Consider the following 56912-nt stretch of genomic DNA (forward strand, 5'->3'; position numbering starts at 1 on the left):
AGAGCCACTCGTGCCGCCGAGTAGCCGGACGTGTCGGCAACGACGGTATCCGCGCTCGGCCCGGCGAGCAGCACACCGCATTCCTCGAACGTCTCGCGGACCGCAGCCAACACGAGCGCCTTCGCGCGTGCGATGTCGGTGCTGAAACGCTCCGCCCACCACTCGGCCGACGGACCCGCCCACTCGACCTCGGCCGTGCCGTCGGACTTGTCGACGCCGCCGCCGGGGAACACGGTCATCCCGCCGGCAAACGCCATCCCCTTCACCCGCTGGAGCAGGAATATCTCGATTCCCGATGCCGCGTCTTCCGCGTCACGGACCAGAATTACCGTCGACGCGTCTTTGGGTGTGGGGACTGCGTCCGCAAACTCGTTAGCCATGTTTCCGGAACCTACACGGTCACGGGTGCGCGGTGCGCCCCGGACGCTCGGGTACGACGCGCGAAGTACCGACCGTCGACCTGATCGAGGGTGATCGACTGGCTGAACGCATTGCTGAGGTTCTCGGCGGTGATGACGTCCTCGAGCAGCCCCTGAGCCACGACGCCACCTTCCTTGAGCAGGAGTGCGTGGGTGAATCCCGGCGGAATCTCCTCGACGTGATGCGTGATCAGGACGGTCGCGGGTGCGTCTGGGTCAGCCGCGAGAACAGCAAGGCGAGCGACGAGTTCTTCGCGACCACCGAGGTCCAGTCCGGCCGCGGGTTCGTCGAGGAGCAACAGTTCCGGATCGGTCATCAGGGCGCGCGCGATGAGCACTCGCTTGCGTTCACCTTCCGACAGAGTCCCGTACGTGCGGTCGGCGAGGTGTTCGGCGCCGAGGCTCTCGAGCATCTCGACGGCACGGGATGTGTCCATCGACTCGTACTCCTCGCGCCAGCGACCGAGGACCGCATAACCGGCCGACACGACGAGGTCGCTGACCTTTTCGTCGGCGGGAACCCGGTTGGCCAGCGAGGACGACGACAGGCCGATGCGCGGCTTGAGTTCGTTGACGTCGACGCGGCCGAGCACCTCGCCCAACAGATGCGCCGTACCGCTGGTGGGAAACACCTCACCGGCCGCGATACGCAGCAGCGACGTCTTGCCCGCACCGTTGGGTCCGAGCACCACCCATCGCTCGTCGAGCTCCACCTTCCACGTCACCGGACCCACAAGAGTGGACCCGCCGCGGCGGATGAGAACGTTGTCGAAATCGATGAGGAGGTCAGGATCAGGTGTTGGCACCCGACTATCTTCCCGCACATTCTCCGGCCATCCACGGCAGGATCTACTTGCGTGTCGCCTCTAGATGAATCTCACACCCCGCTTCCGGGTTCTCCGTTCCCGCTCGGAGCAACCGTCGTCGAGGGTGGAACCCAGTTCGCCGTCCATGCACCGGACGCCACTGCGGTGCAGATCTGCCTGATCAACAGTGCCGGCGGGGAAGAACGCGTGGACCTCCGCCAGCACACGTACGGGATCTGGCACGGAGTGCTCAGCGGCGTCGGGGCCGGGCAGCGATACGGCGTGCGCGCCGACGGCCCCTGGAGTCCGCGCGAAGGTCTGCGGTTCAATCCTCACAAACTTCTTCTCGACCCTTGGGGGCGCCGCATCGAAGGCGACCTCGGCGACGCGGCTGCGCTACGCGACTACCGCCATGATCCGTTCGGTGATCGGTCGACGGTCGACTCCCTCGGCCACGTTCCCGTCTCCGTCGTCACGGCCGACCTGGCACCGCCGCGTCATCGGCTCGAGACGCCGTGGGAGGAAACGGTGATCTACGAACTTCACGTCGGCGCCTTCACCGCCGCCCACCCGGACGTACCGATCGCACATCGCGGAACCTATCTCGGGCTCGCGGCCCCCGCTGTCGTCGACTACCTGGTCAACCTCGGCGTCACGGCGGTAGAACTGCTTCCCGTCCAAGCATTTCTGACCGAAGACAGCGTGCGGGCGCGCGGAATGCGCAATCACTGGGGCTATTCGACGGCGTCGTACTTCGCGCCGCACCCCGGCTACGCGGCTACCCCGGGGAACGAGGTCCTCGAGTTCCGGTTCATGGTCGACGCGTTGCACAACGCCGGAATCGAAGTGATTCTCGACGTCGTCTACAACCACACCTGCGAGCAGGGCGTCGACGGAATCAGCGTCAGCTGGCGCGGATTGGACGCGCGCGGTTACTACCTCCTGAGCGAGAACGGCAGCGATATCGATCTCACCGGATGCGGCAATACCGTCGATGCCTCCTCCCCCGTCGCCGTTCGGATGATCACCGACAGCCTGCGCTTCTGGGCCGACGTGATGGGCGTCGACGGCTTCCGCTTCGACCTTGCCAGCGCACTGGGGCGACCACACGGTGGAGCCTTCGATCCTCGCGCCGCAGTGCTCTCCGCCATCTCGTCCGACCCCGTTCTGACGCGTCGCAAATTGATCGCCGAACCGTGGGACGCGACTGGCGACGGCTACCAGGTGGGTAACTTCGGCTTGCAGTGGTCCGAGTGGAATGACAAGTACCGCAGCAGTATTCGACGCTTTTGGAACGGCGATTCCAGCGTCAGGGAGGTGGCGTCACGACTCGCGGGCTCTGAGGACGTTTTTGCCGGCAACGGCCGGCGGCCATGGTCGTCCATCAATTTCGTGACCGCCCACGACGGCTTCACCGCGGCCGACCTCGTGTCGTACAACACGAAACACAACGAGGCCAACGGTGAGGACAACCGCGACGGCGCCGACAACAACGATTCGTTCAACCACGGAATCGAGGGCCCCAGTTACGATTCCGAGGTCATCGAAGCCCGTCGCCGACATGTCCGAGCCCTCCTCGCCACACTCGTCCTCTCCACCGGAACACCGATGCTGACGGCCGGCGACGAGTTCGGCCGCAGCCTCGGCGGCAACAACAACGCGTACTGCGTACCCACGCTCGCCACGGCGGCACAATCGTGGGCACTCGACTGGGCGAGTGCTGATCCCACCCTGGTCAGTTTTGTCTCCCGAGCACTTGCATTGCGCAGATCGGCGCCTGCTTTGCGGCAGCCTGAGTTCTTCGAGGGGCGCCGACGCATCGACCACCACCCCGACCTCGTGTGGTTCGACGCCACCGGAACCGAATTCGACGACCGCGCCTGGTACGACGAGCGCAACCGGACAGTCCAGGCGTGGATCGACGGCGCCGACGTCCGCTCGCATACGCGTACCGGGCGGCCACTCGGCGACAGCAGCTGGCTACTGATCCTGCATTCCGGCGGGCCAGGTCAGATCACTGTCGGAACGCCCGAATGGTTCGACGGTTCACTGGTTCCGGTATTCGACTCGGCAACCGCGACGGGCGAACCGGGATCGGCCGGCCCTGTGGCGGTGGGGGCGTCACTCTCGGTCACGGGTCCGACCGTCGTGGCCTTGCGGGTTCCCGTTACCGCTGCCGTCATGGAATCAGGCAGCACCCTGATCAGGAGCTGAATAGTGGGCCCGATACCCAAGGCGTACAGCACGGTTCCCACACCGACTGTGCCGCCGAGGGCCCACCCCACGGCAAGGACAACGACCTCGATGCTGGTGCGAACCAGGCGAACGGACAAGCCGGTGCGCGCGACAAATCCCGTCATCAGGCCGTCGCGGGGGCCGGGGCCCATTCCTGCCCCGATGTACAGGACACTGGCCAACCCGTTGAGAAGGACACCGGTTACCAGGACGAGGATTCGAATTGGCATGGAATCGAAGTCCGGCAAAAAGGCCAGTGATGTATCCACTGAGATCGCTATGACAACTACGTTGGCGACGGTTCCGAATCCCGGCCGTTGACGGAGTGGTATCCACAGCAGCAGCACGAGCGCACCCGTGATTGCGGTGATGACACCGAAACTCAACGAGAACCGCTGCGCCACACCCTGGTGAAAAACGTCCCACGGGTCCAGGCCGAGTCCGGCGGCGATCATCATCGCCATCGAGAAGCCGTACAGCCACAGGCCGAGAAACAGTGAGGCGAATCTACGTATGAGCACTCGGCCATCCTGGCGCACCACTGGATACTCAACCCATAGCCAAGAAGCCGATACTGGACTGGTCTAGGCGGGAGTCGCGATCACGGTCATCGACCCCGGCGCCACTTCGGTGTATCCCGCATCCCGCACTGCGACAGCTTCCGCACTGTGTACGCGAGCGAGTGCATCGGCCCATTGAGCGTTGTCGGCATCACGAACCGAGCACCGAAATCCGGTTTGCGCCCAGCGCCACGCTTCCTCGTCGGACATGGCCGCCGCCAACAGCATTGACGCATGCCCGACCTGTGCCGATGCTTTTCCCACCGTCATCTCGAGCGCGGGATCAATCCACAGCACGGGCAATCCGGGTACGGGCGGGCCGGGGTTGTCGTGGTCGAGATCGGTGCCGCCGATCTGCATCTTCTTGATCCGCGGATCAAGGTCCCCGACAGGTCCGGGCACCAGGGCACGGGCTTGGGCGCCGCCGACCTCGACGGTGATTCCGGCTACATCCTGCGCGGCCAACCATTGCGCACCCCGAGCACGGCGTGACACCTTGCGGATACGCCCGCTCACCCATGCAACGAAATCTTCCTGCCACGGTCCGGGTTCACCGTCCTCGGCCACACCGACTCGCTCGTCGAGACACAGCGCCACCGCAGCTGACGCGGCTGCTTCGAGGAGCGAACTACGCAGGGGCGGATCAGCTTTCGGGATATGCAGGACGATCGGCATCGCCAAGACCTGCGCCGGGTCGGCCGGATCCGGCCGGCCACCGTAGCCCGCCGCCAGCACGGCGTGCCGGGCGCGCCAGAGCGCATCAGGTCCCGACATCACCGCGGCGCTTGGATCGTCGATCATGGGATCGGCACGCGCCGAACACCGCCGTCGATCGCGTCTGCTGCTTCGACCTCGTCGCGGGTCACGCCGAGGATGAACAGAACGGCGTCGAGGAACGGATGCGACAGAGCCGCATCGGCAACCTCGCGTAGAGCCGGCTTTGCATTGAACGCCACACCCAAGCCCGCAGCGTTGAGCATGTCGATATCGTTGGCGCCGTCACCGACAGCCACGGTCTGCTCCATGGGGACACCGACCTGGTCGGCGAACTTCCGGAGAGCAACGGCTTTGGCGGCACGGTCGACGATCTCGCCGATTACGCGGCCGGTCAACTTGCCGTCGACGATCTCCAAGGTGTTGGCGTGAACGAAGTCCAGTTCGAGTTCGTGCGCCAAGCCTTCGATGACCTGACGGAATCCGCCCGAGACGACGCCGCAATGGAAGCCGAGACGACGCAGGGTGCGAATGGTGGTTCGCGCCCCCGGTGTCAGTTCGATGCTCTCGGCCACCTCGTCGATCACCGACGCGTCCAGCCCCGCGAGGGTTGCCACCCGCTGATGGAGCGATTCGGTGAAGTCGATCTCACCGCGCATCGCGGCTTCCGTGACAGCGCGAACCTCGTCTTCGACGCCGGCCTTGGCAGCGAGCATCTCGATGACTTCACCCTGAACGAGCGTCGAGTCGACGTCGAACACGATGAGCCGCTTGGCACGCCTCGCCAAACCGGCCCGCTCGACCGCGATGTCGACGTTCTCGAGTGCCGCGACTTCGGCAAGTCCGGTGCGGAGCTTCGCATCGGCGTCCGCGCTGTCCGCCGAGCTGACACTGAGTTCCAATCCCGTCACCGGGTAGTCGGCAACACCGCGAATGGAATCGATGTTGGCGCCCTGCTTGGCCAACTCGCGTGCCACTCCGCGCATCGCACGAGCGTTGACCGGACTGCCGAGCACAACAACCGCATGGGTGGACACTGCGGGCCGACCGGGGTCCGCACCGATTTCGATGTCGACGTTCATACCGACCGTCGCCATTGCCTGCTCGAGTTCTTCCTGCAATGCCTCCGGATCGTTCGGGCAGGCAACGAGGACGCCGAGCGTGAGCCGACCTCGGATGACCACCTGCTCGACATCGAGCAGGTTCACATTGTGCCGCGACAATGCGGCGAACAGTACCGAGGTGACGCCAGGCCGGTCAGGCCCGGTCACGGTCACCAGAACAGTGGTGTCTGAGGCACCCACCGAGAACTCCGATCATTTCTTGGAAATCGTGTCGTGATCGACATGCGTCGACACCTATTGTGCCAATCGGCAATCGAACAAGCGAAAGGCCCCACCCGTTGTTCGGGCGGGGCCTTTGGCGTTGACCTACGTGTAGGTCGGGATGCTCATCTAGTGAGAACTGCCTTCGAGGGCGTCGTTCTTACTGTTGTGGCCGGGGCCGACGTGCGCTTCTGCGCGCATCCGCTCAACCATGTGCGGGTAGTGCAGTTCGAATGCCGGACGCTCGCTGCGGATGCGCGGCAACTCGGTGAAGTTGTGGCGCGGCGGCGGGCAACTGGTTGCCCATTCGAGCGAGTTTCCGTAACCCCACGGATCGTCGACCGTGACAACTTCGCCGTAGCGGTAGCTCTTGAAGACGTTCCAGATGAACGGCAGCGTCGAGGCACCGAGCACGAAGGCAAAGATTGTCGAGACCGTGTTCAGCGACGTGAAGCCGTCGGACGGCAGGTAGTCGGCGTAACGACGCGGCATACCTTCGGCTCCGAGCCAGTGCTGCACGAGGAACGTGCCGTGGAAGCCGACGAACGTGGTCCAGAAGTGCCACTTACCGAGGCGCTCGTCCATCATGCGACCGGTCATCTTCGGGAACCAGAAGTAGATACCGGCGTAGGTGGCGAACACGACGGTGCCGAAGACCACGTAGTGGAAGTGAGCGACAACGAAGTAGCTGTCCGTGACGTGGAAGTCGAGCGGCGGGCTCGCGAGGATGACACCCGACAGACCACCGAACAGGAAGGTGATCAGGAAGCCGATCGAGAAGAGCATCGGCGACTCGAAGGTCAATTGCCCCTTCCACATCGTTCCGATCCAGTTGAATATCTTCACGCCTGTCGGCACTGCGATCAAGAACGTCATGAACGAGAAGTACGGGAGCAGAACAGCGCCGGTTGCGTACATGTGGTGCGCCCACACAGCGATCGACAGAGCTGCAATTGCGAGCGTTGCGTACACCAGACCGCTGTAACCGAAGATCGGCTTACGGCTGAAGACCGGGAAGATCTCCGAGACGATACCGAAGAACGGCAGCGCGATGATGTACACCTCAGGGTGACCGAAGAACCAGAACAGGTGCTGCCAGAGCAACACACCGCCCGTTGCCGGGTCGAAGATGTGACCACCTAGATGACGGTCGACGAACAGACCGAGCAGTGCAGCGGTCAGCAGCGGGAACGCCAGCAGGATGAGGATGCTGGTGATGAAGATGTTCCACGTGAAGATCGGCATGCGGAACATGGTCATACCGGGTGCGCGCAGGCAGATCACAGTGGTGATCATGTTGACGCCACCGAGGATGGTTCCGAGACCACCGACAGCGAGACCCATGATCCAGAGGTCAGCGCCCACGCCCGGCGAATGCAGTGCATTCGTCAACGGGGTGTATGCCGTCCAACCGAAGTCGGCTGCGCCACCGGGGGTGACGAATCCGGCCGTCGCGATGATCGCGCCGAACAGGTACAGCCAGTAGCTGAACGCGTTCAGACGCGGGAATGCAACGTCGGGTGCGCCGATCTGCAGCGGAAGAATGTAGTTGGCGAAGCCGAAGACGATCGGCGTCGCGTACAGCAGCAGCATGATGGTGCCGTGCATGGTGAACAGCTGGTTGAACTGTTCGTTCGAGAGAAACTGCATGCCGGGCACAGCTAGCTCGGCACGCATCATCAGGGCCATCAGGCCACCGATGAGGAAGAAGGCGATGGAAGTCGCCAAGTACATGATTCCGAGCACCTTGGGGTCGGTGGTCGTGATCATCTTGTAAATGAATGAGCCCTTGGGTCCCTGCCGCGGCGGGTAAGGCCTGGCTGCAGCTATCGCGGGGACTGGCTGGGGCGCTACGGCAGTCACTGATCCTCCTGAATGTGCCTTTGGTCGCTCCGCAGGCTCCTTCGACAGAGCCCTTGGTCGCGCCGCAGGGTCCATTTCCCGGCGTGCGGGAAACGGCTTCTGGCTTGCGCTCATCGAATCGTAGACCGTGACCCTGACGCCTCGCGACCCGGTCCTACTCAGCGTCGTACTCGAGGGACCGTTTTGGCGCCCACTAAACGATCGACCTGCAGTTTATGTTCCCGAAGTGACGAGTGTGATCTCGTGTTGCGGCGTGTCGCGCCCTGGAGCTCGCGCCGCCAGGACGCCGATTCCCGAATTCTCCGTTGTCAGGGTCTGGTTTGTTAGGGTCTGGCTTGCCTAACCTAATACAGGAGTACCCGTGAAATATTTTGCTCGCCGAACCGCGGCGGTTTCCGTCGTTGCCGCTTTGGCCTTGATCGTCCCCGCATGTTCGAGCGACGAGCCGGACACCACCACGGCATCGACCGAACAAGGGGCATTTCCCCGCACGATCGAACATTTCCGCGGTAGTACCGAGATTCCGTCACAGCCGCAGAGAATCGTTGCACTCGACAACAGCTTCACCGACGCCACATTGCTCCTGGAATCACCCCTCGTGGGATACGTGGACTACCGCGAACCGGGATTGCCCGATTACCTCGGATCCACGCGCGACGAGTTCGCTGCCGACGCAGTTTCCGTCGGAACCGTCGGGGCGGTCAGCCTCGAGAAGATCGCAGCACTCCAACCCGATCTGATCATCTCCGCCGAGGTCCGTGACGGAAAGAACTACGAACAACTCTCCGCCATCGCCCCGACTGTGTTCACCCAGACGACGGGGCCGACGTGGAAGGACAACATCCGACTCGTCGGTGAGGCCCTCGGCAAGGAAGATCTCGCCGCACAGAAGATCAGCGACTACGAAGCACGCGCCGCCGCTGTCGGAAGCGCCATCAACAAGACCGCGAACAACCCGGTCATCTCCGTCGTCCGCTTTGCCGGCGAACCGACAGCACGCCTGTACCGCACGACATCGTTCAGTGGCATCGTTCTCGCGGACGCCGGCCTCGCCCGTCCCGAGAACCAGGGCCCCGATCCTGCCGATCCGGGCAACATCATGATGAAGATCAGCCCGGAGTTGATCAACGAGGCCGACGCCGACGTCATCTTCGTCAGCACGTGGCAGGATCCCGAGGGCAAGAGCGCCGAAGCCGCGAAGCCGTTCCTCACGAGTCCGCTGTGGCAAACGCTGCGTGGCCGAACCGTCGACGTCGACGATTCCGAATGGATGTCTCCGGTCAGCATTCAGGGCGCACACCTGATTCTGGACGACCTCGCGGACACGTTCGGAGTGGACAAGTCGAGCAGCTAACCTAAAGCGGCGCCCGCCCACACAGGAAGCCGTCGACTTGACCGTTCTCTCCCGCAACACTGTCCGCCGCGTCACTGTCCGCCGCATCTCGATACTCGGCGTCGCAGCCTCACTCCTTGTACTGAGTGGCTGTTCGTCGGATACCTCCGACGACATCGCCAACAGCATCGTGCGTACTACGACGTCCATCGCCGGAGCCGGTGTCATGGGGCTCGCACGCGACACGGCATCTGCGTGCCCCACCCCGACAGCAGCCGACGCGGGCAGCGGCCCCACGGTGACGCGACGCGTCGTGCACACAGCCGGCGAGACCGAGGTTCGCTCGGATCCTGCGCGCATCGTTGTGCTCGACAGCGCGTCGATGGACGCAGTCTGTGCATTGGGATTGTGGGAACGTGTGGTGGGCGCCGCGACGGGCGTCGATTCACCTCAGCCGTCGTACCTCGGTTTCGGCATTTCGGAAATTCCGAGCGTCGGCCCGGTCAGCGCTCCCGATGTCAACGCGATCAAGGCAGCCGCGCCGGATCTGATTCTCGGATCGAGCCCGGCGTCGGCGGACCTGTACGGGCAACTGACCAGCATCGCACCGACGGTGTTTGCCGGTTCTGATCCGGTCTACTGGAAGGCGCAGTTCGCGTTGACCGGCCAGGCCCTCGGACGGTCCGCAGCCGCCGCCGCTGCCCTGGACAGTTATCAACAGGACGCACGGGAACTGGGCGAGTCGCTCAATTCAGCACAGACGCAGGCATCCGTGGTCCGGTTCGATTCGGACTCCCTGAACATCGAGGGGCCAGCCTCGTTCTCCGGTCAGATTCTCAGCGACGTCGGGGTGCGCCGCCCGCCGGCACAACGACTCGCAGATACGGTGACCGCCGAGATACCCGCCGACGATCTCAGCGCCGCCGAAGGTGATCTGATCTACGTACTGTTCGACGGTCCGAACGGGCTCAAGTACGGAACCGAAGTGATGAAGAGCGACCAGTGGCTCGATCTGGGCGCACCCCCCGCTAATCGCGTCTTCGCTGCCGAGGACGAAATCTGGAACGGCAACGGCCTGACTGCCGCTCGCGCCGTCCTCTCCGATCTTCAGCACACCCTCAACGGATACGCGAGCTGACGCGATGCCGATACCGGAGTTCATCACCGCACTGCGCGAAAAAATCGGTCACGCGCCACTCTGGTTGTCCGGAGTCAGCGTCGTCATTCGCGACGACGCCGGCCGGGTGCTCCTCACTCGTCGCGCCGACAACGGTCTGTGGGCCGTGGTGTCCGGCGTCCTCGAGCCCGGTGAAGAGCCGGCGTCGGCCGCCGTTCGTGAGGCCAAGGAAGAGACTGGCGTCGACGCGGAGTTGGTTCGTATCACGAGTGTTGATGTGACAGAGCCCATTACGTATCCCAACGGGGACATCACACAGTATCTCGACGTATGTTTCCTGGCCCGATGGACCGGCGGCGACGCGCATGTCGCGGACGACGAGAATCTCGAGGTTGAGTGGTTCGCGCCCGACAACTTGCCCGCGGACCTGACCGACACGTCACGCCTGCGTCCGGAAAAGGCGTTGCAGGACAAGGCAGAAGCCTGGTTTTGCACGAACTGAGCCCGATTCCCACCAGTGCAGGAATCGGGCTCGGTTGCCAGAGAGCTTCAGAGACTAGAAGTCCCAGTCGTCGTCTTCGGTGTTGATGGCCTTGCCGATGACGTAGGAGCTTCCCGAGCCGGAGAAGAAGTCGTGATTCTCGTCGGCGTTGGGTGAAAGTGCCGACAGGATAGCCGGATTGACGTCCGTCTCGTCCTTCGGGAACAGTCCTTCGTACCCGAGGTTGTTGAGTGCCTTGTTCGCGTTGTAGCGCAGGAACTTCTTGACGTCCTCGGTCAGCCCGACCTCGTCGTACAGATCCTGGGTGTACTCGACCTCGTTCTCGTACAGCTCGAAGAGAAGCTCGAACGTGTAGTTCTTGAGCTCTTCACGCTCCGCCTCGGATAGCTGCTCGAGGCCCTTCTGGTACTTGTAGCCGATGTAGTAACCGTGCACGGCCTCGTCGCGAATGATGAGGCGGATGAGGTCGGCAGTGTTGGTGAGTTTGGCCCGCGAGGACCAGTACATCGGCAGGTAGAAGCCCGAGTAGAAGAGGAAGCTCTCGAGCAGGGTCGACGCGACCTTGCGCTTGAGCGGCGACTCACCGTTGTAGTAGTCGAGAACGATCTGAGCCTTGCGCTGCAGGTTCGGGTTTTCCTCCGACCAGCGGAAGGCGTCGTCGATGTCGGGTGTGGAGCACAGCGTCGAGAAGATGGAGCTGTAGCTCTTGGCATGCACCGATTCCATGAAGGCGATGTTGGTGTACACCGCTTCTTCGTGCGGAGTGATGGCGTCGGGAATGAGGCTGACGGCACCGACGGTTCCCTGGATGGTGTCGAGCAGCGTCAGCCCCGTGAAGACGCGCATCGTGAGTTGCTGCTCGGGAGCGGTCAGAGTCCCCCAGGACGGGATGTCGTTGGAGACCGGCACCTTTTCGGGCAGCCAGAAGTTGCTGACGAGGCGGTCCCACACCTCGGCGTCCTTCTCGTCCTGGACGCGATTCCAGTTGATTGCGGAAACGCGACTGACCAGCTTGACCATGATTCCTACCTAGCGCGAGAGATACTGCCGAATGTTGGCTTGCCTGAACACTACCCGTTGTGTCCGACTCCAGACACCAACACAACAACATGTGTCGCACACGCCCGCCCGCCGAGGCCATAAATGTGATATCAATTAAATATCACTTACCGATGAGGAAGCGAGTCTCACATGACCAGCACACCCACCGTGGCCGAGAAACCAACCGGAGTTCCCACCACCACAATCGCCGAACGCCCAGGTTGGGACCTGTCAGGCAGTTGGATGCTGCTCGGCGGACTGATTTTGTTCCTCGGCGGAATTGCGCTGGCGATTGTCGGAGGACTCCTCGGACTCATAGCGCTGATCCCCATCGGGGTGGTGCTGTTCCTCGCGTCACTCCCCGCACTGATCGGGCTGACCCTGGTGCAGCCGAACCAGGCTCGCGTTCTGCAATTCCTGGGAAGTTCGTACAGCGGCACATTGCGCACGCCCGGACTGCGCTGGACCAACCCGCTGACCGTGCGTCGTTCCATCTCCACCCGCATCAGAAACCACGAGACCGGCCAGTCCAAAGTCAACGACGCCGACGGTAACCCCATCGAGATCTCGGCCGTTGTCGTCTGGCAGGTGGCCGATACCGCGCTCGCGTCATTCCAGGTGGACGACTACGAGGAGTTCGTCTCAGTGCAGACCGAGGCAGCTGTCCGTCATATCGCCGGCAGTTACCCGTACGACGCCGAAGGCCGAGTCTCGTTGCGGGAGAACGCCGACATCATCACAACGACGTTGTCGGAGGAAGTTCACGCCCGCGTGCGGTCGGCGGGGGTCGAAGTGATCGAGACCCGCATCAACCGGCTTTCCTACGCCCCGGAGATTGCCAGTGCGATGCTTCGGCGCCAACAGGCGGGAGCTGTCATCGCCGCCCGTCAGCAGATCGTCGAAGGAGCAGTGTCGATGGTCGACATGGCGCTCAAACAGCTCGAGGAGAAGCACGTCGTCGAACTCGACGAGGAACGCAAGGCCACGATGATCAGTAACCTTCTGGTCGTGCTGTGCGGTGACCGCGACGCACAACCGGTGCTCAACACCGGTTCGCTCTACCAGTAAAGGGAAGGCCACATGGCCACGGATCCAGCTCCGAGGTCGGAGCGCAAGAAGATCCTTCTTCGGTTGGACCCGGCGGTGCACGACGCTCTTGCCCGCTGGGCCGCCGACGACCTCCGAAGTACCAACGCCCAGATCGAATTTCTACTCCGACGGGCACTCACCGAGCACGGCCGAATGCCGAAGAACGCCGGCAAGATGCACGGCCCCGGCCGCCCACCCTCGTAGAAAAGGAACATCGTAGAAAAGAAAACGCCCCCGTGAGCCTTTCCGGTAGTGATCACTATCAGAAAAGCGCACGGGGGCGAAGCCCTTACAACATGCAAGCCCTTACAACATGCAGGAAACGCAGCCCTCGACCTCGGTGCCTTCGAGTGCCAGCTGACGCAGACGGATGTAGTAGAGCGTCTTGATGCCCTTACGCCATGCGTAGATCTGCGCCTTGTTGATGTCGCGGGTAGTGGCGGTGTCCTTGAAGAACAAGGTCAGGGACAGGCCCTGGTCGACGTGCTGCGTCGCGGCAGCGTAGGTGTCGACGATCTTCTCGTACCCGATTTCGTAGGCATCCTGGTAGTACTCCAGGTTGTCGTTGGTCAGGTAGGGCGCCGGGTAGTAGACGCGACCGATCTTGCCTTCCTTGCGGATCTCGATCTTCGACGCCACCGGGTGGATGGAGCTGGTGGAATAGTTGATGTACGAGATCGAGCCGGTGGGCGGAACGGCCTGCAGGTTCTGGTTGTAGATGCCGTGCTTCTGCACCGACGCCTTGAGCTCACGCCAGTCGTCCTGCGTGGGGACGTGCAGGTCGGCGCCGGCGAACAGTCCACGAACCTTGTCCGTGGCCGGCTCCCACACCTGGTCGGTGTACTTGTCGAAGAATTCACCCGACGCGTACTTCGACTGCGGGAAGCCCTTGAAGTAGGAACCGCGCTCGATGGAGATCTGGTTCGATGCCCGCAGAGCGTGGAACAGCACGGTGTAGAAGTAGATATTCGTGAAGTCGATACCTTCTTCGCTGCCGTAGAAGATCCGCTCACGAGCGAGGTAGCCGTGCAGGTTCATCTGGCCCAGGCCGATGGCGTGAGAGTCGTTGTTGCCCTGCTCGATCGACGGCACGGAGTAGATGTGCGTCTGATCCGACACTGCGGTCAACCCGCGGATCGCGACCTCGATGGTCTTGGCGAAGTCGGGCGAGTCCATGGTCTTCGCGATGTTCAGCGAACCGAGGTTGCAGGAAATGTCCTTGCCGACGTGGCTGTAGGTCAGATCCTCGTTGAACTCGGACGGCGTGGAGACCTGCAGGATCTCCGAGCACAGGTTCGAGTGCGTGATCTTGCCTTCGATGGGGTTGGCCTTGTTCACCGTGTCCTCGAACATGATGTACGGGTAACCCGATTCGAACTGCAGCTCTGCGACGGTCTGGAAGAATTCGCGAGCCTTGATCTTGGACTTGCGAATTCGCTTGTCGTCGACCATCTCGTAGTACTTCTCGGAGACGTTGATGTCGGAGAACGGAACGCCGTAGATGCGCTCGACGTCGTACGGCGAGAACAGGTACATGTCCTCGTTCTTCTTCGCCAGCTCGAACGTGATGTCCGGGATCACGATGCCGAGGGACAGCGTCTTGATGCGGATCTTCTCGTCGGCGTTTTCACGCTTGGTGTCGAGGAAGCGGTAGATGTCGGGGTGGTGTGCGTGCAGGTAGACGGCACCGGCACCCTGACGCGCTCCGAGCTGGTTGGCGTACGAGAACGAGTCTTCGAGGAGCTTCATGATCGGGATGACACCCGAGCTCTGGTTCTCGATCTTCTTGATCGGTGCGCCGTGCTCACGAATGTTGGTGAGCAGCAAGGCAACTCCGCCACCGCGCTTGGAGAGCTGCAGGGCCGAGTTGATGGAGCGCCCGATGGACTCCATGTTGTCTTCGATGCGAAGCAGGAAGCAGGACACAGGCTCGCCGCGCTGCTTCTTGCCGGAGTTGAGGAACGTGGGGGTGGCGGGCTGGAAGCGTCCGGCGATGATCTCGTCGACAAGTTCGACGGCCAGATCTTCATTGCCGGCAGCCAACGTCAGGGCCACCATGCACACACGGTCTTCGAAGCGCTCGAGGTAGCGCTTACCGTCGAACGTCTTGAGCGTGTAGGACGTGTAGTACTTGAACGCGCCCAGGAACGTCGGGAAGCGGAACTTCTTGGAGTACGCGTGATCGATCAGGAACTTCACGAACGTACGTGAGTACTGGTCGAGAACCTCGGGCTCGTAATAGTTTTCCTCGACGAGGTAGTCGAGCTTCTCGTCGAGATTGTGGAAGAACACCGTGTTCTGGTTGACGTGCTGCAGGAAGTACTGACGGGCCGCCGCGACATCCATCTCGAACTGGATCTCGCCGTTTGCGCCGTACAGGTTGAGCATGGCGTTGAGTGCGTGGTAGTCGAGACCGTTGGTGGAATCACCGCCGCGTGCGTCACGCTCTACGCTTCCAGCCGCGATCGTGTCAGTGATGGTTGGCGCCACTGCCCGTTCTCCTTCTCTGCTTCGAGATGATTCCAGAACTCCCCCAAGCCTTCTCGTACCCGTTCGACGTCCTCGGCAGTGCCCATGAGTTCGAAGCGGTACAGAAAAGGAACGTGGCATTTCTGGGAAATGATGTTTCCTGCGTAACAAAAGGATTCACCGAAATTGGTGTTTCCTGCCGCGATCACTGCTCGGATCAACGACCTGTTGTGTGGATTGTTCAAAAAACGAATGACCGGCTTGGGCACATAGCTGGTGTCGCGGCCTGTCACTGTGGTCCCGCCGCCGTAAGTCGGAAGGATCAGTACATAGGGCTCGTCGACGTGAAATGAGCCGTCACGGTCATGGATGGGTATACGTGTCGCAGGCAACCCGAGACGTTGAACGAATCGGTGGGTGTTCTCCGACACGCTGGAAAAATAGACCAGCGAAGTCATCGGTTGTCACCATTTTCCTCATGCGGTGCCCGGAACTTTCGACTATTCAGAACTTTCAACTACTGCACACGGGGCCAACAGCATCGTCGGCCCCCGGCGCGGTCGCGCTTCAAGCAGCGACGGCCAGCGTCTTGATGCGATCGGGACGGAATCCCGACCAGTGATCTTCACCGGCAACCACGACGGGTGCCTGAAGGTATCCGAGCGCCATGACGTAGTCACGCGCCTCGGCATCCTCGGTGATGTCGATGATGTCGTATTCGAGACCGGCCTTGTCGAGGGCGCGGTAGGTGGCATTGCACTGAACGCAAGCGGGCTTGGTGTAGACGGTGATGCTCATGAGAGTCCCTCTTTCGCTTAGCCAACAAAGGCCGATGTAGTGATGTTCAGCACCGATTCGACCGATTGCCGGAGCTTCGCTCAAGGCGTTCCGCGTTGTGGTCTCTCAGTGCTCAAGACACTACACCTAGTGGCCGACAGAATCACATAACCGAAGATGTTGTGAGTCACACAGATGAAATTCCCAGGTCGACCCAGCTCAGCGGCCATAACTCGGCGGCGCGTCGGCGTGTCGGCGCTCACATCTCCGCCAACCACTCGACGGGGTCTCAGGACGCCCCTCGGCCCTACCATGAGCGACGTGGAATCACCCCCGATGGACCTCCCCGACGACGAAGCCCCGCGCCACCTGGCAACCGTTCTCAGGGCCGCGCAGATCACGCCCGGAATGCGCAGAATCACCTTCGGCGGCGCCGGGCTGGCCGCCTTCGCATCGAGTGGCCTGCCCGACGAACGGGTGCTTGTCCGGTTCCCACTCGAGCCCCCGCACGCGCGCAGTTACACAGTGCGTCGCTGGAGCCCTGACACCGGTGAGCTCGATATCGACTTCGTTCTGCACGGCCACGGCGGGGCGGCACTGTGGGCCGAGACTGCGGGTTCCGGCGACGTCGTCCATCTGTCGACCGCCAGCGGGTGGTTCCGCCCGCCCGAGAACATCGAGTGGCTCACGCTACTCGCCGATCACGCAGCACTGCCCGCCGTCGGCCGGATTCTCGAGGGCCTGTCCGCCGGAATTTCCGTCCAGGTGATCGCGCAGATTCCCGATCCGAGCGAACAGCAAACTTTCACGACCGCAGCCGACGCCGATATCCGATGGATCGGCGGCGCCGATTCCATTCTCACCGAGTTGGCTGCCCGTCCCATACCGCCGGGCACCGGCTACGTCTGGTGCGCAGTCGAGGCTGCCGCCGCGCGCAGGGTCCGCACGTACCTGCGGCACACACTGAAGATCCCCGTGCCCGCCATGCACACCATGGGTTACTGGCGTGCAGACAAGGACAGCTGGGAACGTCGCTACGCTCTTGCCGCCGAGCGCATCGACGCGGCAATGGGCGCAGCAATGATGGCGGGCAAGGACTTCGAGTCCGTCCGTGATGCCGTCGACGAGGCCATGGAGCAAGAGGGGCTGTAGCAAGAAGGGCTGTAACTCACACAAAACAGCTCACACAAAACGAGGGCCACGCCCGGAAGGCGTGACCCTCGTTCACGAAACTGGTGCAGATTACGCGTCGACGAGCGTCTTCGTGGCGTCGACCAGGTCTGCGACAACCTTGGACACCTGTGCGACAACCTCAGCGTTTTCACGTGCGTGCGCGGTGCCGAACTTGTCGAACGTGCTGGCGACAGCCAGAGCGGAATCGCTGAGCACGTTGCCGCCGGCGATGCCGACAGCCTTGACGGTGTCGTCGTTGGCCCACTGCGCACCGTTGCCGCTGGGCGATGCGCTGATGACTGCAACCGGCTTGCCGGAGACAGCACCGGCACCGTAGGGACGCGAGATCCAGTCGATGGCGTTCTTGAGGACGGCAGGGATGGTGCCGTTGTACTCGGGGGTGACGAGCAGGAAGGCATCGGCGTTGCCGGCTGCGGCGCGCAGGGCGTCGACAGCGGGGATCGATGCACCTTCGACGTCGAGGTCTTCGTTGTAGAAGGGCACGTCAGCGAGGCCCTCGAAGATCGTCAGGGCAGCACCCTCCGGCGCAGCGGACACTGCAGTCTCGGCGAGCTGGCGGTTGACGGATCCGGCGCGCAGGCTTCCGACGAGAACGAGAACATTGCTCTGTGACATTGGGTGATTCCTTCGAGATTGGTGCGGTGGGTGGCTCTGGTTGAAAGTTATACCCTCTAAACGGACCACGGTCCACTTATATTCCGGAGCCATGTAATCTCGGTCAGGTGAGCGCAATCCCCCTCCCCCAGATCGGCGCGCAACCGGCCGAGCGCGGCGACGCCGCACGTAACCGGGCACTTCTGCTCGACGCCGCAGCGCTGCTCGTAGCCGAACGCGGCGTCGACGCCGTCACCATGGACGCCGTCGCGTGCCGCGCAGGTGTGGGCAAGGGCACAGTCTTTCGCCGATTCGGCAGCCGCGCGGGATTGATGCAGGCGCTCCTCGACCACACCGAGCGAGAGTTGCAGCACGCCTTCATGTTCGGTCCGCCGCCCCTGGGGCCGGGTGCGCCGCCGATAGACCGACTGGTCGCCTTCGGCCGGGCGCGCATTGCCATGGTCGAGGTGCAGGGCGATGTTCTGCGCGCCGCTGAGAACGCGCCGGAGTTTCGCTTCGGTGGCCCAGCCCGCTCACTGAGCATCGCGCACGTGATCAATTTGCTCCGCGCGGCCGGCGTCGAGGGTGATCTGGAACTTCTCGCCTCGGCACTACTCGCACCACTCGAAGCGTCGTTGGTTCTCTACCAGGTTCGCGATCTCGCAATGACGCCGGAAAGGCTCGCTGACGGTTGGGAAAATCTTGCCCGGCGCGTTACTCGATGTTGAAGACCTCGAGCACATTCCAGCGCCTAGTCTGAGCCAATGCGCATCGCAGCCGCCGTCCTCGGCCTCCTCGCCATCGCAGCCGTCAGCGGCTGTTCCAGCAACTCCGATACATCCGATACACCGGACTCGGTCGCCGATCCCGCAGGGCGGGTCTTCATCTCCACCCAGGTGGACGGAACCCCCATTCCCGGCGGCGGCCCGCTGTCCCTCGACTTCACGACGCCCGGCCTGGTAGCAGCAACCGCGGGCTGCAATACCTCCAGCGGCGCAGTCGAATTCACCGACGGCAAGATCAGCACCGACACGTTGGCCTCGACCATGATGGCGTGCGAACCCACCGTCATGGAATCCGATGCCTGGGTGACGACGCTCCTCGCCGCGCAACCGACCTGGACGCTGTCCGGCGACACACTCACGCTCACCACCGACACGACCACCGTCACGCTGGCCGACAAGAAGGTCGTCGACCCGGACCGCCCGGTCCAGGGCACAGCGTGGACAGTGACGTCACTCATCAGTCCGGACGCCATCAGCACCAGTGCTGCACTCGAAACCTCGGCCCCGGAATTCACGATCGCCGCCGACGGATCGCTCACGGGCAGCACCGGCTGCAACCGCATGATGGGCTCCGCGACGGTTACCGACACCACGATCACCTTCGCCCCGGCGGGTACCACCAGGATGGCCTGCGAACGTGACGTCGCCGACGTTGAACAGCACGTCCTGGCTGTACTCGACGGTGAGGTCACCTACACCGTCGACGCTGGAACCATGACGCTCCGCAAGCCAGACGGCAACGGCTTGATCCTGACCGCTCAGGCTTGATTCACCTGGATATCCACCGAGTCAAACTCAGACGTTCTCGGTCAGCCAGCGCCCCAATTCGCGGGCGCTGGCGTCGATTTGGGCCGGCCAGTCCAAAGCGGAATCGTCAGCCTGATCGCTCACATGCTTGACCAACCGGCACCGAGCACCAGCGGCGTGCGCCGCGTAGGCAACGGCAAAACCTTCCATGTCCACCAAATCCGCCCGTTGCGCGAGCGCATCCCGAACGGCCGCGTCGGAGACAAACGCGTCTCCGGTCGCCAGCACCGAAGCGTCACCCTCAGCGAGGACCAGTCGGTCGACAACGTCGTGGCCGAACGATCTGATGGCCGCACTGCTGATGTCGTGGTTGATCACGACCCCCGGCACGAACAGTCCACCGTGATGCACGTGCAGCGCGCCGGCAGTACCGATATTGACGACCATCGGCAACTCGCCAGGGAGAAACCGAGCCAGCGCCGACGCGACCGCCGTTGCCGCACTGACCTTTCCGATTCCCGTGATCACCAACTCGAACTCCTGCGGAACGTACTCCGCTTCCGCCTTCGTTGCGCTGACCACCAGAACTTGCTTCGCACTCATGCGCGAGACGATACCTGTCGCTAAAGTTCCCTCATGGCCACATTGCGCGAGAGCATCATCGACGAACTGGGCGCAAAGCCGTCCATCGAGCCGGCAGCCGAAGTCCGCACCCGGGTTCAGTTCCTGAAGGACTACTTGCTGTCCACTCCGGCCAAGGGATATGTCCTGGGTATCAGCGGCGGGCAGGACAGCACGCTCACCGGTGCGCTCGCTCAGCGCGCGGTGGCAGAACTACGCGAGGAAGGTCACAGCGCCGAGTTCGTGGCCGTTCGGTTGCCGTACGGAGAGCAGGCGGATGAATCAGACGCGCAGATCGCGCTCGGTTTCATCAAGCCGGACCGCAGCCTGACCGTCAACGTCAAGCCCGGCGCCGACGCCACAGCCCGTGAAGCATCCGAGGCCCTGGGCGACGGTGAACTGCGAGACTTCGTGCGCGGCAACATCAAAGCCCGTGAGCGCATGATGATCCAGTACGCCATCGCGGGCCAGTTGGGGTACATCGTGATCGGCACCGATCACGCTGCCGAGGCCATTACCGGATTCTTCACCAAATTCGGTGACGGCGGAGTCGACATCACGCCGCTGACCGGCCTGAGCAAGCGGCAGGGCGCGGCACTGTTGCAGGAACTGGGCGCACCCGAGAGCACGTGGCGCAAAGTGCCCACCGCAGACCTCGAGGACGACCGTCCTGCCCTCCCCGACGAGGTGGCGCTCGGACTCACTTACGCCCAGATCGACGACTATCTCGAAGGCAAGGACGTCTCTACCGACGTATCCGACAAACTCGAGAAGATGTACCTGAACACCCGCCACAAGCGGAGCGTTCCGGTTACCCCCCTCGACACCTGGTGGCGTTAGCCCCCACTTCCTGTAGACGCACGGCGCCCACCTTCCGACAGGAAGGTGGGCGCCGTGCGTCGTTCTGGTGTTATCAGCTGGCCGAGAGGCTGCCGAAGATGTTGCCCAGGCTGCCGAGGGAGCCGGTGCTCGTCTCGGGATCGTTCTTGGCGAAGTTCGTGGTGCAGCCGTTGAACTTCACAGCGTCGACGTGAGTAGAGGTGCCGATTTCGCCGCGTCCGACGCTCACTCCGTAGTGCTCGATCGTGGCATCCGGGTTGCCTGCGATGATGTCGTCGAGATCGGACGGAACGTTCCTGGGAGCACCCTCGATATCGCGGGTGCTGATCCACTTGCCGTTCTGGATGTTGGCATGCGTGCCCCCGGTGGCGGTGTCAGCGGAGACGTTTCCGTTTGCGACCCAGTACAAGGTCGCGAAGCCGTTCTCCCCCTCGGCCGGGTTGGTGGTGCCGGTCAGACGCAACTGGAACGAAGTCTGCGACGTGGCGGCCTTCTCCGCGAAACCGATCTCGTTCTTGACGGCGTCAGCGAGCGGGATCGAACCAGCCGAGTGGTACCACGCCGAACGGTTGTCGGGAGTGGCCTTGACGATATCCAGCTTCAGCGAGCCATCATCATCGAGAACCTTGGTGTCCGAATAGAAAGCAAGCTGATTCTTTTCATCGTCGAACGGAATACCCCAGCCGTTGGGGGTGGATTCGGTCGAGAGTGCCGAGCAGGTGAAGCCGGCGGCGTCGGAAGAACCGAGTGAGCCGGTGGTCGCTCCGGCAAGTGCCGGAGCGGCAAGCGCTGCAGCGCCGACGAGAGCAAAAGCGAGACCAAGACGACGCGTGGAATTAGACATGTAAGTACCTTTCACCATTTCTGCGGGGGAATTACGACAAAAAGTACCACATGAATTTGGTGAAGATATCGGCCCAGAATTTCCATTGTCATTCATTTGAATGACTTATCTACCTGGACACCACGTACGTTACATCCCCCAAAAGGAGGATTCATTCAGACAATTTCATCTAATCGGAACTACGATCAAATTCCAGTCAACCACTACGAAGAACTACGCTGACCAGCACAAAGAAACGGAAATGGAGATCAGACAGACTCGCCACATTCGGATCATCAGGACATCCGATCTCATCATTTAGGTCGGTATCTGTAATCGAAAGTACACGACAAAAAAATTTCAATGATTTTTGAATCGACCGAGCTAGCCGCCGGCAAAAGGTGGCAAAACGTCCACCTCGGGTCCCGCGACGCGGTCGATGTCCCGCGTCAATTCCTCACCGACAAGGAACGCGGAAACAGACAACACACGCTTCATATCCGACCCGTATTTGTCGGACAGAACAGCAACAAGTTCGGCGAGCGTGCTCGAATGCGGCAGCACCACAGTTTCGCTGCGGCACCCGGAAGCGTCTGCTGCCGCAGCGAAGTACCTCACCGAAATCGATTCCGAATCAGCCACCGATTGCACCCATACTTCGCTCTGGCGGCACAAAACCTTCTGCCGCGATTCCATGACCTGCCCACTTGTTCCACATTGCGCCCCGCCACAGATCAGCGATCTCATCGTCACCAGCGCCCGACCGCAGTGCTGCCCGCAGGTCCACTTCACGATCACTGAACAAGCAGGAACGAATAGTTCCCTCGGCTGTCATACGTGTCCGATCGCAGTCGGCACAGAAAGATCGCGTCACCGAGGCAATGATTCCTACCGTTGCCGGCCCGCCGTCGATATTCCATTCCTCGGCGGGCGCACTGGGGTCTTCACGGCCGATCGCGGTCAACGTGAACCGCGTCCCCAATACCGTGAGCAGTTCGTCGGCAGTCACCATGTTCTCTCGCGCCCACGTGTGGTCGGCGTCGAGCGGCATCTGTTCGATGAATCGTAATTCCACGCCGGCGTCCACACACCATTGGAGAAGCTCCGCCGCCCCACTCAATGTTTCGCGCATAAGAACCGCGTTCACTTTTAGTGGAGCCAGACCAACTCGCGCCGCAGCATGAATTCCCGCCAACACCGACGGCAATCTGTCGCGACGCGTCAATTCGGCGAAATGCGCGCGATCCACGGAATCGAGTGACACATTGACACGGGTCAAACCGGCCGTCGCTAATTGCGCGGCACGGTGTTCCAATCCGACGGCATTTGTTGTCATCGCCAAAGGAATCCCGGGAACTCGCTCGGCGCAACCGGAGATAATCTTCTCGAGATCTTTGCGCATCAGCGGTTCCCCGCCGGTAAAACGAACTTCTCGAATGCCTAAACGGTCGACTCCGATACCAACTACGCGAACAATTTCTTCGGTGGATAACAGATCTTCCGCGGGAATGACCGGCAATCCTTCCTCCGGCATGCAATATGTGCAACGCAGCGAACACTTTTCGGTGATCGAGATTCGAAGGTCACGCGCGACCCGCCCGAACTTGTCGACCAACACATCGGTCTCCGGGCGTCCGGCCATCGACGCAGAATTGCCACGGACAGTGGGGATCCCCACCACAACCGGAGTCATCGCTGCACCAGGTTCCACATCACTCCAGTATGGCGCAGTGGGCGACGCGACGTGTCACGCGGATCACTCCGCCCGGAATCAGACCATCTAGAATCGGACCATGTCGAGGCTATCGCTGTGAGCGCACATTCCGTCGAAGACCATCAAGCGCACGTGTCAGGACTATTGGCCGCGTTGCACACTCTGGCGCCCACGTCCCTACCCCTCACCGAGGCACTCGGGTCGATAGTCTCGGCTGACGTCACTTCTCCGGTCGATCTTCCGCTGTTCCGTAATTCGCAGATGGACGGCTACGCAGTCGACGCGCAGTCCGTGCGCCAGGTTCCCGTCACGCTCGCCGTCCGAGGAGTTCTCGCGGCCGGCAGTGGCACTCCCCCGAAACACCTCGCAGGCTCGGCGTTTCGGATCATGACCGGCGCACCCATTCCCGAGGGCGCAGACACCGTCATTCCTGTCGAGGACACCACCGGAACATCGAAGCACGCAGTCACGATCAACCGTGGACGCACCGCCGGAGAGTTCGTCCGTGAACGCGGAAGCGACATCACTGCGGGCATGCTCCTGGTTCGAGAAGGCACTCGCCTGGAACCACGGCACATCGCGGCACTCGCGGCCGTCGGCGCAGCAACTGTCACCACCTACACTCCGCCGAGGGTTGCCGTCATCACTACGGGCGCCGAATTGAAAAGCGCGGGAACAGAACTCAACCCCGGCGAGATCTACGACTCCAACGGGCCCGCTCTGGCAAGCTTGGCTCGTGCCAACGGAGCCGACGTCGTATCCGTCGCTCGCAGCACAGACGATCCGGCTGTGTTCCGCGAATTACTTTCGTATGCAACATCTGTCGCCGATCTAGTCTTCACCTCCGGCGGCGTATCCATGGGCGACTTCGAGGTCGTGAAGGAGACGCTGCAACCCTTGGGCGCCCGGTTCGGTCACGTCGCGATGCAGCCTGGCGGCCCGCAGGGCACCGCCGTTGTCAACGAAGTTCCGATACTGAGCTTCCCCGGAAACCCGGTCAGCACGATGGTGTCGTTCGAAGTATTTGCGCGCGAGAACATCAGACGCGCTGCAGGTCTGCCTCCCATCGCATCCGAACGTCGTGCATTGACCACTGCGCTGCGGTCGATTCCCGGTAAGCGCCAGTTCCTTCGCGGACGACGCTCCGGCGAGGGCGTCGAACCAGTGTCCGGCGCCGGTTCGCATCTTGTTGCCATGATGGCCTGGGCAGACGTTCTTCTCGACATTCCGGCCGACGTCACCGAACTCGATGCCGGAGCGCCAGTGGACGTCATTCCACTCTCTGCGTGGAACTAAGCAGGCTGGAACCGAATGAGGACGGTAAGGACTTTCAATGACCGAACTGACACACGTCGACGGTGAAGGCCGCGCCCGCATGGTCGACGTCAGCGCAAAAGCCGAGACGACGCGCATTGCGGTGGCCGCAGGTGAACTTGTCACCACCCCAGAGGTCATCCGCCTTGTCCGGGCCGACGGCATGCCCAAAGCCGATGTCCTCTCGACAGCAAGAATCGCCGGAATTGCGGGCGCAAAGAAGACATCCGAACTCATACCCCTGTGTCACCAACTCGCGTTGTCGTCCGTCAAAGTGGAGTTCGGATTCACCGAGACATCGATCACCGTTGAAGCGACGGCAAAGACTCGCGGACAGACGGGCGTCGAGATGGAAGCGCTGACGGCGGTTGCCGTCGCCGGGCTCACGTTGCACGACATGGTCAAGGCCATCGATCCGGCCGCCACCATGAACGGCGTCCGACTACTCACCAAAGACGGTGGTAAACGCGGACATTGGACACGCGAGAACCAGAACCCCGCCGAGTCCAGCACAGCACTTGAATCCAGCACGGCCCCTGAATCCAGCACGGCCCCGCACGCATTCGACACCACGCGCTCAGCGGCAGTCCTCGTCGCGTCGACCGGTGGCGCCGCGGGGACCCGCCCCGACACAACGGGTCCGGCCATCGAACAATGGCTCCGGGATCGCGATTTCGAGGTGCGTGGCCCACTGGTCTACGCCGACGCCGACATCGCCGCGGGCATCGACGACGCCAAAACCGGTTCGCCGGCCTTGATCATCAGTACCGGCGGAACCGGCGCTTCCCCGACTGATGCCACGCCCGAAGCGACGCTCGCCGTCCTCACCCGCGAACTGCCGGGAATCGCGGAGGCGATCCGCGCAAAGGGGCTCGAAAAGACCCCGCACGCGTCGTTGAGCCGCGGAGTGGCCGGACTCACAGAGCGCACTGTCATCGTCAACCTTCCCGGATCTCCGGGCGGCGTGAAGGACGGTCTTGCCGTCCTCGACCCCATCATCAATCACTTGCTCGCGCAGGTTGCAGGCGGAGGAATGCACGATGAGTGAACTGCTCGCAAAAATTTCCGAACATCCGATTCAGGCCGCCACGGTGGACGCGGCCGTCGCGGGACCGAAGAACGGCGCTGTTGTCGTCTTCACCGGCACGGTACGTAATCATGATGGCGGCCAAGCTGTTTCAGCCCTCGAATACCAGGCACACCCCGACGCCGAACGGTTTCTGCGTACGTGCTGCGAGGAAGTGTCAGCGTCCACCGGCCTACCCGTCGCCGCGATTCACCGCGTCGGACATCTCGAGATCGGCGATCATGCTTTGGTGGCCGCAGTTGCTGCCCCGCATCGCGCGGAAGCATTTGCAGCGTGCGCCGAACTGGTGGAACGAATCAAGGCCGAAGTGCCGATCTGGAAGCGCCAGCGCTTCGCCACTGGCGTTTCCGAGTGGGTCGGGTTGTAGAGAGGCCGCGGCGTCCGGGTAGACTCGACATCACTAGGTGCCCGAAAGTGGGCACCCAGCGTCGAAAGAACGCAACTTCAGTTCGCGGAGAGTGCTTAACGCACCCGAACTTCTTACGGCGAAGAAGCCTGCCGACCGGCAGCGCCGCCACCACTGTGCTTGATTGTCAGACCGGCTATTTGCCGTGTCGGCATCCGGGCACGCAAAGTGCCCCGAAAGGCTCTGAACACACTTGTCTGACACCTCGACTGTCACCACGACTACCGCTACCTTCGCTTCCCTCGGTGTACGTCCGCCGCTGGTCAAGGCCCTCGAAGACGGCGGAATCACCTCCCCCTTCCCGATCCAGATCGACACCCTCCCCGACACGCTGTCGGGACGCGACGTCCTGGGCCGCGGAAAGACCGGCAGCGGAAAAACGCTTGCCTTCTCCATCCCGATGGTCTCGCGTCTCGCGGGAGAATTAGCCGGCGGCAAGCGTCGTCCGGGCCGCCCGCTCGGGCTGGTTCTCGCGCCGACCCGCGAGCTCGCCACCCAGATCACCGCAACCCTCGAGCCGCTTGCCACGGCCTACGACTTGCGCGTCACCACCATCTTCGGCGGCGTGTCGCAGCACCGTCAGGTCCAGGCTCTCAAGGCCGGAGTCGACATCGTCGTCGCGTGCCCCGGTCGCCTCGAAGACCTCATGAAGCAGAAGTTCGTGAGCCTCGACGCCGTCGAGATCACCGTCCTCGACGAAGCCGACCACATGGCCGACCTCGGGTTCCTTCCCGTCGTCACCCGCATTCTCTCCTCCACCCCGGCCGACGGCCAGCGCCTGCTGTTCTCCGCCACCTTGGACAACGGCGTCGACAAGCTCGTCAAGCGATTCCTCAAGAACGAGGTCATGCACTCCGTCGACGAGGCCAACTCCCCCGTCGCCGCCATGACGCACCACGTGTTCGACGTCGATGGCGCCGAAGCGAAGAAGGCACTCGTCGAGAAGCTTGCGTCCGGCACCGGCCGACGCATCCTCTTCATGCGCACCAAGCATCAGGCTCGTAAGTTGGCTCGCCAGCTCACCGAGTCGGGTATTCCGTCCGTCGATCTGCACGGCAACCTGTCGCAGGCTGCCCGCGACCGCAACCTTGCTGCATTCTCTGCCGGCGAAGCTCGCGTTCTCGTTGCCACCGACGTTGCCGCTCGCGGCGTTCACGTCGACGACGTCGAGCTGGTCGTGCATGTCGATCCCCCGGCCGAGCACAAGGCGTACCTGCACCGCAGCGGCCGTACTGCTCGCGCCGGCAGCGCCGGTGACGTCGTCACCGTTGTCCTGCCCGAGCAGCGCAAGGACCTCGCGATCCTCATGCGTAAGGCAGCTATCAAGGTGACGCCGGTTCGATCGACTGCAAATTCCGAGCACGTCGTGAAGCTGGTCGGCGACATCGCGCCGCATGTCACCCCCGCGCCCAAGGCTCCGGTCGCACCGCAGGGTGGCGGACGCGGAGCTCGCCCGGCACGTTCAGGCCAGGGCGGACAGGCCCGCAGCGGCCAGGCACGTTCCGGTCAGGGTGGCCAGGGCGGTCAGGCTCGCAGCGGTCAGGGCGGTCAGTCGCGTGGCGCTCGTTCCGGCGGCGCAGGCCGGGCCCGCACCGGTGGACGCCCCGCAGCCCGCTAACCGCGAGCCGACAACTCAATAGGTTTCGAAGTGGACAGCGTCGGCCAATGGCCGGCGCTGTTTCCATCCGAAGCGCTCGAGATCCGGAACCTGTTGGAACTGAGTCACTTTCCCGATGCACAGCCATGCGATCGGCCGCACCGGCGCCGGAATATTCATCAGTTCGGTGAGATATTCCTCGTCGTAGAACGACACCCATCCGATGCCGATGTCCTCGGCAACCGCGGCCAGCCACAGGTTCTGGATCGCGAGAACCGCGGAGAACAGACCAGTGTCGTCGACCGTGTGACGGCCGAGAATGTTAGGGCCACCGCGCGAGGGGTCGTAGGTCACCACGATCCCGGTTCCACTTTCCGTGATCCCCTCGATCTTGATGGGGTCGAACGTCTCGCGCCGATCCTCGGGCAGGGACTGCGCAAATTTCACCCTCGCCTCCGCGACGTGCGCGGCAAACGTCGAGAGCGTGTCCGGATTTCGGACCACCACAAAATCCCACGGCTGCGTGTTCCCGACACTCGGCGCCCGATGAGCAGCGTCGAGGATGCGCATCAGCACATCGTCAGGAATAACCTCACCGGAAAACTCTGCCCGCACGTCGCGTCGGCGCCGGATCGCTTCGTACACAGATACAGCTGATTCACTCACGCTCCGACGGTATAGCGGTGCAATCCCAGCATCGCATCGGGGTGCAACTCGACTCCCCCGACCCGAATGCACTCGCTCAAAGTGTCCCGGACGACGGCACTGTCCATACCGCTACCGATCACTACCAACTGCGTAGTCCGCCGCTCGCCGGCCTTCCACCGCAGTGGTGTGATCCGCACGTGATCGCCGACGGTCTGCACTTCGAATTTGCCTGTGTACCCACGGATATCAAAGTTCACGAAACCCTTGATGCGGTAAACACCCGCTGGTTGGTTCTCGAGAAATCGTGTGACGGCGCGCGCGTCGAGCGCGGTGTCCGACACAAAATCGATTGCCTCGTAGTGGGTGTGGATGTGGTCGTGATGATCGTCGCGCAGCAGTTCGTCGAGGCTCATTTGTTGACCGGGTTGCGGCTGCGGCGCCGCCGCGAAATCGAACAGCAGTGCCGGGTCCACCCGAGAGTGAGTGGTATCCACAATCGGTGCTCGGGTGTTGAGCCCACGAATCACCTCCGTGAAGGCCTCGCGCTCCGCCGAGTCGACACAGTCGATCTTGTTCACCACCAGTAGGTCCGCCAGCCCGACGTGCTGGTCGAGTTCAGGATGGGTACTGCGGGTCGAACGGAAGTTGGCCCCGTCGACAACAACAACCAGACCGCCGTACACGACCCGCGGGTTCTCGCTGCCCAGGACGAGCCTGATCATGTTGCGTGGCTCCGCCAGTCCGCTGGCCTCGATGACGATGACGTCGATCTCGGATTGACTGTGCGCCAACTTGTCGAGCATCTCGTCCATGTCGGAGACATCAACCGCGCAGCACAGGCACCCGTTGCTGAGTGAGAGCGTCGAGTCGACTTGGCCGGCCACCATCATCGAATCGATGTTGACCGAACCGAAGTCGTTGACGATCACCCCGATGCGCACACCGTTGTTGTTATGCAGAAGGTGATTGAGCAGTGTCGTCTTTCCCGAACCCAGAAATCCTGCGACGACGATCACGGGAATCTGCTTTTTCACCAAGAAGTCCTAGCCACCTGGCAATCCTAGCGGGCCGTCAGATCGTGCAGAGCGGCTGAATCTCCTTCTTGCCTTCGGTTGTCGGTGACGTCACGATCGTGCAGGCGTTGTACCCGCGACTCTCGGCCACTCGGCGTACCTCATTCCACCCCGTGGCGTCGACTGCGGGTGAACGCGAGAGTACAAACCCTGACGTTCGAAGCGGGTCACCCACAAGTGCCCACGAATAGTCGTCGGCGATGTAGGTGACGACGTAATTTGGTGGCCCGTCCAATCCGTCCTGAAAAGGCACGCCCGGGAAACTGACATGCAGTTGCGCAGACGACCGAGTATCGGTAACTCGTGCATTACCGGCGATGCCACTCTGGTCCCCTGCCCAGGTTGTGCAGGTGTTCCGCACACTCACATTCGACGCATCGAGTACCTCGTACCTCGCCTGAGTGTCCTTGGCGCACATCAGGTTGAAGGGCTGCGGCACAGCGGCCAACTGGTACCAGTCACCGACGTAGCGTTCAACGTCCAGCTTCTCGACGGGCTGCAACGGCTCCCACAATTGTGCTGACATCTCCCCTGACATCACCCCTGACATCTCCACCGACATCTCGACCGACATCGGCGCACTGTGCGCCGGCACGGCCATCATGGCCACACCAACACTCGCACCGGCTACCGCAATGGCACATCTCCCCGACCAGTTCACAGTGTTGCCTCCCGTTAGTTCGACGCAGTTCGACATGGTTCGACAATCCGCCCGCGGATTGTTCCCACCTGACATTCGGAGCAGTTGATCGCTTGGATTGGTCAGTATGGAAAACTACTTTTGGTTTGTTATGGACCTTGGTACCCAACCTTCTGTAGTCTTTGCCAGTAGGTAACTGGTAGCCGGAACGGAGCGTCAGACATGAACGTTGTCGACCTAGGATTAGAACGGACGAGGTACGCCGTCATCGACGAGACAATCGAATCCCGGTGGCGCCGCGTCACCTCGATGCAGCACGACACCGTTGCAATAGTCACCCCACGCGATGAAATCACCTTCGCGGACCTCGAAGTCCGCGCAGACGCTCTCGCCCGTGAACTCGATATTCGCGGGCCACACGGCCGCTGCCCGGTTGCTGTCGAACTCGACCCCACTACCGAGGCCGTTGTCCACCTTCTTGCGACGCTGATTTCCGGTCGCCCACTGGTCATGATCGACCCGCAACTTCCACAGGCCAGGCGCGAGCACATCCTGTCCACGTCTGGCGCGGTTCCCATCACCACAGTTCTCGATCACGCCGCGGCCACCCCGTTCCGGTTCGGCAACGCACTCGAGTCGCTCAGCTCGGATCCCGCCATGATCGCATTCACCTCCGGCACCAGCGGCGCACCCAAAGGGGTAGTACTCAGTCACTCGATGTGTCTGAACAAGGCGGATGAGCTTGCCGCCGCCATCGATCTGCGACCGGACGATCACATCGGCAATCTTCTGCCCGTCAGCTTCGGCGCGGGCATCACTGCACTGATCATGGGTTTGATGAACGGCGTCACCGTGTACTGCTGGGATCCCCGCGTCGACGGCACATCCAACCTGGAGCGCTGGCTGCGCAAAAATGCGATCACGACCGCTCATTGCGCACCGTCGTTCCTGCGAGCGTGGACGGAACAACCTGCTACCGAACCCGGCGTTGATCCCGAAAGTTCCCTTCGCGTTGTCGTCACCTACGGCGAGGCAGTTCACGGCAACGACTACCAACGTCATCGTGATCGCGGATTCGCGGACGCGACCTACGTCAACTGGATGGCGACCACCGAGACGGGCGTCGTCGCCTACAACGCCTTTCCTCCCAACTCGACGTTCCCGCAGGGCATCATCCCGGCCGGTCGGGCGCGCGACGGGAAGGACGTCCGGATCGTCGATTCCGAGGGCAATCAACTGCCCGACGGCGAGATCGGCGAAATCCATGTCATTTCCAGCGACCTGGCCGACGGCTACCACGGCGACCCGGAGCGGACAGCACAACGATTCACGCAACTCGACGACGGTATCTGCCTGTACCGCACCGGCGACCGCGGATGCATCGACAGCGATGGCGAATTGCAACTCAAGGGCAGGCTCGACGACGCTGTGAAAATCCGCGGATACCTGGTCGAACCCACTGAAGTCGACGTCGCCCTCCGCGCTGTCGACGGCGTCGTCGATGCGGTCGTCGTCGTCCGCACCGAGAACGACCATCCGGAGCTCTGCGCATACGTGGTGAGCGATTCACAGCGAATTGCCTTGTCACCTGCAGAAGTTCGGCGCGAGCTGTCTCAGCGCCTGCCCGGGTGGATGGTTCCGCGCCACATCATCATGCTGGCCTCGATCCCCCGTAACGAACGCGGCAAAGTCGACCGCAACGCGCTGCCCGCACCGGCGCCCGTCGCCGCCTCGACCACCACGCCGACCCTCGAAACCATCACCGAATTTCGGGTCGCCATCATCTGGTCCAAGATCATCGGGATCGAATCACTCGATCGCGACGACGACTTCTTTGCACTCGGTGCAGATTCGCTCGCTGCGGCAGAAATGCTTACCGCGCTACGAGCCGCTGTACTGGTCACCGTGAGCGGCGCCCAGTTTGCCGGTGCCACCACCATCCGGGAACTCGCCGCACTCGTCGACGCGATGCTGTGCAACAAGAAACGTGACGAGGGTCGAGCGTCTGTGCTGGTTCCGCTTTCGACGAGCGGTTCCCGGACTCCTCTCTTCCTGATCACCGGAGCCGGTGCGCCGGCGCTGAGCTTTCTCGCGACGGTGCAGGCGATGTCCGGCGATCGACCGGTGTACGCGCTGCAAGCACACGGAATGGAATCGCGCGGCCTCCCCGACCGCACCGTCGCCAAGATGGCCGACCGGTACATCCGCGAAATCAGGAAGGTCCGGCCGCACGGACCGTACGCGCTCGGCGGCTACTCCCACGGCGGGTTTGTCACCCTCGAGATTGCGAATCGCCTCCACGCGGAAGGCGAGATCGTCGAACAGGTTGTCATTCTGGACACTCGGTTGCGAGAAAACATGATCGGGCCGCGGCCTGACACCGCCGAGCCGCAGGCCACATCGGACGCTGTCGAGCCGGTACTGAATGCCCGAGCCCAGACCTCGAAAAAGTCGGTTCTGGGTATCTGGCTTCGATACCAAGTTGCCGGCATCATGCAATTCGACCCGTCGATGCAGTGGTATCTCTTCTACCATCGCGGTCTGGCGTCCCTACGTAAGCACACCCCCAGCCCGTATCGCGGTTCGGTCGTGGTGATCCGCGGCGACGGCAACCGACAGGACGCGCACGACTGGTCGGCAATTGCTACGGGCCAGATCACCTTCGAGGATGTTGCCGGCTCACACGAAGACATTCTGAGGGCCCCGTACGCCGTAGCTACCGGCGAGGCACTCGAGCGCGCCTTGGTTCCGCAGCAGTCACGTCCCTGGCGGATCCGGGCATAGACAATAAGAAAAGCTCCTCACTCGCGAATGTTCGCAAGTGAGGAGCTTTTCTTATTGGGTGGAGCTAAGGGGACTCGAACCCCTGACCCCCACACTGCCAGTGTGGTGCGCTACCAGCTGCGCCATAGCCCCGTATTCAGTTCATTCTCAAATCAATCTTGCAGGCGGTTGTTCTGCTTGCCGCTTGCTTGAAGAAAGTTACACCACTTGCGTGGCGAGCAACAAATCGCCTGGTCAAGCCGGTGCGGCCGCTCCGGGTTTTAGAGCGGCCGCACACTGCTCACGAAGCGAACTGCGAAACCCAATCGCTGTTCTTGGTGCTGACGATCTTGCCGTCGGCGACAACCGTCGGGGTGCCCGTTCCGCCGGCTGCGGAGAGAGCCTCGCTCGCTGCTGCAGCGTTGGCTGCGGCAACGTCCACGTTGGCACCAGACGAGATGCAGGCGGTGGCCGCATCCGACGCACCGGCTTCGCCGGCTATCCGAGCCAAATCGTCGTTGGTGTGATCGCTCTTACCACCTTCAGCCGGCTGGTTGTCCGGCGAGAAGAGTGCGGTGTGCAGATTCGAGTAGGCAATCGCGTTGCCATCCTGCGCGACGCACAGCAATGCCGCGCCGGCGCGCGTGGAGTAATCACCGCTGCTCGAAGCCCTGTTGAGGAAGTTGAGCATGTGATAGCGAACGGCCACGTCACCGGTGTCGATCGCGGCCGACACCGATTGGCCACTCAGGTGCTCGAGTGCGGCACACGCGGGGCACAGTGGATCCTCGAAAATGTCGAGAGTGGTACGTGCGTCCGGCTTCCCGAGCAGTACGACGCCATTGTCCTGCACGGTGACAACGACCTCGGAGTTCTGCACCGAACCGTAGCCGTCGTTTTGCACCTCGTTCTTGCTCGACTGCCACAGGACGCCGCCGATGACGAGGGCCGCGATCACCAGGACGGCGAGACCACCGATGATGTAGGTGGACCGACTCGACACCGGTTCCGGTTTGTACTTGTTGTTCTTGGCGCTCACGCTGATGCAGTCCTTCGTGCGTCGAAACGATTTTACCGAGGGGTTACCTTGCCCGGGTACTCACCTTGCCATTGAAGACTGTGCTTCAACTGAGAATGCGGTACGTGATCCCTGTCCCAATGCGATCGGTGATCGTGGGAAGACACACAACCACAGGGCCAACGCCAGGAAACTGACGTCTCTCAGGATCTCGTTCAGGTAGTCCCACGCGTCGACGTCGGCAGCGCCGCCACCACCGAAACAGCCGCAGTCGATCGACAATCCGCGGGCCCACACCGAGATGATCACGCTGATGAGCACTACAAGCATGAGCACCGACACTGCGGCCGACGCTCGTACGGCAAGGCCCACGAGCAGCAGCAATCCGAGAACGATCTCGAGCAACGGCATCGCCATCGCCACCGGACCCACGAGACTCTCGGGCAACAGTTGATACGCCCGGACAGCGATCTTCGTCTGAACCGGATCGAGGAATTTGATGCCACCTGAAATCAGCCACACGGCTGCCAAACCCAAGCGGGCCACAAGACTCACGATGCGAATAGCCACAGGTCGAGCCTACAGAGGGACTTCCGAGGTGACGGTTTTTGCGGTTACAGCCTTCGCCGGCACCAGTAGCCACCCCACGCTCGCGACGATCACCACAGCACCCATTGCAGCAAAAGCCACGGAGTACGAGAAGTACTCCACCAACAGACCGGCGCAGATCGGCGCGACCACACCGCCGACATCGGACATCATCTGGAACACTGCCAGAACGGGACCGCCACGCGCCTTGGATCCGACAACATCGGCAACCGCAGCTTGCTGCGACGGACTCATCAAACCGGAACCTGCACCTGTCACGGCGGCAATCACGAAAAACGCCACCAGGTTGTGGGTGAATCCGATCGCCATCGTTCCCGCACCGCAGACGAGCAACCCCGCGAGCACAAAGGGTTTGCGCCCGTATTTATCCGAGAGCCGACCCGAGAAGGTCAGAACCAGAGCATTTCCGACCGCAAAAACTGCCAGCGCGTACGCGGCGACCGCGTCGCCGCGGCCGAGAGCCTCAACGACAAAAAGCGGGACCATCGCGACGCGGACGCCGAAGATGACACCACCGAACGCCAGGTTCGAGCCCAGAGCAGCGCGGTAAACCGGGGAACGTAGACCTTCCGCCAATGTCATCGGTGTGATCGACGCGCCTTTGTCCGGCGACGCGAGATGCGAACCACGCAGACTGAAGAAAACCACAGCGGCCGCAATGACCAGCGTCGCCGCATAAATGAGGAACGGCATCCGCAAGCCGAACTGCAGCAGCGCGCCACCGAATATCGGGCCGGTAATCGAGCCCATCAGGAAGCTCGTTGCGTATAGACCGGAAACGCGTCCCCGGTGGTCAGGCGGTGACATCCGAATAAGCAGTCCGAGCGCCGACACCGTGAACATGGTGGAACCGATACCGCCGAGCGACCGGAACAACAGTAGCTGCCAGTACTCCTGCGCAAACGCGCACGCGCCGGTGGACAAGGCGACGATCAACAACCCCAGGATGTACACCGGGCGCTCGCCGAGTTTCTGCACCAAGGTGCCGCTCATCGGCGCAAATACCAAGCGCATGAACGCAAACGACGAAATGACGACTGTGGCGGCCGTAACCGATACATCGAAGCTGCGAGCGAACTGCGGTAGCGCCGGGGCGACGATGCCGAATCCGAGAGCGATGACGAAGCTGGCGGAAACCAGCACCCAGATTTCCTGTGGCAGCCTGGCTGCGCGAGTTTTCATGTCGCCCGGGATTCTAGCCGGGCGACATCAGCGGGCCGCGAGCTAGTTCGCGTTCAGGACACCGGACACCAAGTCCTTCGCCGCCGCCTGAACCTGAGCCAGATGCTCGTCGCCCTTCATCGACTCGGCGTAAATCTTGTACACGTCCTCGGTTCCTGACGGCCTGGCCGCAAACCACGCGTTCTCGGTGGTCACCTTCAAACCGCCGATTGCGGCACCGTTCCCCGGCGCTGCCGTCAGCGCCGCGGTGATCGGCTCCCCCGCCAGTTCCGTCGCAGTGACCTGCTCCGGTGACAGTTTTGCCAGCACCGCCTTCTGCGCGCGACTCGCGGGCGCGTCGATGCGGGCGTAGGCCGGGCTACCGAACTTCTCGGTCAGCGCGCTGTAGTGCGCCGACGGCGTCTTGCCGGTCACCGCCGTGATCTCGGACGCGAGCAGCGCAAGAATGATGCCGTCCTTGTCTGTCGTCCACACCGAGCCGTCGTGACGCAAGAAGGACGCTCCCGCGCTTTCCTCGCCGCCGAACCCGACCGAACCGTCGAGCAACCCCGGCACGAACCACTTGAAGCCGACGGGTACCTCCAGGAGTTCGCGCCCGAGTCCGTTCACCACGCGGTCGATCATCGACGAGCTGACCAGGGTCTTCCCCACCTTCGTGCCTGCCGCCCACTTCGGACGGTTCGCAAAGAGGTACTCGATGGCAACGGCCAGATAGTGATTGGGGTTCATCAAACCGCCGTCGGGGGTGACAATTCCGTGGCGATCGGAATCGGCGTCATTTCCGGTGGCGATGTCGTAGCGATCCCGAATACCGATCAACGACGCCATCGCGTCAGGCGAGGAGCAATCCATTCGAATCTTGCCGTCGGTGTCGAGGGTCATGAATCGCCAGGTCGGATCGACCAGAGGATTGACCACCTCGAGGTCGAGGTGATGAGTCTCGGCGATGGCTCCCCAATAGTCGACGCTCGCGCCGCCGAGGGGATCTGCGCCGATGCGGATGCCCGCGTCGCGAATCGCGTCGAGGTTGAGCACAGAGGGCAAGTCGTCGACGTAATACCGCAGGAAGTCGTACCGCTCGACCCTGGAGAGTGCCTGTTCCGTCGTGACACGCCGGACGCCGGCAAGACCGTCGCGGAGAAGTTGATTGGCACGGTCTGCGATGACCGACGTGGCATCGGTATCAGCGGGGCCACCGTGGGGCGGGTTGTACTTGAACCCTCCGTCGCGTGGCGGATTATGCGAAGGCGTCACGACGATTCCGTCGGCCTTGGCTTCCGGCGCGGTGGAGTTGTATCGCAGAATCGCGTGACTCACGGCGGGCGTAGGAGTATAGGCGTCGCGCGAATCCACCAGCACCACTACGTCATTGGCAACAAGTACTTCGAGCGCGGACAGCCAGGCCGGCTCGGACAACGCGTGCGTGTCGCGGCCGATGAACAACGGCCCGTCAATACCCTGCGATGCACGGTACTCCACAATCGCCTGCGTCGTTGCCAGGATATGCGCTTCGTTGAAGGCACTGTCCAGACTGGAACCACGATGCCCCGACGTCCCGAACAACACCTGCTGCAGCGGATTCTCAGGATCAGGCGTTCGTGTGTAGTACGCAGAAACCAAGTGCGGTACGTCAATCAAATCCTGTGGTTGCGCCACCTGTCCTGCTCGCTCGTGCGCCACGAATCCCCCTAAGCCCGGTGGTCGACCACACGGCCGACACGACTGTCGCTCATTCTCTACCCTGTGATCTGAATTCCCAACCAGGCGATGCTGAGTCCCACGACAAGACTGGCGATGATGTACACCAGCGAAAGCGCCGTCTGACGCTTGTCCAACATACCGACATTTTCGGTCGCAAACGTCGAGTACGTGGACAAACCGCCGCAGAAGCCAGTCGCGAGCAGAGCCGCCATAGCTGTGGAGAGTGTTGCGCCGGTGAACAATCCGAGGAGAAAGCAACCCAGGACGTTAGCCATGAATGTTGCTGCCGGAAATCCCCTGTATGCCGGGACGTATTTCGCGAGCAAGTACCTGCCGGTCGCACCGGCGCCGCCGCCGATTGCCACGAGGAGAACGGTCATACCGCCGCCCCCTCACGACGGCGCATCCAGCGCTCGCCGATTGCCTTGCCCCACGCAGCGGCCAGGATCGCCGGAACCAAGGTGCCGAGAACGTACAGAATGGATCGCAACGGACTCTCGGTAACCGCGTGAACCGCGAACGACGAGAACGTCGTGAAGCCACCACAGAAACCCGTGCCCAGAAAGATGTACCAGACCTTGTCGTGAATCAGCAGCGCCGCAAGCACTCCGAGGATCAACGAACCGACGACATTGATTACGAGAGTGGTCCAGATGTGTGGAAACCACTCGCCCAAACCGTATCTCGTCAGCGCTCCGAGTGCACCACCCGCAGCCACCGCCCCGATGGCCGCAGGCAAGCCAAGCTCACTCATTCGCGCTCCTCACTCGATCGAGCCAGATCTGTATCGGCTCTATCTGGGCTCTATCTCGGCGGCCGAGGAATGAAGTAGCTCGTCCGCTCCTGGTACTCACGATAACCGGGACGGTGCGCCATGTGCCTCTCGAGAAGGCGCGCGCCGGTCGCAAACACAAGAAAGTACGTCATCGCGACTGGCGAAAGAATCGTCAACGCACCTGGCCACACCGAGGCCGCGACGAGGAATATCCCCCACCACACACAGGCGTCACCGAAGTAGTTGGGATGTCGCGTCCACGCCCACAGTCCCTGATCCATGATGTGCCCGAAACTGCCGGGATCGGATTTGAACTCGGCCATCTGACGATCGGCGACCGCCTCGAATGTCACACCGACCAGCCACAACACGACGCCCAGGACCACCAACAGGTTGAACCCACCTGTCGACACCGCGGACACCTGAATCGGCAGCGACACAAACCACAGGGAGATACCTTGCGTCACATATATTTTCCGTATCGCATACAGAGTTCGACTGCCAGACGTTCGACTGCCAGACGCCTTTCCCAGCATCTGCTCGTACCGAGGATCCTCACCTTTACCCCGTGAACGCACCGCCATATGCCACGCCAACCGCAGGCCCCAGATACCTACCAACACGAGCATCAGTAGTCGGCGCCACAGATCGCCTACGCCACCGACTGCGGACACTGCGGCGATGACCACAAAGCCCACGCCCCAGGACACGTCGACAACATTGTGCCGGCCGATTCGTGTCCCGATTGCCGCAGTCACCGCCATCACGACAACAACGGCCACGAAGCTCGCAAGCATCATCGAACCAAGCGTCATCGAAGACATGACGGCCTCACTGAGAGAATCTGATCCACACCCATCCGCCCGTCACGAAACGCCATACCACCGCCGACGAGGTAGAGACGCCACACCCGAGCGACCTCTACGCCGACCAGGTCCACTACACGGTCGAAATTGGATTCGAACGTCTCGATCCACGCGTCGACTGTCCGCACGTAGTGCTCCCGAAGTGCCTGAACGTCACGCACTTCCAGCCCACCCTCCTCGATCATTGCCACGGTGCGCCCGACCGGACGCATATACATGTCGGGCGCGATGAACGACTCGATGAACGGCCCGCCACCAGGATGAGCCCCGGTACGCGACATCTGCTGGATCAGTACGCGCCCACCCTCGACCACATTGTCGTGCAGCGCTTTCACATACATCGGATAGTTGTCCTCGCCGACGTGCTCGCCCATTTCGATCGACGCGACGGCGTCGTAGGGTCCGTCCGGAATCTCGCGGTAGTCCTGCAGACGGACCTCAACCCGATCTCCGAGGCCCAACGATTGGACCCTCGCGTCGACAAACGCCTTCTGCTCCGCCGAGATCGTCACTCCGACAACGTGAGCACCGTACTCGCGAGCAGCATGCACACTCAGCGAACCCCACCCGCAACCAACATCGAGCAAGCGTTGCCCGCGCGCCTGATCGAGCCCGATCTTGCGGCATACCAGGTCCAGCTTGTCTCTCTGAGAGTCGTCGAGAGTGTAGTCCGGTGCGTCGGATGTCCAGTATCCCGAGGAATACGCCATATTCTTGTCCAGGATCAGCGAATAGAAGTCATTCGACAAGTCGTAGTGATGACCGATTGCCGCCCGATCCCTCGACACACTGTGTAAGCGGCCCTTGACGCGCGCCTGCGACACCGGTGGCGGCAACGGGCGTCCGAACACGCCCAAGGATCTCGCGGCCCTCACCGCCGCGAGGATGACCGACGGTGTCGGTGCGACAGGCCCCAGACCACGCTCGGCAGACACTTTCCACACATGCGTGAGTGCTTCGCCAAGATCGCCTTCGACGTCGAGTTCGCCCAGAACATATGCCTGCGCCGCACCCAACTCTCCCGGATTCCACAACAGCCGCCGAAGCACGTTTGCGCTGTAGAGCGTCACTTTCGGCGCATCATCCGGCCCTGCAGCACTGCCATCCCACGCAGTCAGTCGCACCGGAAGTTCGCCGCCGACAAGCGGACTGAGGAGTTCCGCCAACCGCTCGGCGATCGCAGTACCCGTCATCGCTGGTTCCTCCGATCGAGAATTACTTGCTGAACGTCGAGATATCCGGAACGGAAACCCGCTTCGGAGTAGCAGAGGTAGAAGTGCCACATGCGGGCGAATACGTCGTCGAATCCAAGCGCTGCAACTTCCTCCGCACGGGCACTGAACCTCTCATCCCACAAACGGAGCGTTTGGGCATAGTGGTCACCCATCGACATGCGTTCACGCACACGAAGAGTGGTCATACGTTCGGTGACGTCCTCGATCGCCCGTACGGACGGCAGGAAGCCTCCCGGGAAGATGTACTTGTGAACCCAGGTATAGGTGTTGCGGGTGGCCAACATTCGATCGTGCGGCATGGTGATTGCTTGTATCGCGGCGCGCCCGCCCGGCGCCAACAGGGAGTCGATCTTCTGGAAGTAGCTTCCCCAGTATTGGTGGCCGACCGCCTCGATCATCTCGACCGACACCACTGCGTCGTACTCCCCCTGCACTAGCCGATAGTCGAGAAGGTCGATCTGAACGCGATCCGCCAGTCCCGCAGCGCTTATCCGCTTAGCTGCCAGTTCCTGCTGTTCCACCGACAACGTCACTGAACTAACCATCGCACCGCGCTGGGCTGCTCGGATCGCCAATTCCCCCCAGCCCGTGCCGATTTCAAGTAGTCGCGACCCCGGGCCGACGCCCGCCCCGTCCAGTAGTCGGTCAATCTTGCGGTGTTGTGCAGCGGCGAACACGTCCCACGAGGGGGAATCTCCCACCGACAGATCGTCGAACAGGGCACTGGAATAGGTCATCGTGCCGTCGAGGAATAATTCGAACAACTCGTTCGAGAGGTCGTAGTGCCGTGCGATGTTGGAACGGGTATTCTGCGTCGAATTGCGCTCACTACGAGGCTGCTTGGGAACGTAGAGGCCGCGTAGCCGCTGCAAGAAGTCTGGAATCAATGTCGCCACGCGAGAGGCAAAAACTTCCAGTACTGCGGTGAGATCGGAGGCCTCCCAATCACCCGCCATGTACGACTCCCCGAATCCGATCAGACCGCTGTCGCCCACCCGAGCAGCAAAGTCATCCGGACGATGAATCACCATCAAGGGCGAATCGGGGCTACCGCCGCCCGAGAACTCACCACCGGGCATCTGCACGCGCAGCGGCAATCGAGCAACGGCTTTGTGGAACAGCGCTCTCGCGACCGGCGACGCCACGCGTACTTTGGGGCCGCTGGGGACAGTCGTGACTCCTGGCCAGCGCTCGACCTGAGCGTTACGCGTCATAGTTGTCATCGCACGGCCTCCTGCGGTTGATGATGTGGCGGTTGATGATGTGGCGGTTGATGGCGCGGCCGAGGAACTATCGGTAATCGTCTGGACCACAACCGAATTCCTTGATATCGAATTTGCGCGGATACCCTCAGTGGCGCGAGCGGAATCGCGAGGAAGCTCCGAATTATCGCGCCCGCGGTAGCCGGAACACATCTACCGCGTACCGTCGCTGCAAAAGGGGCCTGATCCGGTCTGGTGAGAACTATCGACAACTGCACCGAATGATCGGGCACCGGCAGTCTCATCCGGTACTCGCCGGACACGTCGTTGAACGGCGAGACGTAGAACTCCTTCGACGTTCGAGCTGAACCAGCGTCGTCGGTCTCGAGCAGGTAGCAGTGCCGTTCACCGTAGGTGTTGTGGACCTCAGCCACCACGCAGCGCACGGTGCCATCGTCATCGAGGCACCAGAACACGCTCAACGGATTGAAGACATAACCCAGGACCCGAGCGTTAGCGAGCATCAGAATTCGTCCACCGGCAAAGGAGACCCCGCGGGCGTGAAGGAAAGCTTCGACATTGGCCCGCAAGGTTACTGTTGAATCACCGAGGTGATCGACCGCATCGAATCGAGCCAAAGGACGCAACGGTTTCGGAAGTACCGGTAGCGCGTCCACGTCGACCAGCCAACTGTAACTCCGGTATTCGAACTCGTTGCGTATCGGCTCGGATCGCACATGCCGTATCCGGGTGTGAACGATCGACGGAGTAATCGGCGAGGCGGGGGTGCTCATGACCATCGCCCACCCACACGCTCAGCCGCACGCAAACCCGACAATGCACCGTCCTCGTGGAACCCCCACCCGTGATAGGCCCCGGCAAAAGCAAGCACATCCGTATCGAGTTCGGGCAGGCGACTCTGTGCCGCAACCGAAATCGGCGTGTATTGCGGATGCTCGTAGGTCATCTGATCGATGACGGAATCCGGAGCAATCATATCCTTGCCCCCGAGAGTCACGATGTACCGTCGACCGGTCTCCGGTAGACGTTGCAACCGGGTCATGTCGTAGCTGACGAGCACATGATCGGGCGTCGCATTGCACTGCGGCAGATAATAGTTCCACGATGCTCGCGCATTCGAATTATCCGGCAGCACACTCTCATCCGTGTGCAGTTGGGTCTGATTGATCGAATAGGGCATCGCGCCGAGGACCTCGTGCTCCGTGGCCGTCGGATCGGCGAGAATCTTCAGAGCTTGCTGGGGATGCGTTGCGATCACTACGGCGTCATAGGTCTCGAGTTGATCATCTCCCCCACGAATCTCGACTGAATCAGCGTGCCGATACACGGCGTGAACCGGCGTGCTCAGCCGAACGGCGCTGATGCTCTGTGCCACCGCTTTCACATACTCGACCGAACCACCGGTTACTGTCCGCCAGGTCGGCGAGCCCGAAATAGAGAGCATGCCGTGGTGGTCGAGGAACGCGAAGAGGTACCGCGCCGGATACTCGAGAGCCGCTGACGGGTCACACGACCACACCGCAGACACCAGTGGGGTCATGAAGTGGGCGGTGAAATAGTCGGAGAATCTGCCGCTTCGCAGGAAAACCCCGAGCGTCTGATCGGGTGTCGACGCATCGGACCGCTCGAGCAGCGCACGCGCTCGTCGATGAAACCTCTTGACCTCCATCAACATCGAAAGAAAGCTGCCGTTCACCAGCAGTCCAGGCGTTGGCAGGACGCCGCGCAACCCCTGTCCGCCGGAATACTCGAGACCACACCCTTCGCAGCGGACAGACATGCTCATGTCCGATTCCTGTGTCCCGACACCCAGTTCGGCAAATAATCTCAACAGCGTCGGATAGGTGCGGTCGTTGTGCACGATGAAGCCGGTGTCAACAGCGAAGTTGCGACCTTCGGGATCGGTCACCGCGTGTGTGTCTGCGTGGCCGCCGAGCCGCGAATCTGCCTCGTACAGAGTCACATCTGAGTCCTTGCCGAGAACCCATGCCGCAGTCAATCCAGCGACTCCACTGCCCACGACAGCAACCTTGCGCTTGTCAGAACTTGCCGAACTCCGTCTGCCCGAATTCATCGTCGTTCTCCTGCCTTCACTTCGGTTGAACTGGCTGCTATTTCCGAATCGGCTGCTATTTCCGAGACCGCATCTGCCGCCAGTCGGTGCCACAGCGATGCCCGCCGCAGCATGAAGTGCCCCGCACCCTCGACGCCGATCCATTCGGCATCGAGACCGGATCTTCGCGCTCGTTCAACGACTGCTTTCGAGATATCCGGATCAGTCCAGCGATCCGCCGTGCCGTGCACTACCCGCAGTAGGAAACCCTCCCGCGGTCCGATTTCCGTCCCCGCCGGCCACCATGGAGCCAACGCAACGATGCCAACGACGGCCGCATCACCCGACAGAGCAGCGGCTACCCGTCCACCCATCGAATGTCCAAGCAGAATGACCTTCGCGTCAGGGTGTTGTGCCTTGATTCGATCGAGCACGTGTCGCGCATCTGCAACCGGACTCTGCTCAGCGTCATTCCACCCACGTGTGCGATATCTGATCGGCGTGACATCGAATCCGCGTTGCTGAAGTGCCACCGAGAAGGGACGCATCCGGAGGTTCGACAGATGCCAGATTCGCGAACGGCGGTGACTCGAGACCTTGCCACCGGGCAGAACCATCACGGTGAGGTGTTGATCTTCACTGCGGTGATCTTCCCAGTGCTGCGGCCGATGCTGAAGCGTCATATAGGGCATTCGGCGCCGAAAACTCCGCGGATGGGATTTGTAGGATTTCTTTTCATGGCGAGACGTCCCCGCGGGGACGCTTTTCGAAATCTGTCGGCACCCGCGGCTACTGTCGAATGAACATTCGAACCGGGGGGTCGGCATGGACACAAACAAGCTGGACACAAACAAGCTCGTCATCGATCACGACAGTGACACCGAACAGGTCATGAGCGTCGCGGACAAGCGAGAAGCCGTAGACAACATCGGCGTGGAAATCTGCGCACTAGCCGGGCAAATCGCAGCGGCCACCGCTCGCTTCCTCACCCTCTTGGCCGACTTCGACGAACAACGAGGCTGGGCCGGTCCCGGACTGCATTCGTGCGCTCACTGGCTGTCATGGAAATGTGGCATGAGCCTGCACACCGGACGTGAATACGTTCGTGTCGCCAAGGCGCTCCGCCCACTGCCCCAGATGCGGAAGGCGTTCGAACAAGGCGAGTTGTCGTACTCGAAGGTTCGAACACTGACCCGAGTCGCAACCCCTACAAACGAGAAGCAGATGGTCCGGCTCGGCCGCGAAGCACCTGCGTCCCAGATCGACCGTCTCACCGCCGGACTACGAAAAGTCACCGACAACGAATCCGGCAAAAGTAAAGCACCTGAACGCTTTCAAGTGCGCTGGCACTGGGACGCAGACACCGGAGATTTTGTCATCAAAGGTCGCCTCGCCGCACAGGACGGCGCTCGCATCCTCGCTGTCCTGACCACCGCAGAACAGGAACGCAACCGGACGGAAAGCCCTTCACAGGAGGACGAGCCAACCACCGAACAGAATGCGGCGAAAAAGCCGCCCGGAGATATCGGGCCCGCACTCCTCGCGATGGCCGAAATCGCAGCCACAGCCGGCGTGAATACAGCGACGCGCGCCGGCACCTCCGCAGAGGTGGTGTTCTTCCACGAGCATGACAACCTCCGAATTCCCGGTGGACCTGTACTGACTGACAGCGACTCCGAGGAAGTCCTCTGCAACGCCCACCTCCGCTTGGCGAAGACAAAGAAGCAGTGCGTGCTCAATCTGGGCCGGAAAACCCGCGTCACCAGCCACAAACAAATGCTGGCGCTGAACTACCGTGACGGAAGCTGTCGCACACCAGGGTGCGGTCGAACCAGGTTTCTACATGCTCACCATGTCCGATTCTGGGGTCGTGGCGGAGAAACCAACCTCGACAACCTGATCATGCTGTGCGGTACCTGCCACCGAGCACTACACCGTGGCCAATTCACAATTACTGCCCTCGGTGATCAGCAGTTCGAATTCCACAACACCGATGGAGGGGTCATCGACCCGGCACCTCCGACGGAGGGTTTCGCCGATCAACTACTGCGCGGCGACATACGTGATGATGCAATCATCCCGAGATGGGGCGGCGATCCGCTACACCTGGACCACGCCGTCAGCGTCATCTTCGACGGGTTGGACCGCGAAAGCGTATTGGTCTAGTCCAATCTGAACTGTTGATGAACAATCGAACAATCATGGCGCCTGAGTGGTGCAATTGGTCTAGTCCTATTGCAAGATCCTTAGCGTGACCAAGAAAATAGCTCGTACCTCAGCCACCATCACACTTCTCCTAGCCGGCGCGGTAGCTGCCGGAACTTCCACTGCTGCAGCAGTTCCCGGTTCGTCCGACCTCAATTCGATTGCTGCCCAGAAGACTGTCGTCATCGGACTTGACGGCACCATGCTCAGCCACATCAAGAACGCCGACGCCCCGAACCTGAACAAGCTGATTGCCGAAGGAACCAGTGGAGAATCGTCCATCCTCGGCCACACCACAATCTCCGGACCCTCGTGGTCAACGATTCTCACAGGGGTCTGGGACACCAAGCACGGCGTGAAGGACAACACATTTGTCGGTGCCCGCTACGACCTGTACCCCACCGTCTTCACCCAGATCGAGAAGGCCAAGCCTGCCCTTGTCACCGAATCGATCTCAACGTGGGGAGGCATAGACAACATCGCATCCAGCGGTGAGCCCAAGGCTGACGTAGTTGTCACTACACCCGACACCGGCTCGGTGGCGGCAACGGACAGTGCGACCGCGGACGCTGTCGCCGCCTCCATCATCGACAAGGGACCGGATCTCATCTTCACCCAGCTCGATCAGGTCGACGGCGCCGGACACAGCGGTGGAACAAATGCACCTGCCTACGCCGAGTCCATCGCGTCGGTAGACGAGGAGGTCGGAAAGATCATCAACGCCGTCGACGAGCGCGGGGCAAAGACTGGCGAAAGGTGGACGGTGCTGGTCACAGCCGACCACGGTCACACGCCGACCGGCGGACACGGCGGCCAGAGCGCAGCCGAGGCAACGACGTTCGTTATCGCTCGTGGCGCCGGCTACACCGCAGGAAAGAACACCGCCGACTACACGATCGCCGATATCACCCCCACCGTCCTGCAGAGTCTCGGCGTTGCGCTGCCTGCCGACCTGGACGGTAAGCCGCTGGCCAAGAAAGCTCCCGGCTTCGCCGGCTCAATCGAACTGGGATTCTTCGGATCCTGATCGCAGAACCCCTACGGTGCTGCCATCAGCACAGCAATAAAGTCGGGCCGGAGAGTGTGAACTCTCCGGCCCGACCTTTGTGGAGCTGCCGGGAATTGAACCCGGGTCCTACGTTGAATCGCTAGGGCTTCTCCGTGTGCAGTTCGCTAAGTCTCTACTTGGATCTCCCAGTCTCGCGAACAAGCCAGGATGACGATCCCAGTCACTGTTTGATGTCCCATTCGACTCCGCGACCGAGCCGAACAGTAAAGCCCTCTAGCTGATGCCAGGAACCGGGTCGAGGGCAACCCCGGGCTGACAGACACGCTTCGCTACTTAGGCAGCGAGAGCGTAGTCGCGCTGATTGGAATCGGCGCTTATAGGTTTGCAGCGACGCTTACGGTGGTCTCTTGCCTGCACCGACACGCTTCCCCTAACTCAACACACGCAGTCGAAACCGTTCAGCCCCGTGTGTGCCCCGCGTCTTTCGTGGGGCTACCTACTATAACGCGCCGGTGCGCGGAAGTCATACCAATTAAACCGTGCGTTCTGCTGTGCTGGTGATGTTGGTGATCATGCCTTCGAATACGACACCGTGAAAGGGCAGGATCGAGTACCAATACAGCCGTCCGGCCAAGCCTCGCGGGAAAAATACTGCGCGCTGATCGAGGCGCGAACCCACCGCCTGACCATCCGGACCCGCGGGCCCGTCCGAGACTCTGAGCTCCAACCACGCTCCCCCGGGGACTTTCATTTCGGCCCGCAATCGCAGCAACTTTCCTCTGTCGATCTCTTCGACCCGCCAGAAGTCCAGGGCTTCACCGGTATTGAGGTGACGCGGATCACGCCGCCCTCGCCGCAACCCGACGCCGCCCACCGCCCGGTCCATCCACCCCCGAATTGCCCAGGCCAAAGGGAATGAGTACCAACCGTTCTCACCGCCGATGGATTCGACCACCTTCCACAGCGTCTCCGGGTCCGCAGCACAATCGCGTTCACGATGGTCGACATACACCGCTTCACCGGCCCAATCCGGATCGGACGGTAGCGGATCCGACGGTGCGCCGGCGATGGCGGCGCCGGACCAAGAGGTCTCGACCTCTCCGTTCTCGATCTTGCGCAGCGCCAGCCGCACGGCTTCGCGATACGTGGTGAGTCCGCCTTCGGGCGGCGGAATGAAGCCGTCGATGTCGTGATCGTGCATGACGGCATCGTTCTGCAATGACTCGATCAGCGGCATTGCGAGCCCGTGCGGAATCGGCGTGACCAACCCCACCCAGAGGCCGGCCAGCCTCGGGGTCAGCACTGGCAGAACGACAATGCGGCGACGCACCAATCCCGCGACATCAGCGTAAGTGTTCATCATTTCGCCGTACTGCATGACGTCCGGCCCGCCGATATCGAACGCGCGGTTGATCTCCGGGACTGTGGCCGCCGCAGCCACCAGATAGTGAAGGACGTCGCGCACGGCAATCGGCTGAATGTTGTTGTGCACCCATTTCGGCGTGGTCATCACCGGTAGGCGATTGGTCAGGTGTCGAACCATCTCGAAGGAGGCCGAACCCGAACCGATCACCACTCCAGCCTGGAACACGACCGTCGGAACGGCAGAGTCGAGAAGGATCTGGCCAACCTCCAGCCGAGACTTCAGATGCGTCGACAACTCGCGCTGCGTCGATAATTCATGCTGCGTCGGATGGAGTCCGCCGAGGTAGACGATTCTGCGAACTCCCGCTGCCGCTGCCGCTTCAGCCACGTTTGCCGCGCTGCGCTTGTCGACATCGGAAAACGAGCCACCACCACCCATTGCATGGACAAGGTAGTAGACAACGTCAATCTCCTCGAATGCACCTGCGAGGGAATCCTTGTCACTCAGATCAGCACGAACTACCTCGACGGAATCACGCCACGGAACATCGCGCAGTTTCTCGGGACTGCGCACCAGCACGCGGACGTGATGCCCCGCTGTGACCAACCTGGGGGCAAGACGCCCGCCGATGTAGCCGGTTGCTCCTGTGATCAACACTCGCACCGTTTCCATCACACCACGCTACGCAGAAAACCAACTGCCAGGCAGAAATGACTACGCAGAAATCGAGCCGCGCAAAGCCAACGCTGCCGCCAGATCATCCGCGGTGAGCGCCATGTTGATTCCCGCTCCGGCCTTAGCTCCTGCGGCTGCGGCCATGATGACCTGCGCACTCGGATCGACGACGTTGCCTGCCGCAAAGACTCCAGCCACGCTGGTTGCACCCATCATGTCCACGGTGACGAACTCCCCCATCATCGTCTCCGCCGTTGCAGCGCCGAACGACCGCAGGATCGAATCATTCGGGTCCATCGTGACCGCTCCGCCGACAAAGATCGCCGACCGCGCAACCGTCGAGCCGTCAGCCAACTGCACACCGACAAATCGATCGTTCTCGATCACCGGCGCAGACACCTCACCTTCGACGATTGAAATATTGAGCGCTGCAAGCTTTTCCCGGTCCTCGGCGCTGAGATTCTCGATTCGATGGAGGAACAGAACGACGTCGTCGGACCACTGACGGATCATCGGCGCCTGGTGCATTGCGAACTCGACACTCTTTGCAATGACACCCAGAGGCTGATCGCGCACGTCATATCCGTGGCAGTACGGGCAGTGCAGGACGTCGCGGCCCCATCGCTCACCGAAGGCACTGAGTTCGTCGGGCAGTTTGTCGGTCAAGCCCGTTGCGACAAGCACCTTGCGTACCAAGATTCGAGTGTCATCCGCCAGAGTGATCGCGAATCCGCCGCGAGAGTCTTCATCGCCTTCACGCTGCAGCGCCACGACAGTTCCGTCGTGGAACTCTCCACCGTATTTTCGGACTTCGTCGCGTCCGATGGAGAGTAGTTCGGCTGGATTCATCCTGTCGCGTGAGAGAAACCCGTTCATGTGATCTGCGGCCGCGTTTCGCGGTGCACCGTTGTCGAACACAACAACGGACCTGCGGGCTTGACCGAGGATGAGCGCCGCGTTGAGCCCTGCCGCACCGCCACCGATCACTGCTACGTCATACCTGCCTGCTGCGTCGAACGTGTCTGCTGCGTCGTAAGAGGTCTGTGTCATGAACCCAGGATTGCAGTACGACGCCAACTTGACAAACACCTTTGCTAATTTGGCAAAGTAGACGCAAAATAGACGAATGACCGAAACATCGTTCGACGCCGTCCTCGCGGGTATCGGTCCGCGTCTGCGCACACTGCGCCAACAATCCGATATGACGTTGACCGACCTCTCCGAGGCCACCGGCATCAACGTCAGCACGTTGTCGCGGCTCGAATCCGGCACTCGCCGAGCAAACTTGGAACTGTTGCTGCCGATCGCGAAGGCGCACGGCGTCCCACTGGACGACCTCGTCAACAGCAAGATCGCAGACCCCCGCGTGCGGGAAGAACCGCAAAAGGTCGGGTCGATGACGATTATTCCGTTGACCAGTCAGCCAGGAAACCTCCAGGCCTACAAGATGATCCTCGCGCCCACCGAGGACATCCGTGAGCCGGGCACCCACGAAGGGTATGAATGGCTCTACGTGCTGTCGGGTCGGGTCCGACTCCAGCTCGGTGATCGCGATTTTGTCATGGGCGCGGGTGAAGCGGCCGAGTTCGACACGCATATACCCCACCGATTCAGCGCGGCCGACGGTCGACCGGCCGAGGTGATCAGTTTGTTCGGCAAGCAAGGTGAACGAGTGCACCTTCGTGCCGCGCCGGCCGACCGCCGCGGCTGAGATCGTACGAGCTGCTACCCGCGCATGCCCTTGATCCGACGGCCCAACTCGCGCGTCACCTCGCGTTCGGCGGTGCGCTTGGCCATATCCTGACGCTTGTCGTAGTCCTGCTTACCCTTGGCGAGAGCAAGTTCGACCTTGACCTTGCCGTCGGAGAAATACATCGACAACGGGACCAGCGTCTGATTACCCTCACGGGTCTTGCCTACCAGGTGTTCGATCTCGCGCTTGTGCAGCAACAACTTCCGGGTCCGACGCGGCGAGTGGTTGGTCCACGAACCCTGCGTGTATTCCGGAATGTGCAGCGATCGAAGCCACACCTCACCGTTGTCGACGGTTGCGAAGGCGTCCACGAGCGACGCCTTACCTTCGCGCAAACTCTTGACCTCGGTCCCCACGAGCGCGATTCCCGCTTCGTAAGTGTCGATGATCGTGTAGTTGTGACGCGCTTTGCGATTGGTCGCAATGACCTTGCGGCCCTTTTCCTTCACTGTCCGGGCCTCTCAGTCCGCTGTCTTACCCAATAGTGTTGCTCTCAGCATAGAAGGCCGTGCAAACCAATTACTCGCGCACGTACAAACGAAGCGTGACGTACGAGGTTATCGCTGCCATTCCCACGCCTGCGAGTACCAGGAACGGTGAGACGAACAGGATATCGCTGTTGGAAATGCGGGCGACGATGTTGGCTTCGTAGACATCGGCAAGCACTCCGTCGATGAACAGGTTCTTTGCTGTGAAGAGCCCGGCAATCGCCAGTACCGCACCGATCAAGGCGGCCACAATTGCCTCGAGCAGGAACGGAAGCTGTGTGTACCAGCGTGTTGCGCCCACCAGTCGCATGATGCTGACCTCGGTACGACGCGTGAACGCGGCAATCTGAACCATGTTGGCGATCAAAAGGATTGCGGCGATGGCCTGCACGACGGCAATGGCAAAGGCCGCGTTGCGGACACCACCGAGGACGCTGAAGAGACGGTCGACGAGCTCACGCTGATTGAGAACGCTCTCGACGCCCGGCCGGGAACCGAACGTGTCGTTGATGACGCCGAACCGTTCCGGGTCACTGAGCTTGACCTTGAACGACGCCGGGAAGCTGTCCGGGCTGACCAGTGCCGCCAGCTCGGGCTGGTCCTTGAACACTCGCTCGGTCGCATCTTTCACCGCGTCGTCGCGATTGAGGAACTGAACCGCAACGACGGACGGGGTCTGCTCGAGTTCCTGCCGCAGAGTGCTGCAGATTTCCTGCTCACATCCGGGGTCTGCGGCGGAAATATCGTCCGTCAGGAAGATCTGAACCTCGACGCGCTCGAGGAAGATTTGTTGCGTCTTACCGGCCATCTGAACCACCAGGAGGCCACCACCGAAGAGTCCCAGCGAAATTGCGGTCGTCAAGATCATGGCAATGGTCATCGTGATGTTGCGGCGCAGGCCGGTCAGGACCTCGCTGAAAATAAAACTGGCACGCATCGGGGAATCCGATTCCTTCTCGAATGATCGGCGGCTTCGCAGCTACCGGTGGGCGTTCGGACGAGTGGTGAGCAGTCGGCGTTACCTGCCGACGCCGTACACACCCCGCGCTTCGTCTCTGCTGACCTTGCCGAGATCGAGTTCGATGACTCGTCGACGCATCGAGTCGACGATGTGGTGGTCGTGCGTGGCCATGACAACGGTGGTGCCGGTGCGGTTGATGCGCTCGAGCAGCAGCATGATGTCCTGGCTGGTCTCAGGATCGAGGTTGCCGGTGGGCTCGTCAGCGAGGAGGACCAGCGGCCGGTTCACGAAAGCGCGCGCAATAGCTACGCGCTGCTGCTCGCCGCCGGACAGTTCGGTGGGAAGTCGATCAGCTTTTCCGGCGAGGCCGACCATGTCGAGGACTTCGGGAACGGTACGTGCAATCACATCGCGTGGCTTGCCGATCACTTCCAACGCAAACGCGACATTCTCGGACACCGTCTTCTGCTGCAGCAGCCGGAAATCCTGGAACACGCAACCCATTGCCTGCCGCAGCTTCGGAACCCGACGGGCCGACAACTTGTTGACGTGAAAATCTGCGACCTCGATGTCACCGGACGTCGGCGACTCCATCTTGAGCAGTAATCGCATGAAGGTCGACTTGCCAGAGCCGGAGGGACCGATGAGGAAGACGAACTCCCCCTTCTCCACCTCCACACTGACATTGTCGAGCGCCGGCCTGGTGGAGGCCTTGTAGGACTTCGACACGTTCTTCATGCTGATCACAACAAGCCAGTCTAGCCGTTATCGAACAGTGACCTTGGAGCAACGCGCGGCGAGTGCGCCCGCTTTACCCGGTTCCACTGGTTGTCGCGGCTGTCGTGCTCGGAATTGTCGTCGCTGTGCTGTTGGAATTTCCGGAGTCGGAATTATCGTTGCCGGAATTAGCGTTGCCGGAATTGCCGACCGGAGGGCCAGGGACCGGTGCTGTCGTCGTCACCGTCGACGAAACACCACTCTGCGCTGAGCCCGGTGTCGCTGAACCGGAGGACTCGGTCGTCGACGGCGCCGATTCCGAGGACGGCGGCGCCGAAGATTCCGGGACAGTTGTGGTCGAAGTCCCCGCCGGCGGCTGCGTGTACGGCTCCGTCACCGACGATCCTGCGGCCGGCGCAGGCGTGGCTGCCGTGGGCACCTCCGGGTTCAGGCTCGTGTTGGCGACGTAGGCGAGGATCCAGGCAACGATCAGAAGGAACGTCGACGTCCGCATCCGGCCACCGAACAAACGGGCCGGCATCCAATCGAAGTGAATGATCCGGTCGAGACCGCGCCGGGGTTCCTGCTCGGTCATTCGCTCGCCTCCTCGATATTGCCCGTGTGCAGTCCCGGCGTGACGGTGATTCCTTGACGGCGTAGTGCCGCGGCAACGCGCACACGCAGTGCCCGTCCGACCTGGAACTGCTTGCCCGGTAGCGTGCGCGCCACCATCCGAATGCTGACCTGATCCACTTCGAGGCTTTCGATACCCATTACCGTCGGCTCGTCCAGGAGGAGCTTCTTGAGTCCACGATCAGACATCGCGTCGACGCCGACCTGGCGAAGCACCTCGTTGACCCGGGTGAGGTCGGCTGTCGCCGGAACCGGAACGTCGATGACGGCGCGTGCCCAGTCCTTGGACAGGTTGGTCGCTTTCACGATCTGACCGTTGGGAACGGTAATGACTTCGCCGTCCGCGTTCCGCATTCGCGTGACTCGCAACGTCACGTCTTCGATGACACCTTCGGCGTCGTCGGACGAACCTGTGATCGCGAGGCGCACGGTGTCGCCGAATCCGTATTGGCGTTCGGTGATGATGAAGAATCCCGCCAGGATGTCCTGCACGACGCGCTGCGCACCAAAGCCCAGTGCCGCGCCGAGCACCGTTGCCGGTGCAACCAAACTCCCGATCGGCAGGTTCAGCAGATCGAGAACCTTGAGTGTCGCGATCACGTAGATGAACGTGATGATCACCCACGTGATGACCTGAGCCACGGAATGACGGTGTTTGGTGGCCTCGGATCGGACCAGCGCGTCACCCAGCTGATAGTTGGCATCGATCTGGTCGGTGACCTTGTTGCCGCCCCAACTGACCAGACGGGCAAGGATCATCGCTCCGAGCACGGTCATGAGGACCGACAACCCAGGATTCTGGAGCCAATTGAGCAGGTTCTGCCCAGGTCTGAGAAAAGTCATCGTGCCTTTCGGTTGCCGCTATGCGGACTGGTTCTCGCTCATGCGCCAGCGAATGCCGGCCTCGAGGAAACCGTCGATGTCACCGTCGAGCACTGCGGACGGGTTGTTGACCTCGTATTCGGTGCGCAGATCCTTGACCATCTGGTACGGGTGCAGGACGTAAGAACGCATCTGGTTGCCCCAGGAGCTGCCGCTGTCGCCCTTGAGCGCATCCATCTCGGCGCGCTCTTCCAGACGCTTGACCGCCAGCAGCTTGGCCTGCAGGACGCGCATCGCCGACACCTTGTTCTGGAGCTGCGACTTCTCGTTCTGACACGTCACGACGATGCCCGTCGGGATGTGCGTCAGGCGCACCGCCGAGTCGGTGGTGTTGACGGACTGACCACCGGGACCGGACGAGCGGTAGACATCGACACGGATGTCGTTCTCGTTGATCTCGATGTGGTCGGTGGTCTCGACGACCGGCAGGACCTCGACCTCGGCAAACGACGTCTGGCGACGGCCCTGGTTGTCGAACGGGCTGATCCGGACGAGGCGGTGAGTACCCATCTCGACGGACAAGGTGCCGTAGGTGTACGGCCCCTTGATCGCGAATGTGGCGCTCTTGAGTCCCGCTTCTTCGGCGTACGACGTGTCGTAGACCTCGACGCCGTAATCATGCTTTTCCGCCCAACGGATGTACATGCGCATGAGCATCTCGGCCCAGTCTGCGGCGTCGACTCCGCCGGCGCCGGAGCGGATGTTGATCAGCGCGTCGCGCTCGTCGTACTCACCCGAGAGCATGGTCTTGACTTCCATCGCCGCGATGTCTTCGCGCAGGCTGGCGCGTTCGGCGTCGGCATCAGCGATCGCGTCAGGGCCTTCGTCCTCTGCCAATTCGTACAGAATCGGCATTTCGTCGAGCCTCTCGCGCAGCGCCACGATTCGGCGAAGCTCCGATTGGGCATGCGAGAGCTGGCTGGTTACTTGCTGAGCGTGGTCCTGGTCGTTCCACAAGCCGGGATCGGCAGCCTGATGCTCGAGCTCGTCGATGCGTCGGCGCAGCTCTTCGACGTCCACGACCGACTCGCAGGTGCGAAGGGTGGTGTCGAGCGCGTTCAGGTCTGCAATTACGTCAGGATGCACGGTTCTCAAGGCTACCGGGTGTCCTCCCCTGCAATAACCGCGACTCGAACCAGGACCGGACAAGAACCGAACAAAGACCGAACAAGCACCGAACAAGAAGGGCCTATCGATGACCGTCACCGACGAATACCTGAAGAACAACGCCTCGTATGCCGAGCAATTCTCCGGACCGCTTCCCCTCCCACCGAGCAAGCACGTTGCCGTTCTCGCCTGCATGGATGCGCGTCTGGACGTCTACCGGATGCTCGGCATCAAAGAGGGCGAATCCCACGTCATCCGCAACGCCGGCGGTGTGGTCACCGACGACGAGATTCGGTCGCTTGCCATCAGCCAGCGCCTCCTCGGCACCACCGAGATCATCCTCATCCATCACACGGACTGCGGGATGCTGACATTCACGGACGACGATTTCAAGCGCTCGATCCAGGACGAGATCGGCGTCAAACCGGCCTGGTCACCCGAATCGTTCCCCGACGTGGATGAAGACGTGCGGCAATCGCTACGCCGAATCGAGAGCAGTCCGTTCATCACTGCGACGACCTCCCTGCGTGGATTTGTCTTCGACGTGGCGACCGGAAGGCTGAACGAAGTTCTGCCCGCGTAGGTAGGGCGCGTAGGTAGGGACTGTGCGGGCAAGACGGTAAGTTGTGTTCCCGTGACCGACCTCGCTTCCGACCGCGCTTCCGACCTAGCTTCCGACCTAGCCCTGGCCCTGCGTCTCGCCGACGAGGCCGACGCGATCACTCGCACCCGCTTCGGTGCCCTCGATCTGCGAGTGGACGACAAACCCGACCTCACACCGGTCTCCGACGCCGACCTCGCCGTCGAACGCGCCATGCGAGCGACGCTGTCCGAGGCTCGACCGGGCGACTCGGTGCTGGGTGAAGAGTTCGGCGGCGACGCAGTGTTCGAGGGACGGCAGTGGGTGGTAGATCCGATTGACGGCACCAAGAACTTCGTGCGCAACGTGCCGGTCTGGGCAACCCTGATCAGCTTGCTCGCGGACGGCGTTCCCGTCGTCGGCGTCGTCAGTGCACCCGCCCTGAACCGACGCTGGTGGGCGGCAACAGGTTTGGGCGCCTTCACCTCCTACGACGGCGGCGGCGCCCGAGCGATTCGAGTATCCGCCGTCGACCGCGGCGAGTCGGCGAGCCTGAGCTTCTCGAGCCTGTCCGGCTGGAAGGACCGCGGAATCCGCGATCAGTTCATCGATCTCACCGATCACGTGTGGCGAGTCCGCGGGTACGGAGACTTCTTCTCGTACTGCCTGGTCGCTGAAGGCGCAGTGGACATCGCTGCCGAACCCGAGGTTTCCCTGTGGGACCTCGCCGCCTTGGACGTGTTGATCCGCGAAGCCGGTGGAACCTTTACCGACCTGG

The 56912-nt window shown here is 61.9% G+C and carries 57 protein-coding genes, 1 tRNA gene, 1 other RNA gene and 1 pseudogene (2 of these 60 cut by a window edge); 21 read left to right on the forward strand and 39 right to left on the reverse strand.

Annotation, left to right across the window (positions count from 1 at the left end; translation table 11 throughout):
• Together ACFRFQ_RS14695 and ACFRFQ_RS14700 are read right to left on the reverse strand one after the other, a co-directional pair.
• Positions 1-380 carry the beginning of an NUDIX hydrolase gene (locus tag ACFRFQ_RS14695; RefSeq protein ID WP_378658733.1) on the reverse strand. Its footprint begins 448 nt before the window's first position, so the window shows 380 of its 828 coding nt (coding positions 1-380); the start codon lies at positions 378-380; its stop codon lies beyond the left edge, outside the window.
• 11 nt (positions 381-391) lie between these two features.
• Positions 392-1225 carry an ABC transporter ATP-binding protein gene (locus ACFRFQ_RS14700; RefSeq protein ID WP_045070408.1) on the reverse strand — a complete coding sequence of 278 codons (834 nt, stop codon included), beginning with the start codon at positions 1223-1225 and terminating at the stop codon, positions 392-394.
• A gap of 51 nt (positions 1226-1276) precedes the next feature.
• Between ACFRFQ_RS14700 and glgX the strand changes: the two are divergent.
• Positions 1277-3202: pseudogene (gene glgX, locus ACFRFQ_RS14705) on the forward strand (glycogen debranching protein GlgX); the annotation flags it as partial.
• Positions 3203-3234: 32 nt separating this feature from the next.
• Here glgX and ACFRFQ_RS14710 read toward each other — a convergent pair.
• From ACFRFQ_RS14710 to ctaD, 4 genes are all read right to left on the reverse strand, one after another.
• Positions 3235-3924, reverse strand: a complete 690-nt coding sequence (locus tag ACFRFQ_RS14710) for a YitT family protein (protein ID WP_378659617.1) — start codon at positions 3922-3924, stop codon at positions 3235-3237.
• Between the two features lie 120 nt (positions 3925-4044).
• The gene (locus tag ACFRFQ_RS14715; RefSeq protein WP_378658737.1) at positions 4045-4821 is read right to left on the reverse strand and encodes a peptidyl-tRNA hydrolase; all 777 of its coding nucleotides are present in this window, start codon (positions 4819-4821) and stop codon (positions 4045-4047) included.
• Positions 4818-6038 carry a phosphoserine phosphatase SerB gene (serB, locus tag ACFRFQ_RS14720; protein WP_378658740.1) on the reverse strand — a complete coding sequence of 407 codons (1221 nt, stop codon included), beginning with the start codon at positions 6036-6038 and terminating at the stop codon, positions 4818-4820. The genes ACFRFQ_RS14715 and serB overlap by 4 nt, the downstream gene beginning before the upstream one ends.
• A 150-nt stretch (positions 6039-6188) precedes the next feature.
• Positions 6189-7922 carry a cytochrome c oxidase subunit I gene (ctaD, locus tag ACFRFQ_RS14725; protein WP_185993254.1) on the reverse strand — a complete coding sequence of 578 codons (1734 nt, stop codon included), beginning with the start codon at positions 7920-7922 and terminating at the stop codon, positions 6189-6191.
• A gap of 361 nt (positions 7923-8283) precedes the next feature.
• Here ctaD and ACFRFQ_RS14730 point away from each other — a divergent pair, with 361 nt between their 5' ends.
• The 3 genes from ACFRFQ_RS14730 to ACFRFQ_RS14740 are packed head-to-tail and all read left to right on the forward strand — an operon-like array spanning position 8284 to position 10874.
• Positions 8284-9276 carry an ABC transporter substrate-binding protein gene (locus tag ACFRFQ_RS14730; protein ID WP_378658744.1) on the forward strand — a complete coding sequence of 331 codons (993 nt, stop codon included), beginning with the start codon at positions 8284-8286 and terminating at the stop codon, positions 9274-9276.
• A gap of 37 nt (positions 9277-9313) precedes the next feature.
• Positions 9314-10393 (forward strand): ABC transporter substrate-binding protein, encoded by a 1080-nt coding sequence (locus tag ACFRFQ_RS14735; RefSeq protein WP_378658747.1) that lies wholly within the window; start codon positions 9314-9316, stop codon positions 10391-10393.
• 4 nt (positions 10394-10397) lie between these two features.
• Positions 10398-10874, forward strand: coding sequence for an NUDIX domain-containing protein (locus ACFRFQ_RS14740; RefSeq protein ID WP_378658749.1), 477 nt, complete (start codon positions 10398-10400; stop codon positions 10872-10874).
• 54 nt (positions 10875-10928) lie between these two features.
• On the opposite strand, the gene nrdF is transcribed toward ACFRFQ_RS14740, so the two are convergent.
• Complete coding sequence (nrdF, locus tag ACFRFQ_RS14745; protein ID WP_033231096.1) at positions 10929-11894, reverse strand: class 1b ribonucleoside-diphosphate reductase subunit beta; 966 nt, start codon at positions 11892-11894, stop codon at positions 10929-10931.
• A gap of 171 nt (positions 11895-12065) precedes the next feature.
• On the opposite strand from nrdF, the gene ACFRFQ_RS14750 reads away from it, so the two are divergent.
• Together ACFRFQ_RS14750 and ACFRFQ_RS14755 are read left to right on the forward strand one after the other, a co-directional pair.
• A complete protein-coding gene (locus tag ACFRFQ_RS14750; RefSeq protein WP_378658754.1) occupies positions 12066-12983 on the forward strand; it encodes an SPFH domain-containing protein in 918 nt (305 codons plus the stop codon).
• A gap of 12 nt (positions 12984-12995) precedes the next feature.
• Positions 12996-13208 carry a hypothetical protein gene (locus tag ACFRFQ_RS14755; protein WP_020969285.1) on the forward strand — a complete coding sequence of 71 codons (213 nt, stop codon included), beginning with the start codon at positions 12996-12998 and terminating at the stop codon, positions 13206-13208.
• A gap of 102 nt (positions 13209-13310) precedes the next feature.
• Here ACFRFQ_RS14755 and nrdE read toward each other — a convergent pair whose 3' ends face one another.
• The 3 genes from nrdE to ACFRFQ_RS14770 all read right to left on the reverse strand — a co-directional run bounded on the left by nrdE (position 13311) and on the right by ACFRFQ_RS14770 (position 16271).
• On the reverse strand, positions 13311-15494 hold the full coding sequence (gene nrdE / locus ACFRFQ_RS14760) for a class 1b ribonucleoside-diphosphate reductase subunit alpha (protein ID WP_378658758.1): 2184 nt from the start codon (positions 15492-15494) through the stop codon (positions 13311-13313).
• Complete coding sequence (nrdI, locus tag ACFRFQ_RS14765) at positions 15452-15931, reverse strand: class Ib ribonucleoside-diphosphate reductase assembly flavoprotein NrdI (protein ID WP_138869251.1); 480 nt, start codon at positions 15929-15931, stop codon at positions 15452-15454. Before nrdI ends, nrdE begins: the two co-directional genes overlap by 43 nt.
• A gap of 109 nt (positions 15932-16040) precedes the next feature.
• Complete coding sequence (locus tag ACFRFQ_RS14770; protein WP_033231100.1) at positions 16041-16271, reverse strand: redoxin NrdH; 231 nt, start codon at positions 16269-16271, stop codon at positions 16041-16043.
• 291 nt (positions 16272-16562) lie between these two features.
• Between ACFRFQ_RS14770 and ACFRFQ_RS14775 the strand changes: the two genes are divergently transcribed.
• Positions 16563-17402 (forward strand): siderophore-interacting protein, encoded by an 840-nt coding sequence (locus tag ACFRFQ_RS14775; RefSeq protein ID WP_378658762.1) that lies wholly within the window; start codon positions 16563-16565, stop codon positions 17400-17402.
• A gap of 90 nt (positions 17403-17492) precedes the next feature.
• Here the strand turns inward: ACFRFQ_RS14775 and ACFRFQ_RS14780 are convergent, their stop codons facing one another.
• The gene (locus tag ACFRFQ_RS14780) at positions 17493-18059 is read right to left on the reverse strand and encodes an NAD(P)H-dependent oxidoreductase (protein ID WP_378658765.1); all 567 of its coding nucleotides are present in this window, start codon (positions 18057-18059) and stop codon (positions 17493-17495) included.
• A gap of 107 nt (positions 18060-18166) precedes the next feature.
• Here ACFRFQ_RS14780 and ACFRFQ_RS14785 point away from each other — a divergent pair, with 107 nt between their 5' ends.
• Together ACFRFQ_RS14785 and ACFRFQ_RS14790 are read left to right on the forward strand one after the other, a co-directional pair.
• Positions 18167-18766, forward strand: coding sequence for a TetR/AcrR family transcriptional regulator (locus ACFRFQ_RS14785; RefSeq protein ID WP_378658768.1), 600 nt, complete (start codon positions 18167-18169; stop codon positions 18764-18766).
• Between the two features lie 36 nt (positions 18767-18802).
• The gene (locus ACFRFQ_RS14790; protein WP_378658771.1) at positions 18803-19591 is read left to right on the forward strand and encodes an META domain-containing protein; all 789 of its coding nucleotides are present in this window, start codon (positions 18803-18805) and stop codon (positions 19589-19591) included.
• Between the two features lie 27 nt (positions 19592-19618).
• Here the strand turns inward: ACFRFQ_RS14790 and ACFRFQ_RS14795 are convergent, their stop codons facing one another.
• Entirely contained in the window at positions 19619-20173 is a 555-nt protein-coding gene (locus tag ACFRFQ_RS14795) for a nucleosidase (RefSeq protein ID WP_378658774.1), read from the reverse strand.
• A gap of 33 nt (positions 20174-20206) precedes the next feature.
• On the opposite strand from ACFRFQ_RS14795, the gene nadE reads away from it, so the two are divergent.
• A complete protein-coding gene (gene nadE / locus ACFRFQ_RS14800; RefSeq protein WP_378658777.1) occupies positions 20207-21031 on the forward strand; it encodes an ammonia-dependent NAD(+) synthetase in 825 nt (274 codons plus the stop codon).
• Positions 21032-21104: 73 nt separating this feature from the next.
• On the opposite strand, the gene ACFRFQ_RS14805 is transcribed toward nadE, so the two are convergent.
• The 3 genes from ACFRFQ_RS14805 to moaA form a co-directional block, all read right to left on the reverse strand.
• Complete coding sequence (locus ACFRFQ_RS14805; protein ID WP_378658779.1) at positions 21105-21875, reverse strand: hypothetical protein; 771 nt, start codon at positions 21873-21875, stop codon at positions 21105-21107.
• Positions 21876-22238: 363 nt separating this feature from the next.
• On the reverse strand, positions 22239-22496 hold the full coding sequence (locus ACFRFQ_RS14810) for a MoaD/ThiS family protein (RefSeq protein ID WP_260684208.1): 258 nt from the start codon (positions 22494-22496) through the stop codon (positions 22239-22241).
• Complete coding sequence (gene moaA / locus ACFRFQ_RS14815) at positions 22489-23547, reverse strand: GTP 3',8-cyclase MoaA (RefSeq protein ID WP_378659623.1); 1059 nt, start codon at positions 23545-23547, stop codon at positions 22489-22491. The genes ACFRFQ_RS14810 and moaA overlap by 8 nt, the downstream gene beginning before the upstream one ends.
• Before the next feature lie 117 nt (positions 23548-23664).
• On the opposite strand from moaA, the gene glp reads away from it, so the two are divergent.
• The 4 genes from glp (at position 23665) to ACFRFQ_RS14835 (ending at position 27993) form a co-directional block, all read left to right on the forward strand.
• Complete coding sequence (gene glp / locus ACFRFQ_RS14820; RefSeq protein WP_378658783.1) at positions 23665-24864, forward strand: gephyrin-like molybdotransferase Glp; 1200 nt, start codon at positions 23665-23667, stop codon at positions 24862-24864.
• A 37-nt stretch (positions 24865-24901) separates the two neighbouring features.
• Entirely contained in the window at positions 24902-25930 is a 1029-nt protein-coding gene (gene moaCB / locus ACFRFQ_RS14825; protein WP_378658786.1) for a bifunctional molybdenum cofactor biosynthesis protein MoaC/MoaB, read from the forward strand.
• On the forward strand, positions 25923-26336 hold the full coding sequence (locus tag ACFRFQ_RS14830; RefSeq protein WP_378658788.1) for a molybdenum cofactor biosynthesis protein MoaE: 414 nt from the start codon (positions 25923-25925) through the stop codon (positions 26334-26336). The genes moaCB and ACFRFQ_RS14830 overlap by 8 nt, the downstream gene beginning before the upstream one ends.
• Before the next feature lie 232 nt (positions 26337-26568).
• Positions 26569-27993, forward strand: coding sequence for a DEAD/DEAH box helicase (locus ACFRFQ_RS14835; protein ID WP_378658791.1), 1425 nt, complete (start codon positions 26569-26571; stop codon positions 27991-27993).
• Between the two features lie 15 nt (positions 27994-28008).
• Here ACFRFQ_RS14835 and bluB read toward each other — a convergent pair whose 3' ends face one another.
• Genes bluB through ACFRFQ_RS14850 form a run of 3 tightly spaced genes read right to left on the reverse strand, consistent with a single transcriptional unit; the run spans position 28009 to position 30255 of the window.
• Positions 28009-28638 carry a 5,6-dimethylbenzimidazole synthase gene (gene bluB / locus ACFRFQ_RS14840; RefSeq protein WP_378658794.1) on the reverse strand — a complete coding sequence of 210 codons (630 nt, stop codon included), beginning with the start codon at positions 28636-28638 and terminating at the stop codon, positions 28009-28011.
• Positions 28635-29657, reverse strand: a complete 1023-nt coding sequence (locus tag ACFRFQ_RS14845) for a CobW family GTP-binding protein (RefSeq protein WP_378658797.1) — start codon at positions 29655-29657, stop codon at positions 28635-28637. Before ACFRFQ_RS14845 ends, bluB begins: the two co-directional genes overlap by 4 nt.
• 34 nt (positions 29658-29691) lie before the next feature.
• The gene (locus tag ACFRFQ_RS14850) at positions 29692-30255 is read right to left on the reverse strand and encodes a lipocalin family protein (protein ID WP_378659626.1); all 564 of its coding nucleotides are present in this window, start codon (positions 30253-30255) and stop codon (positions 29692-29694) included.
• Between the two features lie 300 nt (positions 30256-30555).
• Here ACFRFQ_RS14850 and ACFRFQ_RS14855 point away from each other — a divergent pair, with 300 nt between their 5' ends.
• Positions 30556-33117: an AMP-binding protein gene (locus ACFRFQ_RS14855; RefSeq protein ID WP_378658800.1), complete on the forward strand. Its 2562-nt coding sequence runs from the start codon at positions 30556-30558 to the stop codon at positions 33115-33117.
• 59 nt (positions 33118-33176) lie between these two features.
• Here ACFRFQ_RS14855 and ACFRFQ_RS14860 read toward each other — a convergent pair.
• From ACFRFQ_RS14860 to ACFRFQ_RS14920, 13 genes are all read right to left on the reverse strand, one after another.
• A tRNA-Ala gene (locus tag ACFRFQ_RS14860) sits at positions 33177-33249 on the reverse strand.
• Between the two features lie 148 nt (positions 33250-33397).
• Positions 33398-34135, reverse strand: a complete 738-nt coding sequence (locus tag ACFRFQ_RS14865) for a DsbA family protein (RefSeq protein WP_378658803.1) — start codon at positions 34133-34135, stop codon at positions 33398-33400.
• Positions 34136-34195: 60 nt separating this feature from the next.
• Positions 34196-34684: a MauE/DoxX family redox-associated membrane protein gene (locus tag ACFRFQ_RS14870; protein ID WP_378658806.1), complete on the reverse strand. Its 489-nt coding sequence runs from the start codon at positions 34682-34684 to the stop codon at positions 34196-34198.
• A 9-nt stretch (positions 34685-34693) separates the two neighbouring features.
• A complete protein-coding gene (locus tag ACFRFQ_RS14875) occupies positions 34694-35905 on the reverse strand; it encodes an MFS transporter (RefSeq protein ID WP_378658809.1) in 1212 nt (403 codons plus the stop codon).
• Between the two features lie 42 nt (positions 35906-35947).
• The gene (pgm, locus tag ACFRFQ_RS14880) at positions 35948-37585 is read right to left on the reverse strand and encodes a phosphoglucomutase (alpha-D-glucose-1,6-bisphosphate-dependent) (protein ID WP_378658812.1); all 1638 of its coding nucleotides are present in this window, start codon (positions 37583-37585) and stop codon (positions 35948-35950) included.
• Positions 37586-37641: 56 nt separating this feature from the next.
• Complete coding sequence (gene crcB, locus ACFRFQ_RS14885) at positions 37642-37986, reverse strand: fluoride efflux transporter CrcB (RefSeq protein ID WP_378658815.1); 345 nt, start codon at positions 37984-37986, stop codon at positions 37642-37644.
• Positions 37983-38360, reverse strand: coding sequence for a fluoride efflux transporter FluC (locus ACFRFQ_RS14890; protein ID WP_378658818.1), 378 nt, complete (start codon positions 38358-38360; stop codon positions 37983-37985). The genes crcB and ACFRFQ_RS14890 overlap by 4 nt, the downstream gene beginning before the upstream one ends.
• Before the next feature lie 50 nt (positions 38361-38410).
• The gene (locus ACFRFQ_RS14895) at positions 38411-39205 is read right to left on the reverse strand and encodes a DUF1295 domain-containing protein (RefSeq protein ID WP_378658821.1); all 795 of its coding nucleotides are present in this window, start codon (positions 39203-39205) and stop codon (positions 38411-38413) included.
• Positions 39193-40440, reverse strand: coding sequence for a class I SAM-dependent methyltransferase (locus ACFRFQ_RS14900; RefSeq protein WP_378658825.1), 1248 nt, complete (start codon positions 40438-40440; stop codon positions 39193-39195). The genes ACFRFQ_RS14895 and ACFRFQ_RS14900 overlap by 13 nt, the downstream gene beginning before the upstream one ends.
• Positions 40437-41705: a class I SAM-dependent methyltransferase gene (locus ACFRFQ_RS14905; RefSeq protein ID WP_378658828.1), complete on the reverse strand. Its 1269-nt coding sequence runs from the start codon at positions 41703-41705 to the stop codon at positions 40437-40439. Before ACFRFQ_RS14905 ends, ACFRFQ_RS14900 begins: the two co-directional genes overlap by 4 nt.
• Complete coding sequence (locus ACFRFQ_RS14910) at positions 41702-42478, reverse strand: DUF1365 domain-containing protein (protein WP_378658831.1); 777 nt, start codon at positions 42476-42478, stop codon at positions 41702-41704. The genes ACFRFQ_RS14905 and ACFRFQ_RS14910 overlap by 4 nt, the downstream gene beginning before the upstream one ends.
• The gene (locus ACFRFQ_RS14915) at positions 42475-43779 is read right to left on the reverse strand and encodes an NAD(P)/FAD-dependent oxidoreductase (protein ID WP_378658834.1); all 1305 of its coding nucleotides are present in this window, start codon (positions 43777-43779) and stop codon (positions 42475-42477) included. The genes ACFRFQ_RS14910 and ACFRFQ_RS14915 overlap by 4 nt, the downstream gene beginning before the upstream one ends.
• Positions 43776-44441: an alpha/beta hydrolase gene (locus tag ACFRFQ_RS14920; RefSeq protein ID WP_378658837.1), complete on the reverse strand. Its 666-nt coding sequence runs from the start codon at positions 44439-44441 to the stop codon at positions 43776-43778. Before ACFRFQ_RS14920 ends, ACFRFQ_RS14915 begins: the two co-directional genes overlap by 4 nt.
• Positions 44442-44583: 142 nt before the next feature.
• Here ACFRFQ_RS14920 and ACFRFQ_RS14925 point away from each other — a divergent pair, with 142 nt between their 5' ends.
• Both ACFRFQ_RS14925 and ACFRFQ_RS14930 read left to right on the forward strand, forming a co-directional pair.
• Positions 44584-45924, forward strand: a complete 1341-nt coding sequence (locus ACFRFQ_RS14925) for a DUF222 domain-containing protein (RefSeq protein ID WP_378658840.1) — start codon at positions 44584-44586, stop codon at positions 45922-45924.
• A gap of 85 nt (positions 45925-46009) precedes the next feature.
• Positions 46010-46990, forward strand: a complete 981-nt coding sequence (locus tag ACFRFQ_RS14930; protein WP_378658842.1) for an alkaline phosphatase family protein — start codon at positions 46010-46012, stop codon at positions 46988-46990.
• 77 nt (positions 46991-47067) lie between these two features.
• Here the strand turns inward: ACFRFQ_RS14930 and ssrA are convergent.
• From ssrA to ACFRFQ_RS14945, 3 genes are all read right to left on the reverse strand, one after another.
• Positions 47068-47438, reverse strand: a transfer-messenger RNA (tmRNA) gene (ssrA, locus tag ACFRFQ_RS14935).
• A gap of 66 nt (positions 47439-47504) precedes the next feature.
• Positions 47505-49010 carry an SDR family oxidoreductase gene (locus ACFRFQ_RS14940; protein ID WP_378658845.1) on the reverse strand — a complete coding sequence of 502 codons (1506 nt, stop codon included), beginning with the start codon at positions 49008-49010 and terminating at the stop codon, positions 47505-47507.
• A 42-nt stretch (positions 49011-49052) separates the two neighbouring features.
• Entirely contained in the window at positions 49053-50063 is a 1011-nt protein-coding gene (locus tag ACFRFQ_RS14945) for an NAD(P)/FAD-dependent oxidoreductase (protein WP_378658848.1), read from the reverse strand.
• A gap of 76 nt (positions 50064-50139) precedes the next feature.
• Here ACFRFQ_RS14945 and ACFRFQ_RS14950 point away from each other — a divergent pair, with 76 nt between their 5' ends.
• Positions 50140-50724, forward strand: coding sequence for a helix-turn-helix domain-containing protein (locus ACFRFQ_RS14950; RefSeq protein ID WP_378658851.1), 585 nt, complete (start codon positions 50140-50142; stop codon positions 50722-50724).
• 14 nt (positions 50725-50738) lie between these two features.
• Here the strand turns inward: ACFRFQ_RS14950 and smpB are convergent, their stop codons facing one another.
• The 3 genes from smpB to ftsE form a co-directional block, all read right to left on the reverse strand.
• A complete protein-coding gene (gene smpB / locus ACFRFQ_RS14955; protein WP_033231128.1) occupies positions 50739-51215 on the reverse strand; it encodes an SsrA-binding protein SmpB in 477 nt (158 codons plus the stop codon).
• 70 nt (positions 51216-51285) lie between these two features.
• Positions 51286-52191 (reverse strand): permease-like cell division protein FtsX, encoded by a 906-nt coding sequence (gene ftsX, locus ACFRFQ_RS14960; RefSeq protein ID WP_033231129.1) that lies wholly within the window; start codon positions 52189-52191, stop codon positions 51286-51288.
• Positions 52192-52272: 81 nt separating this feature from the next.
• Complete coding sequence (gene ftsE, locus ACFRFQ_RS14965; RefSeq protein WP_202025995.1) at positions 52273-52953, reverse strand: cell division ATP-binding protein FtsE; 681 nt, start codon at positions 52951-52953, stop codon at positions 52273-52275.
• Positions 52954-53015: 62 nt separating this feature from the next.
• Here ftsE and ACFRFQ_RS14970 point away from each other — a divergent pair, with 62 nt between their 5' ends.
• Positions 53016-53402 carry a hypothetical protein gene (locus ACFRFQ_RS14970; protein ID WP_378658855.1) on the forward strand — a complete coding sequence of 129 codons (387 nt, stop codon included), beginning with the start codon at positions 53016-53018 and terminating at the stop codon, positions 53400-53402.
• Between the two features lie 121 nt (positions 53403-53523).
• Here ACFRFQ_RS14970 and ACFRFQ_RS14975 read toward each other — a convergent pair whose 3' ends face one another.
• Together ACFRFQ_RS14975 and prfB are read right to left on the reverse strand one after the other, a co-directional pair.
• A complete protein-coding gene (locus tag ACFRFQ_RS14975; RefSeq protein ID WP_378658858.1) occupies positions 53524-54408 on the reverse strand; it encodes a mechanosensitive ion channel family protein in 885 nt (294 codons plus the stop codon).
• 18 nt (positions 54409-54426) lie between these two features.
• Positions 54427-55533 (reverse strand): peptide chain release factor 2, encoded by a 1107-nt coding sequence (gene prfB / locus ACFRFQ_RS14980; RefSeq protein ID WP_033231132.1) that lies wholly within the window; start codon positions 55531-55533, stop codon positions 54427-54429.
• Between the two features lie 109 nt (positions 55534-55642).
• On the opposite strand from prfB, the gene ACFRFQ_RS14985 reads away from it, so the two are divergent.
• Together ACFRFQ_RS14985 and hisN are read left to right on the forward strand one after the other, a co-directional pair.
• Positions 55643-56137: a beta-class carbonic anhydrase gene (locus ACFRFQ_RS14985; protein WP_378658862.1), complete on the forward strand. Its 495-nt coding sequence runs from the start codon at positions 55643-55645 to the stop codon at positions 56135-56137.
• A 51-nt stretch (positions 56138-56188) separates the two neighbouring features.
• Positions 56189-56912 carry the 5' portion of a histidinol-phosphatase gene (gene hisN, locus ACFRFQ_RS14990; protein ID WP_378658865.1) on the forward strand. The gene runs 83 nt beyond the window's last position, so only the first 724 of its 807 coding nucleotides appear in the window; the start codon lies at positions 56189-56191; the stop codon falls past the right edge of the window.

Source organism: Rhodococcus sp. NPDC056743 (assembly GCF_042790355.1).
GTDB lineage: Bacteria > Actinomycetota > Actinomycetes > Mycobacteriales > Mycobacteriaceae > Rhodococcus_F.

Coding starts and splice junctions, on each gene's coding strand:
- nadE (WP_378658777.1), top strand. CDS start 20,207: ATGGCCACATTGCGCGAGAGCATCATCGACGAACTGGGCGCAAAGCCG.
- ACFRFQ_RS14895 (WP_378658821.1), bottom strand. CDS start 39,205: ATGTCTTCGATGACGCTTGGTTCGATGATGCTTGCGAGCTTCGTGGCC.
- ACFRFQ_RS14805 (WP_378658779.1), bottom strand. CDS start 21,875: ATGTCTAATTCCACGCGTCGTCTTGGTCTCGCTTTTGCTCTCGTCGGC.
- ACFRFQ_RS14950 (WP_378658851.1), top strand. CDS start 50,140: ATGACCGAAACATCGTTCGACGCCGTCCTCGCGGGTATCGGTCCGCGT.
- ACFRFQ_RS14915 (WP_378658834.1), bottom strand. CDS start 43,779: ATGAATTCGGGCAGACGGAGTTCGGCAAGTTCTGACAAGCGCAAGGTT.
- ftsX (WP_033231129.1), bottom strand. CDS start 52,191: ATGCGTGCCAGTTTTATTTTCAGCGAGGTCCTGACCGGCCTGCGCCGC.
- ACFRFQ_RS14795 (WP_378658774.1), bottom strand. CDS start 20,173: ATGAGTGCGAAGCAAGTTCTGGTGGTCAGCGCAACGAAGGCGGAAGCG.
- ACFRFQ_RS14740 (WP_378658749.1), top strand. CDS start 10,398: ATGCCGATACCGGAGTTCATCACCGCACTGCGCGAAAAAATCGGTCAC.
- ACFRFQ_RS14940 (WP_378658845.1), bottom strand. CDS start 49,010: ATGGAAACGGTGCGAGTGTTGATCACAGGAGCAACCGGCTACATCGGC.
- ACFRFQ_RS14975 (WP_378658858.1), bottom strand. CDS start 54,408: ATGACTTTTCTCAGACCTGGGCAGAACCTGCTCAATTGGCTCCAGAAT.
- ACFRFQ_RS14770 (WP_033231100.1), bottom strand. CDS start 16,271: ATGAGCATCACCGTCTACACCAAGCCCGCTTGCGTTCAGTGCAATGCC.
- ACFRFQ_RS14900 (WP_378658825.1), bottom strand. CDS start 40,440: ATGACGGGTACTGCGATCGCCGAGCGGTTGGCGGAACTCCTCAGTCCG.
- ACFRFQ_RS14945 (WP_378658848.1), bottom strand. CDS start 50,063: ATGACACAGACCTCTTACGACGCAGCAGACACGTTCGACGCAGCAGGC.
- crcB (WP_378658815.1), bottom strand. CDS start 37,986: ATGACCGTTCTCCTCGTGGCAATCGGCGGCGGCGCCGGTGCGACCGGC.
- ACFRFQ_RS14905 (WP_378658828.1), bottom strand. CDS start 41,705: ATGACAACTATGACGCGTAACGCTCAGGTCGAGCGCTGGCCAGGAGTC.
- ACFRFQ_RS14750 (WP_378658754.1), top strand. CDS start 12,066: ATGACCAGCACACCCACCGTGGCCGAGAAACCAACCGGAGTTCCCACC.
- ACFRFQ_RS14790 (WP_378658771.1), top strand. CDS start 18,803: ATGCGCATCGCAGCCGCCGTCCTCGGCCTCCTCGCCATCGCAGCCGTC.
- ACFRFQ_RS14985 (WP_378658862.1), top strand. CDS start 55,643: ATGACCGTCACCGACGAATACCTGAAGAACAACGCCTCGTATGCCGAG.
- ACFRFQ_RS14830 (WP_378658788.1), top strand. CDS start 25,923: ATGAGTGAACTGCTCGCAAAAATTTCCGAACATCCGATTCAGGCCGCC.
- ftsE (WP_202025995.1), bottom strand. CDS start 52,953: ATGAAGAACGTGTCGAAGTCCTACAAGGCCTCCACCAGGCCGGCGCTC.
- ACFRFQ_RS14775 (WP_378658762.1), top strand. CDS start 16,563: ATGAGCGACGTGGAATCACCCCCGATGGACCTCCCCGACGACGAAGCC.
- ACFRFQ_RS14850 (WP_378659626.1), bottom strand. CDS start 30,255: ATGTCGGTGGAGATGTCAGGGGTGATGTCAGGGGAGATGTCAGCACAA.
- ACFRFQ_RS14710 (WP_378659617.1), bottom strand. CDS start 3,924: ATGGCGATGATGATCGCCGCCGGACTCGGCCTGGACCCGTGGGACGTT.
- ACFRFQ_RS14910 (WP_378658831.1), bottom strand. CDS start 42,478: ATGAGCACCCCCGCCTCGCCGATTACTCCGTCGATCGTTCACACCCGG.
- ACFRFQ_RS14780 (WP_378658765.1), bottom strand. CDS start 18,059: ATGTCACAGAGCAATGTTCTCGTTCTCGTCGGAAGCCTGCGCGCCGGA.
- ACFRFQ_RS14875 (WP_378658809.1), bottom strand. CDS start 35,905: ATGAAAACTCGCGCAGCCAGGCTGCCACAGGAAATCTGGGTGCTGGTT.
- ACFRFQ_RS14890 (WP_378658818.1), bottom strand. CDS start 38,360: ATGAGTGAGCTTGGCTTGCCTGCGGCCATCGGGGCGGTGGCTGCGGGT.
- nrdI (WP_138869251.1), bottom strand. CDS start 15,931: ATGACTTCGCTGGTCTATTTTTCCAGCGTGTCGGAGAACACCCACCGA.
- moaA (WP_378659623.1), bottom strand. CDS start 23,547: ATGACTCCGGTTGTGGTGGGGATCCCCACTGTCCGTGGCAATTCTGCG.
- moaCB (WP_378658786.1), top strand. CDS start 24,902: ATGACCGAACTGACACACGTCGACGGTGAAGGCCGCGCCCGCATGGTC.
- ACFRFQ_RS14925 (WP_378658840.1), top strand. CDS start 44,584: ATGGACACAAACAAGCTGGACACAAACAAGCTCGTCATCGATCACGAC.
- ACFRFQ_RS14755 (WP_020969285.1), top strand. CDS start 12,996: ATGGCCACGGATCCAGCTCCGAGGTCGGAGCGCAAGAAGATCCTTCTT.
- ACFRFQ_RS14855 (WP_378658800.1), top strand. CDS start 30,556: ATGAACGTTGTCGACCTAGGATTAGAACGGACGAGGTACGCCGTCATC.
- ACFRFQ_RS14715 (WP_378658737.1), bottom strand. CDS start 4,821: ATGATCGACGATCCAAGCGCCGCGGTGATGTCGGGACCTGATGCGCTC.
- ACFRFQ_RS14920 (WP_378658837.1), bottom strand. CDS start 44,441: ATGACGCTTCAGCATCGGCCGCAGCACTGGGAAGATCACCGCAGTGAA.
- nrdF (WP_033231096.1), bottom strand. CDS start 11,894: ATGGTCAAGCTGGTCAGTCGCGTTTCCGCAATCAACTGGAATCGCGTC.